Raw genomic sequence first — 56,938 nt, 5'->3', positions numbered from 1 at the left:
ATCAGCCATGATTGCCTGAGCCCCCGTCAGAGCGTCCAACAGCTCCTGCCAGTGAGTCTCCACATACTTATCGGCATTCTCAACCATCTGGGTGGCACGGTTGACGAGTTCTTCCAGGATGGACTTGTCTGCCTTGAAGCGCTGGGCCAGGATGGCGTCCAGCAGGGCCTGGGCCACAGGCTGGATGTCCTCTTCCATGGCGTCGCCGTCAGCGGCCACGTCCTTGGCAGCAGCCAGAGCGTCCACCAGGGTCTGCCAGTTGTCCTGGACGTACTTGTCCTGGTCGGGGATCATGCTCTCAGCCGTGGCAATCAGCTGCTCCAGCATGGTCTTGTCGCCCTGGGTCAGACCCAGACCCCAGATGCCCTCCAGCAGGGCGTCCCAAGCGGCGTTCACCTCAGCCTGGGTGGGGTTCTCCTTGGCCAGCACGGCCTGGGCGCTCTCCAGAGCGGCCTCAAAGGCGGCCACGGCGGAGTCGGTGACGCCCTCGGTGGACAGGGTCAGGGCGTAGGCCACCGTCTTCTCCAGCAGGGTGGTGTCCACGTCGGCAGCCTGGTTCTCGTCCACGTTGACCCACACGGGGTTGGCGTAGAAGGACAGGTGGGAGTAGTTGTAGTCGTTGATGTAGTCAAAGCGGGCGGGGCGGTCGTTGGTCACGTCCCGCTCGTGGGTGACGGGGTCGCCGTTTTCGTCCACCTCAGAGCTGGACAGACCACGGACACGGAAGTACAGATCGTCGTCGGCCTGGGTGGTGAAGGTGAGGGTGTAGGTGCCGTCCTCACCCAGAGCGGCCTGGAGCTCCTCCCGGGTGAAGGTCTTGACGATGGAGGCGTCGGTGTTGGCGGTGCTGTTGTAATCGGCCTCATCCACCTTGCCGGTGACGTGGCCCATAATCAGGTCCACGTGGTCCAGGTCGGGGGTGTTGTCCACGTCAATACCAGTGTCGGTGCCGTAGAGAGTGGCGTAGTTGTTGTGCTCGGGCACCTGGAAGCGGATGGTGACGGTGACGGTCTCGTCGGGAGCCACGGTGAGGTCCTGGCCCATGCCAGCGGTGTTGGCGTCGTCGGAGACGGTGAAGGTCAGGTCAGAGATCAGCTCGCCGTTGACGGAGTAGCTGTTGCCCGAGCGCATGCCCTCCACCACGTCGGCAAAGTCAAACAGGCCGTCCTCGCCGGGCTCCACATAGGTCCAGTTGCGGGAGAACTCTCCGGCCCAGTAGCCGCTGGAGTAATTGCCGTTGGAGCTGATTTTGAAGTGGAAGTCGGAGTTGGCGAAGGTGTAGAAGCGGCGGCCCTCGGAGAGCATGGCGTCCCACACGCCGCCGGTGACCGAGATCATCTCGTCAGCGCCGGACCGGATGTCGTCCATGGGCAGCTCGCAGGAGGGGTCCATCTGGTTGCCGGGCATGCCCTCGAAGCCAAAGACCACGTTGGGGGCCAGGTCGTTCATGATGCGCAGGTTCTCAAGGGCCACCTCGCCCTGGTCCACCTGGTCGTCCCCATCGTTGTGGCGGGAGGGGTGATTGGGCAGGATGAAGCTGTCGGGGTAGTTCTCTTCCACCCACTCCACGGCGGCGTAGGTGTCGTTGACATCGTTTTTGTCGTTCTGACGGGGGCCGTAGACCTCCTCCTCGTCGCCGTAGAAGCGGTCGGCGGAGGTGTCGTAGCTGAACAGCCACTCAAATTCGTGGATGCCCTCCACAGGCACCAGGTTGGAGCCGGAGTCAATGAGGGCCACGGTGGCGTGGTCCAGGGCCATCATGTCCCACTCAAAGCCGGAGTAGATGATCTTGCCGTCGTACTTGCCCTGGATTTGCAGCTTCTCAATCTCCCGCTGCTGGGCGGCAATGGCGCTCCACCGGGCGGTGTCGTTGCTGGTGCCGTCGGGGTTGCGGGGGGAGTTGCGCAGGTGGTCGGCCAGCATGATGTAGTCGAAGGCCTGGCCGTAGGTGATGTTCTCCACCCGGGCGCCGGGCTCGTCCAGCAGGGTGTCCATATCTTCCCGGAAGGGCACGTTGAGGGTGTTCTCCACGGTCATATAGCTCTCGGAGGCGTCGTTGGACTGGTTGGTGTGGGTGTGGTACTCGCCGGTCATCCACTGGCCCTCGGTCTGGACTTCAGCGGGCTCGTTGGACATACCGGCAAAGCGGGTGTCAAAGTCGATGTCCAGCTCTCCCTCGTGGCCGGGGCCGGTGAGGAAGTTCACATCGAAGAAGGTCTTCTCGCTCTCAGGCAGAGAGGCGGCGTAGGGGGAGTAGACGGAGTAGTAGATCTTGTCGGCGCTCTCGTCAAACTCCAGATAGCGGAACCAGCCGTTGCCGCCGTTGTAGGAGAACTGCAGGTCGGTGAGAATGGAGATCACGTCCTGGCCAGCGTCATTCTGGAGCACCTCCACGCCGGAGCCGTGGCTGTGGCCGCCCACCATCATGAACACCTGGGGATACTTCTTGACGATGTTCCACAGCTTGGTGCCCTCGCTACTGAGCTTGATGGAGCTGGGCTGGGTGTCCGAGCAGTTCTGAATGTCGTGGCGGGTGACGATGGTGGGACAGTTGGGGTACTTCTGGAGCATCTCCTCCAGCCATTCCACCTCTCCGGTGGTGGGGTTCCAGCTGGTCTTGCCGCCCTCACAGGCCAGGGAGATGATCATGTAGGTGTAGCTGCCCGCCTCCACGAACATGGCGCCGCTCCAGGCCTTGGGGGTGAGGTAGGAGCTGGTGAGGGACATGTACTCCTTGCTGTCGGCGCCGAAGTAGTGCCAGTAGCTGGAGCCGTTGCCTGCCCAGTTGTCGTGGTTGCCGGGCTGGACCAGGAACTTCACTCCGGCCTCGGGCAGCTGGTAGAAGATGTCCTTGGCGTTGTTGTACTGGGTGGCATCGCCGGAGTCGTCCACCACGTCGCCCAGGTGGATGACGCCCTTGATGTTCAGCTCGTCCACGCTGTCAATGAGCTCGTCCACGGCGGTGTCCATCACGTCGGGGCGGTACTCCACGGTGTTCTGGGTGTCGGGAATGAGCACGAAGTTGTAGTTGTCCTCGTCCCGCAGCGCATAGGTCTCGTTGCTGCCGAACTCGCCCACATAGTCCTCGGGGTTGGGCACCAGCCACTGGCTCTTGTCCAGGGCGTCCCCGGTGATGCGCACCTGCTGGAGGTTGCCCTGGAGGAACTTGTCCAGGCCGTTCCACCAGCTGGAGCCGATGCGGAAGCGGCCGTCGGCGGGGTCGGCGTACATGCCCACCATGTCGTCGGACACGTAGTCCCGGAAGGCCTCACAGCCGTTGACATAGGTGGCAATCTCGTGGCCGTCGGAGACGATGGCGATGTGGTACCACACGCCGCCCTGGTCCATGGACACGGACCAGGCCGCCGAGGACATGGAGTGGTCGCCGTCGGCGTTGCCGGTGACGAACTGAATTTCCTTACAGTTGGACACCGAGGCGTACATGGTGCCCTGCTCCCCCTCGGGGTTGCCGCCGCCGGAGCCCTGGCGGCCGATGAGGCTCATCCAGCTGTCTGCGGCGGTCCAGTCCTCGGGGAACTGATAGATAAATTCCAAGGTATAGCCGTCCTGGAACTCCTCGCGGTTGATGGCGGCCCCGGTCTGGGTGATGAAGTCGGCGCCGTTTTTGCCGGTGCTGTCGCCGTCAAAGACCAGGCTGCCCCCGGCTCCGGTCATGGAGTCGGCGGAGAAGGACAGATAGTCCTCCCAGTTGCCCTGCCCGTAGGTCTCCATCACCAGGTTGTTGCCGTTGCCGCTCTGGTCCTCAATGACCAGGTTGCCTGCGGCGATGGAACCCTGGGTGTACTGTTGCTGGAACTTCCAGTCGGCCACCACGGGGATGTCGGACTGGGTGGAAGTCTGGGCGTGGACGGTGGGCATCAGGCCCAGCATCATGGTCCCGGCCAGCGCCGCAGCACCCCAGCGGCGAGCCAGGGCCTTGGGTTTGTGGAACGTCATTTGGTTTCCTCCCTCTTTGTTGTGCGGGGCGATGCAAGCCCCATCTCTCAGATTTCTTCAGACGCTCCCACAGTATAACGACATGTACGGGTGCCTTTCCATCAAAGTCCCATCAAGGGAATGTAAAATTTTCATATGTTGGGGGCAACAGCCCCCAACTTCTCCCGTATGTGCGGCGCAGCCTTGCTCCCCTGGAGAGGGGAGACGCGCTCCGCTGGGGTCCATTTTGAGTGGCCAAAATGGACGAAAAGCCACTTAGGGCGTTCCCCCCTAAGGACCTCCCTGGGGTACGAAGCTGGACCTGCGTCAAGTCTAAATTCGGCCCGTCACCCTTGCTGTGGCGCCTAGTTCTGCCACCACACCAGGCCACTCTGGGCAGCTGGCCCTATCGCCAGGCGATTTCCACCTCCGGGCCTACCTTGGAGAAGCGGCGTTCCCGCCGCCGGGAGTTTTGCCGCACTTCCTGTGGTGCTGTGGTAGGGGCCGTGGCTTGCCCGGCCCGTGGCTACCCTGGAATTGCCCTGGGGAATTCGGGAGGGGCAAGCCCCTCCCCTACGCCCAGCAACGCAAGAAATGCGCAATTTTTATGGGTTTTTTGTGCCAAGCCCTCCAAGAACTGCGCTGCCAAGCTTCCGACCGCTGGGAACAGCGGCTCACCAAGGTGAGGCCCTGGGAATAGAAGTACCAACATACAGAGGAGCAGGTACCACCCTCAGAATGTCTACGCCATCTATGTGACAGGAACCAGTCCAGGGCCGAAACAAGGAGGACGCAGGGACTCCCAGTACCGCGGGGTGGATTCCACAAGGCGGGGGAAGGCCCCGCCTTTGGCGATTCTTTCCCCGATTTCTCATCGGAGAGAAATCGGGCCCAGCGGAGCGTCCCCACCAGGCCGGAGGGCTGGAACGGAAAAAGGAGGAGGGCAATCTATCATAATAGGACACAAAAAAGCCGCCGCAGCGTATCGCTGCGGCGGCAAATGAGTCTCTATTATTTGGCGTACTCGATGGCTTTGGTCTCCCGAATCAGGTTGACCTTGATCTGGCCGGGGTACTCCAGCTCGTCCTCGATCTTCTTGGCGATCTCCCGGGCGAGAATGACCATGCGGTCCTCGGAGACTTCCTCGGGCTTGATCATCACCCGCACCTCGCGTCCGGCCTGGATGGCGTAAGCCTTGTCCACTCCGGGGAAGGAGGAGGACAGCTCTTCCAGCTTCTCCAGACGCTTGATGTAGTACTCCACATTCTCTTTCCGGGCGCCGGGACGGGCGGCGGAAATGGCGTCGGCCGCCTGCACCAGGCAGGCCACGATGGTCTTGGCCTCCACATCGCCGTGGTGGGCCTCGATGGCGTGGATGACGGCCTCGCTCTCCCGGTACTTCCGGGCCAGCTCCACGCCAATCTGCACGTGGGAGCCCTCCACCTCGTGGTCAATGGACTTGCCCAGGTCGTGGAGCAGTCCGGCCCGCTTGGCCTGGTTGACGTCGGCGCCGATCTCGGCGGCCAGCAGACCAGCCAGCAGAGCCACCTCGATGGAGTGGTTGAGCACGTTCTGGCCGTAGCTGGTGCGGTAGCGCTGGCGGCCCAGCAGCTTCACCAGCTCGGGGGACAGACCGTGGACGTTGGTCTCGAACACGGCGCGCTCGCCCTCGGCCTTGATGGTGGCGTCCACCTCGCGCTTGGCCTTCTCCACCATCTCCTCGATGCGAGTGGGGTGGATGCGGCCGTCCAGAATCAGCTTTTCCAGGGCCAGACGGGCAATTTCCCGGCGCACCGGGTCGAAGCAGGACACGGTGATGGCCTCGGGGGTGTCGTCGATGATGAGATCCACCCCGGTCATGGTCTCCAGGGTACGGATGTTGCGGCCCTCACGGCCGATGATGCGGCCCTTCATCTCGTCGTTGGGCAGGGGCACCACGGACACGGTGGCCTCGGCCACGTGGTCGGCGGCACAGCGCTGGATGGCCAGGGCGATCTGCTCCCGGGCGTAGGTGTCGGCCTCCTCCTTGAAGCGGGCCTGAATCTCCTTGATCTTCAGGGCCTCCTCGTGGGTGACCTCCTCCTCCAGCTGTTCCATGAGGTAGCGCTTGGCCTCCTCGCACGTCAGGCCGGAGATCTGCTCCAGCAGCTGGGTCTGACGCTCCTTGATGGTGTCCAGTTCCGCACGGTCCTGGTCCAGCTCGGCGCTGCGAGCGGCCAGCACGTCCTCCTTGCGCTCCAGGTTCTCCATCTTGCGGTCCAGGTTCTCTTCCTTCTGGTTCAGGCGCTTCTCCTGGTGCTGGAGCTCACTGCGGCGGTCCTTGACTTCTTTCTCAAACTCGTTGCGGGCCTTGAGGATTTCCTCTTTGGCCTCCACGGTGGCCTCACGCTTCTTGCTCTCTGCGCTCTTGATGGCCTCGTTGATGACACGACGGGCCTCCTCCTCCGCAGAGCCGATCTCACGCTCGGCCACGGCCTTGCGCCGGTTATAGCCCACAGCGATGCCAACGCCTCCGCCAATGACCAGAGCCACCAGCACCGCAATCACAACAACAACAATGTTTACGTTCATGAATGTTCCCACACCTCCTTGTTTTTAGATTTTTTACAACAAAAAGCCAAAATAAGACGCGATGCACCCACAGGGCACACCGCGATAATCGAAAAACCGCCCACCCAATTTGGGCGCAGTATTTGAGTGTCATATAGCTTGCCAACGTACATATATGAAAGCACCCGAATCCAACAGGGTGCAGCAATTCCTCAAACAGGCGATGTCTCGCCCGGTTTTCCAAAATTATCTCCTGCTATTGTAAATGGAACTGTGCAATCTGTCAAGAGGAATTCTGCCCCTTTGTCTCCCGCAGAGAGACAAAGGGGCAATGAAAAATGATTAATGAAAAGTGAAGAATGCAGGCCCTCAAGCCTCTGCTTCGAATGATAATCTGTGCCGCTATGCGGCACACCATAATTATTCATGATTCGCTATTCATTCTTCATTTGCACAATGTGCGCAGTTTTTACTCCTCGTCCAACTTGAGTACCGCCACTGTAGCGTGAAGAATCTGTGCCAGTGGCACAGATTTAGCGGAAGCTCCGGCGGCTATGCCGCCGGAGGGGAACCATCGTGGACCCTTATTCCTCGTCCAACTTGAGTACTGCCATAAACGCCTCGGAGGGCATCTGCACCGTACCCAAACTCCGCATTTTCTTTTTGCCTTCCTTCTGCTTCTCCAGCAGCTTCTTCTTTCGGGTGATGTCGCCGCCGTAGCACTTGGCCAGCACGTCCTTACGCAGGGCCTTGATGGTCTCACGGGCGATGACCTTGCCGCCGATGGCGGCCTGGATGGGAATCTCGAACATCTGGCGGGGGATGTTCTCCTTGAGCTTCTCGCAGATCCGACGGGCCCGCTTATAGGCCTTGTCCCGGTGGGCAATGAAGGACAGGGCGTCCACCTGGTCGCCGTTGAGGAGCAGGTCCACCTTCACTAGGTCGGAGGGCCGGTAGTCGGCCAGCTCGTAGTCCAGGGAGGCGTAGCCCTTGGTGCGGGCCTTCAGGGTGTCGAAGAAGTCGTAGATGATCTCGTTGAGGGGCATCAGGTAGTGGATTTCCACCAGGTTGGTGTCCAAATACTGCATGTCCTTGTACTCGCCCCGGCGATCCTGGCACAGGGGCATGATGTTGCCCACATAGTCGGGGGGCGCAATGATGGACACGTTGACGTAGGGCTCCCGGGCCTCGGCGATGGTGCCGGGGTTGGGGTAGTTGTGGGGGTTGTCCACCCGCACCACGGTGCCGTCGGTCTTGGTGACCTCGTAGATGACGGAGGGCAGGGTGGTGATGAGGTCCAAATCAAACTCCCGCTCCAGACGCTCCTGGATGATCTCCATGTGGAGCATGCCCAAGAAGCCGCAGCGGAAGCCAAAGCCCAGAGCGATGGAGGACTCCGGCTCAAAGGACAGGGAGGCGTCGTTGAGCTGCAACTTGTCCAGGGCGTCCCGGAGGTCGGGGTACTTGGAGCCGTCCTCGGTGTACACACCGCAGTACACCATGGGCTGCACCGGGCGGTAGCCGGGCAGAGCCTCGGCGGTGGGGTTGGTGGCCTCAGTGATGGTGTCGCCCACCCGGGTGTCCTTCACGTTCTTGATGGAGGCGGTGAAGTAGCCGACCTCTCCGGCGGACAGCTCCTTGGCGGCCTCCATTCCCAGGGGGCGCAGGTAGCCGCACTCCAGCACGGTGTGCTCCACTCCGGAGGCCATCAGCCGCACCTTCATCCCCGGGCGGATGGTGCCCTCCATGACACGGAAGTACACGATGACGCCCAGATAGGGGTCATACTGGCTGTCGAAGATGAGGGCCTTCAGCGGGGCCTTGGGGTCGCCGGTGGGGGCGGGGACGTTGTGGACAATGTCCTCCAGCACGGAGCGGATGTTCAGGCCCATCTTGGCGGAGATTTCGGGGGCGTCCATGGCGGGCAGGCCGATGATGTCCTCGATCTCCTGCTTGACCCGGTGGGGGTCGGCGGCGGGCAGGTCGATTTTATTGAGCACCGGGCGAATCTCCAGGTCGTGGTCCAGGGCCAGATAGGTGTTGGCCAGGGTCTGGGCCTCCACGCCCTGGGCGGCGTCCACCACCAGCACCGCACCCTCACAGGCGGCCAGAGAGCGGGAGACCTCGTAGTTGAAGTCCACGTGGCCCGGGGTGTCAATGAGGTTGAGGCAGTAGGTCTCCCCGTTGTCGGCGGTGTAGTCCATGCGCACGGCACGGGCCTTGATGGTGATGCCGCGCTCCCGCTCCAGGTCCATGTTGTCCAGCAGCTGGGACTCCATCTGCCGCTGCTCCACCGCGCCGCAGATCTCAATCATGCGGTCCGACAGGGTGGATTTGCCGTGGTCAATGTGGGCGATGATGGAAAAATTGCGAATGTGATCTTGTTTGGTCATATTGGTATCGCTCCTCCCTGGGATGACAGGCCGCCCCCGTGGGCGGTGCTGACAAAACGAATTATTTTACCCGATCTCGGTGGCTCTTCATGTCGCCGTTGAGCCGTTCGCCACAGGCGTGGATGATTTGCAGCAGGGACTGATAGGTGCCCGGATAGTTGTCCATCATCTGGTCGTGGGACATGTCGGGGAATTTGTGCTTGCCCTTGCTCTGGGTCAGGGCCTCCAGGTAATCCGCCTCGTTGAGAATGAGGTCCACCCGGGGCAGACCGGCCATGAACTGCTCCTTGGGCACCGAGAACAGGCTGTCTCCGCTGTCTGAGCCGGTGCGGCGCAGGTGGCGGAAGAGGATATACACCGAGGTGGACAAAAAGTTGGTGGCCGCCCGAATGGCCTTTTTGTTGTCCAGCTTGCCCAGCAGGTCAAAGAGCACCCCCACCGAGTTTACCACCAGCTTTTTGGACAGGGTGGCCATCACCGAGCCCTTGAGCAGGTTGTCGGGTTGGGCGGAGGCGTCAAAGAGGGTATCCACGTCCAGAATGGTGGTGCCGTCCCGGCTCAAGGTACGGCCCAGTAAAAAGTCGGCGGACACATTGTAAAAATCGCAGGCCCGCACCACAAAGGCCAGTCCCGGCTCCCGTACCCCGTTTTCGTAGTGGGACAGCAGGGCCTGGGAGATGCCCAGCGCTCCGGCGGCCTGCCGCTGGGAGATTCCCTTTTCCTGCCGTAACAGGGACAAAGAACGTGCAAAATCAGCATGGATCATGTTATACCCTCTCTTTTCGTTCTCCAATCGCATTATTTATAGTATACCCAAGTGATTACAAGATGTAAATAAGGTGTTCCCACGGAAGGAGGAAAATTGCACAGAGTATTTTTGTACTTTTCCACCATATGGATGGTAGGGCGACAAATTTCATTGTTTGAGATTTTTTTAACAAAGATTGTCAGAATATCCGGGCAAAACTCTGCAAATGCTTTACATTTCTCTTTCCAGACCCTTGCAATCTGGCTGGGATGGTGCTACATTAATAGGCGATATGACTCGGAACACAATTTGTATTGTATGGAGGGAACCCAACTCATGTTTGGTCAATTGATTGAAAAACTGAAAGCCAGCCCCAAGACCATCGTCTTCACCGAGGGCACCGACGCCCGTATTCTGGAGGCCTCTGCCCGTCTGCTGTCCTCCACCTTCCTCAAGCCCATTCTGATTGGCAACGAGCAGGAGGTGCAGGTTGCCGCGGAAAAGACCGGCTTCAACATCAACGGCGCTATCATCATGGACCCCACCAAGTACGACAAGATGGAGGAAATGGTGGCTGCCATGGTGGAGCTGCGCAAGGGTAAGATGACCCCCGAGCAGTGCCGGGAGCTGCTGCTCCAGGGCAACTACTTCGGCACCATGCTGGTGAAGATGGGCGTGGCCGACTGCCTGCTGGGCGGCGCCACCTACTCCACCGCCGACACCGTGCGCCCCGCCCTTCAGCTGATTAAGACCAAGCCCGGCAACAAGATCGTGTCCTCCTGCTTTATCATGGTGCGGGCTGCCGCCATCGGCTCCAACGAGGTGCTGGCCATGGGCGACTGCGCCATCAACATCGACCCCAGCGAGGACGATCTGGTGGAGATTGCCCAGGAGTGCGCCCACTGCGCCCGGGTGTTTGGCATCGACCCCAAGGTGGCTCTGCTGAGCTACTCCACCAAGGGCTCCGGCAAGGGCCCCGACGTGGACAAGATGCGCAACGCCACCGAGAAGCTGCTGGCCACCAACCCCGACTTCGCCGTGGACGGCGAGCTGCAGTTTGACGCCGCCGTGTCCCCCGCCGTGGGCGGCCTGAAGTGCCCCGACTCCCCCGTGGCTGGCCACGCCAACACCTTCATCTTCCCCAACATCTCCGCCGGCAACATCGGCTACAAGATGGTGCAGCGCCTTGGGAAGTTTGACGCCTACGGCCCCATCCTGCTGGGCCTGAACGCCCCCATCAACGACCTGTCCCGTGGCTGCAACGCCATGGAGGTCTATTCCATGGCCATCATCACCGCCGCTCTGGCCTAACCCAGATACAAAAAATCCCCCTCGGTTTACACCGGGGGGATTTTTTGTATCTGGGTTAATGAAAAACGAATAATGAAGAATGAAAAATGCTGGCCCTCAAGTCTTCATTTCTCATGAAATCCGTGCCGCTGTAAGCGGCACACCATAACTATTCATTATTCACTTTTCACTGTTCATTTGAAGGCGGGGTTGTGGCTTTATGGATGCTGTGACAACCCTTTCAAATCCGCTGCCAGCTGCTCCGCCTGCTCCGGTGTGGTGCACCAGCTGGTGCAAAAGCGCACGGCGGTGTGGTCTGCGTCCACCTTCTCCCAGAAGGACCAGACGTGGCGGTCTGCCAGCTTGGCCAGATGGGCATCGGGCAGAACGGGGAAAAGCTGATTGGTGGGGGAGTCGTAGCGCATTGGGTAGCCCTTGGCCTGGAAGGCCTGGGACAGCTTGCGGGCCTGTTCCACGCCGTTTTCTCCCAGGCGGAAGTAGAGGCCGTCCTCCAGCAGGGTCTCAAACTGGACCCCCAGCAGGCGGCCCTTGGCCAGCATCCCGCCCCGCTGCTTGATGAGGTAGCGGAAGTCCCGGGCCAGGGCGGGGTTGGAGATCACCACCGCCTCCCCGAACAGGGCCCCCACCTTGGTGCCGCCCAGGTAGAACACGTCGCACAGCTCATAGAGCAGGGGGAGGGTGACGCTCTTCTCGGCGGCCAGGCCGTAGGCCAGCCGGGCCCCGTCCACAAAGAGGGGGAGGCCAAATTCCCGGCACACCTGGGAGATGGCGGTGAGCTCCTGGGCGGTGTACACGGTGCCCTGCTCGGTGGGGTGGGAGAGGTACACCATACCCGGCTGCACCACATGCTCGTGGGTGGCATCCTGCCAGTGGGCCTCCACCGCTGCCCGCACCTGCTGGGCGGTGATTTTCCCGTCCTCCGAGGGGAGCGGGAGCACCTTGTGGCCGGTGGACTCAATGGCTCCGGTCTCGTGGCAGTTGATGTGGCCGGTGTGGGCGCACAGCACCCCCTGGTGGGGCCGCAGAGCGGCGGCGATGACGGTGGTGTTGGTCTGGGTGCCCCCCACCAAAAACTCCACCGTAGCCTCCGGGGCCTGGCACAAGTCCCGGATGAGCCCCCGGGCCCGGTCACAGTGCGCGTCCACCCCGTAGCCGGGGGTCTGCTCCATGTTGGTGCGTGTTAAGGCATCCAGAAGGGCGGGGTGGCACCCCTCGGCGTAGTCACATTCCCATCGAATCACGGTTCATGTCCCCTTTCAGATAGAAGAAAAGCCGCCTGGTTTCCCAGACGGCTTTTTGTGCTTTGGTTTCAGCGATCAGACGCCACTTGCTCAGGCCAGCTTGTTGAGCTTCACAGTCATGGCGCTCTTTTTGTGAGCGGCATTGTTCTTGTGCAGCAGACCCTTGGCAGCAGCCTGATCCACGGCCTTAACGGCCACCTTATAAGCGGCATCGGCCTCGCTGCGGTTGCCTTCGGCCACCGCGGCCTCAAACTTCTTCAGGTCGGTCTTCAGCGCGGACTTCTGAGCCTTGTTCTGAGCCGCCTTGGTAGCATTCACCAGAACACGCTTTTTGGCAGACTTGATATTGGGCAAACCAAACACCTCCTCCGATGTGATTTTATGTTTTTGCGCAGTTTCCCGTCGCAGATATGTATTCTAGCATGAAACTCCGAAAAAAGCAACACTTAATTTACTATTTGTATAAAATTTTTTTCCAGGGCAAAAAATAGGGAGACATTTTCCCATTTTGCACAACATGTAGTGGAAGGAGAGAGGGTATGACAGGCATTCGCACGGATTTGGCCCAGGAGGCCCACCAGCTCCACCGGGATGTGGAGGGGGTGGAGTGCCGGGACGAGACCTGCCATGGGTACGAGGCCCACGTGGTGCAGGTGCGCACCCATGAGGCCGCCCAGGTGCTGGGCAAGCCGATAGGCACCTATGTGACGGTGGAGCTGGACGGGCTTTTGCGCCGGGAAGAGGCGGGGTTTTCCCGGGCGGTGGAGGCCGTGGCCGGGCTTTTGGCCCCCATGCTTCCAACGAAGGGGCTGGCCCTGGTGGTGGGGCTGGGCAATCGGGCCATGACCCCGGACCTGGTGGGGCCAAGGGCGGTGGATTTCACCCTGGTGACCCGGCACCTGGTGGAGGCCCTGCCCCAGTTTTCCCACCTGCGAGCGGTGGCGGCCCTGGCCGCCGGGGTGCTGGGCACCACGGGGGTGGAGAGCGGCGTGCTGGTCCAGGCGGTGGTGGACAAGCTCCACCCCAGCTGTGTCATCGCCGTGGACGCCCTGGCCTCCCGGTCGGTGGAGCGGCTGTGCCGCACGGTGCAGCTGTCCGATGTGGGCATCGTCCCCGGCTCCGGGGTGGGAAATCACCGCTACGCCCTCAGCCGGGACACCTTGGGGGTGCCGGTGCTGAGTCTGGGGGTGCCCACGGTGGTGGACGGGGCCACCCTCATCCAGGACCTGCTGGGAGAGCGTGCCCCAGAGGAGGCGCCGGGGCGAGAACTGTTTGTCACCCCTCGGGAGGCGGACAGCCGGGTGGCGGATTTGTCCCGGGTGCTGGGGTATGCGGTGAGTTTGGCTTTGAATCCGTCTCTGAGCGTGGAGGAATTGAATATGCTCATTGAGTAATGAAGCAGATCGGGAGGCGTTTGGTTTGGCAGAGATTGGGGGACAAAATTCCCGTTGTCCTGCCTTTTCATCTTGTGTTATACTGAGAAGTAGTTTTTTCGGTACAAAAGGAGGTGACTTGCCGTGAAACGCCTGTGGGAGAATGCTCGGCAGGTTCCGCCCGTGGGATTGGTAGCAGACGTGGTGGAGCTGTATTTTGTCCACCGGGTCAGCCGCTCCGCCGCCGAACTGGCCTATTTTCTGCTCCTGACCTTTTTCCCCATTCTCATCTGCGTCTCTGCCTTCGTCTCCAAGCTCAACCTGGAGATGTCCGCGCTGCTGGAGGAGGCCAGCTACGTGCTGCCCCAGGAGGTTTTGGCCATTTTCCAGGACTATTTGCACTATCTGGACACCCACCAGTCCGACGCCATGCTGGTGGCGGGCGTGTTTATGTCCGCCCTGTTTGCCTCCGCTGCCGTGCGGGGATTGATGAACATCATGCACGAAATTTACGGCAGAGCCACCTTCCAGGGTATTTTCCAGCTCATTGCCAGTCTCATCTTTTCCGTGCTGCTGCTCATTACCATCTACCTGTCCATCACCGTGGTGGTCACCGGAAACTGGTTTTTCCGCATGGTGGGACAGCTGCTGAAACTGGAGGACCTGGTGGCCAAGGTGGACACCTGGCAGTGGTCCAAGTATCTGATGCTCATTGCACTGGTGTTTTTGTTTATCCTGCTGCTGTACCGGTTTTCTGCCCCATTGGGCCACCCCCGGCCCCCGGTGATTCCCGGTGCGTTGGTGGCGGCGGTGGCGCTGACCGTGGCCTCCATGATTTTCTCCGCCTTTATGGAACACTCCACCCGGTACTCCCTGGTGTACGGGTCTTTGACTTCGGTGATCATCCTGTTGGTGTGGCTGTACCTGTGCGGCAACATCCTCATTGTGGGCAGCCTCATCAACTACGTCATTCACCAGAGAAAACACGGATAAGGGTATAATTTTCCCCCAAACAGCCATTCTAAGGGCAGATCATCCGGGAGGTGGCGGACATGTGGCAAGTGGGCGTGTGGGAGCCGGAGGAGCCGGTGAGCCCCCTGCTGGTGGAGCTGGCAGAGGGGGCGGGCTGCCTCATTCGGGCCTGCTGCGCCCCCCATCCCACCTGGAATACCCCCTTGGACCTGCTGGTGGTGGCCCCCCACGGGCCCCGGGCGGTGTGTCTGCCCCGATGCCGGGCCGCCCTGGTGCCCGGGGACGTGGCCCCGCCCCAGTGCTCCGCCCCGCCTCCCATCTGGGTCAGCTACGGCTGTGCCAGCCGCAACACCCTCACCCTGTCCAGCCTCACCGCCCACTCCGCCGCCGTGGCGGTGCAGCGGGAATTTCCACACCTGGGGGGCGGCATTGTGGAACGTCAGGAGCTGGTGCTCCCCTATTCCGGCCCCGCCCCGCTGCCCTTTTTGGCCCAGGTGGGGACGGCGCTGCTGCTGGGTCTGCTGCCCTGAGAGGGGGAGCATTTTTTCTTCCGGGCTTTACGTCTCCAAAATCATATGATATAATTTTCGGCATAAGATTGGAGCTGATACTGCCATGGAAGAACTGGTAGAATTAAAAGAAAATATCACATCCCAACGGCCGGACAGCTGGGACCGCCTGCCGGACATTCCCCTCTATATGGACCAGGTGGTGTCCTACCTCACCCGTCAGATGGTGTGTTTTGAGGAGGGGGACGGTCTGACCTCCGCCATGATCAACAACTACATCAAGGACGGTCTGCTGGCCCGGGCCAACGGCAAAAAGTACGGCAAGGAGCACCTGGCCTATCTCACCGCCATCAGCGACCTCAAGCAGGTGCTCAGCGTGCGGGAGATGCGCACCCTGGTGGCCATTGGAAAGAATGTGGGCACCAGCCAGGAGCAGTATGACTATTTTTGCCGGGTGCTGGACCAGGCTCTGGACCAGGCCGCCGGACAGCTCAACGAAGAGGCGGAGGAGGAGAAGCTGCCCGGTATGGTGCTCACCTACGCCTTGCAGAGTTACGCCCACGGGCTGGTGTGTCGGCGATTGCTGGAGATCATGGCCCAGAAGTCGGGGTGTTCCGACCTGTTGAAGGGCGGGAAAAAGAAGTAACACACCAGACGGTCAAGAAAACCTCATGTCAATGTAAGAGGGACAGACTATCTTGCATCGTCAAAAAGCCCTCGGCAGAGTTTTCCCATCCGCAGATGGGAAAATAAATGGAAATAACGTTTTTTTCGGGGACATGCGCATCGAAAAAAACACTTCTCAGTCCGCCAGTGTGGCCTTGGGTCGCCCTTTGGCCCAAGGCTGCATGCAGCGGGCTGCAACTCCTCGAAAAAATGCTGGCATTTTTGAGAAGCGTGTCGAACAGGTTCGACACGCACACATGAAGGAGGAATGATCCCATGTCAAACTACGTCATTGTCACCGATTCGTCCTGCGACCTGCCCGCCCACCTGGTGGAGGAGCTGGAATTACATACCGTGCCTCTGGCCTTCCTCTTTGGGGAGAAGACCTACTACAACTACCCCGACAACCGGGAGATGAGCCCCAAGGCCTTCTATGACCGCCTGCGTGCGGGGGAGATGGCCACCACCAACGCCATCAACGTGGGACAGGTGACGGATTTCCTCACCCCCTTCCTGGAGGAGGGCAAGGACATCCTGATTTTGAGCTTCTCCTCCGGCCTGTCTACCTCCTTTAACTCCTACACCATCTCCGCCCAGGACCTGGCCGAGCAGTACCCGGACCGCACCATCCGGGTCATCGATACCCTGTGCGCCTCCCTGGGCCAGGGTATGCTGGTGTACCAGGCGGCCCAGCTGCGCCAGGCAGGGAAGAGCCTGGACGAGGTGGCCCAGTGGGTGGAGGACAACAAGCTGCGCCAGTGCCACTGGTTTACCGTGGACGACCTGTTCTTCCTCAAGCGGGGCGGGCGGGTATCTGCCGCCACCGCCGTGGTGGGCACCATGCTGCAAATCAAGCCGGTGCTCCACGTGGACAACGAGGGCCACCTCATCAGCGTGGCCAAGGCCCGGGGGCGCAAGGCGTCCCTGCAGGCCCTGGTGGACAAGGTGGGCCAGCTGGGGGAGGACGTGGCCAATCAGACCATGTTCATCAGCCACAGCGACTGTGAGGCGGACGCCCAGTTTGTGGCCGACCAGATCAAGCAGAAGTATGGCACCAAGGAGATCATCCTCAACGATATCGGGCCCGTCATCGGCGCCCACACCGGCCCCGGCTGCGTGGCGCTGTTCTTCATGGGCAAGCACCGGTAAGGGCAATGAAGAATGAATAGTGAAAAATGAAGAATGAAGGAGTGCCGCTTGGGCGGCACGACTCAAAAGAAAAACCGGCGCATCTGCGCCGGTTTTTTGCTTTGAAATCGGTGCTGCTCAAAGCAGCACACCATACTTCTTCACTATTCACTATTACTTATTCACTAGCAGCTAAACGGCTGCTTTTTGGCAGCCGTTTAGCTGCTCTGCCGCTCCACTAGCTCCCAGGGCGCCACCATGGACTCCCCCTTCTTGCCGTGGAACAAATCCACCAGCAGCTGGGCGGCCATCTGGCCCACGTTGTAGGTGCCGTGGGACAGGGAGGTGATGGGCACGGGGGCCAGCTGGCTGTAGGCGCTGTTGTCGAAGCTCACCACAGCCACGTCCTGGGGCACCCGTTTGCCCCGCTGGACCAGGATGCTCACCAGGCGGGAGGCCACCTCGTCGTTGTAGCACACTGCCGCCGTGCACCCCTCCAGGGTCTTGAGCACCTGCTCCCAGGGCTCGTCCTCTTGCAGCAGGTCGGTCTTGGTCTCGGTGTTGTACCAGAACACGTGCTGCTGGTCCAGGGGCAGCCCCAGGTCCCGCAGCCCTTCCAGGTAGCCGGAATACCGCTGCAAGCCCTGGATGTCGTCGTTTTTGAACAGGCCCATAATGGCCCGGTGTCCCTTATTATAGAGGTACTCCACCAGCATGCGCCCGCCCCGGTAGTTGTCGTCCAGCACCGACAGGCAGTCGGGCATCTCCCGGTAGTAGCCGTGGAGGAACACCATGGGAATGCCCCGGGCCGTAATCTCCTGGTACAAATCCAGGTTGGGGTTGGGCAGACCCGTCTTGATGCCCTCCACCAGAATGCCGTCGGGCACGTGCTCGTCCAACAGGGAGGTGAGGATCTTCCGCTCGTTGGCCACCAGGTTCTGGGTGGCGTACAGGGTGAGGGCGCAGTTGTTGGCGGCCAGCACCGTCTCAATCTCCCGCAGAATGCTGGGGAAGATATAATTACTAATGTAAGTGGTGATAACGGCCACCGTGCGGCGGCCACCCTTGTCCCGCTTGGCCAGATGGGAGCCGCTGCCCTGACGGCGCTCAATGAGTCCCTCGGAGGCCAGCAGGCTCAGTGCCTGCCGCACGGTCTGGCGGCTGACCTGGAACTGGCCGCACAGAGCCTGCTCGGTGGGCAGAAGCATGGTTTCATCGTATTGTCCAGACTGGATTTCCCGGCGCAGGGTGTCTGCGACCGTTTGATATTTGGGGCGCACAATGTCCCCCCCCTCTCTCGTAGTTCTCTGGGATTGGTCCGTTGGATTTGTGATCGAAAGTATACCATATTTGTACGTACGGTGCAACACATGTTCGGGATATTTGTTTTAAATTTTGCGAAATGGTATGTACCTTTTCAAAACAAGTCTCGGCAATATTCCAATACCACCAGTCAAATTCAGAAAATAAAAGCCCAGAATCCGGCAAAAGAATTCGCGGCTCGATGGATTTTGAAAAAATCCACCGGGGTGTTTTGGTGGGATTTGTGCACAATGCCCGTTTTCTGGAAGAGCGCTTTTTGCGTATATTGATTAAATATTCCAGGCGTTTCGGAAAAACTGGAACCGATTGGGAGTCTTTCTCGTGGTTATCACCAATTTTTCAGAATGTTTTCACAAATTTGTATTGTTGTAAACCTAGAAATGAATAGTTGTTCGTACATTTACTTGACATTTGAAATTTTGTTGGTATACTGAAATCACAGAGCACCGAACGGCAGCGGAACAAAACATCTGCCCCGGTGGAACAAGCGAAATATTGGAACGGAGGTCACTACAATGAAGAAGAAATTACTTGCACTGTCCTTGTCCCTGGCCATGGCGTTCTCCCTGGCCGCTTGCGGCGGAAACGGCGGCAACACCGACACTCCCGCTGGCGACGGCCCTGACGATGGGCCGATTCAGGTGGGCTTCGCTCAGGTGGGACATGAGTCCGACTGGCGCACCGCTTCCACCAAGTCCGCTCAGGACGTGTTCTCCGAGGAGAACGGCTACGAGCTGTCCTTTGTGGACTGCGACAACGACTCCGCTGTTCAGCTGGATGCTGTGCGTAACTTTATCCAGCAGGGCATGGACTACATCATCATTGACCCCATCGTGGATACCGGCTGGGACGCAGTGCTCACCGAGTGTGAGGACGCTGGCATTCCCGTCATCATCATCGACCGTACCATCACCGACTCCGACAAGTACACCGCCTGGGTTGGCTCTGACTTCAAGGTTGAGGGCCTGGCCTGCGGCGAGTGGCTGAAGGCATTCGCTGCCGATAAGGGGATTGAGGAGATCAATGCCCTGGTGATCGAGGGCTCCACCGGTGCTTCCGCCACCATCGGCCGTACCGATGGCTTCAAGGAGATCGCCGACCGTGAGGGCTGGACCATTCTGGATTCTCAGAGCGGTGACTTCACCGAGGCTGGCGGCCAGGAGGTCATGGAGTCCTACTGCCAGAGCTACAAGGGCCAGTTCAACGTGGTTATCTGCCAGAACGATAACGAGGCTGCCGGTGCCATGACCGCCATGGATGCCGCTGGCGTCAGCTACGGCGTGGACGGCGATGTGATTCTGGTTTCCTTCGATGCCAACAAGCCCTATGTCCAGCTGGTTATGGAAGGCAAGATCAACGCCAACTTCGAGTGCAACCCCATGGCCGCACCCATGGTGGATGAGATCATCAAGCAGCTGGAGAACGACGAGACTCCTGAGAAGGAAGTGTACGTCACCGAGTCTTGGTTCGCCGCTGAGGACAACGTCAAGACCATCACCGTCAACGGTGAGGAGCAGGAGATGGTCCACGTGACCCAGGAAGTCTTGGACGCTCGTCCCTACTAAGGATTTTCCGGAAAAACTCCATAGAATATAAACATCCAGGGGGACCCCGGCACTTCCCGGGGTCCCCTTTTCAACCCAAAACTCTGTGAGGTGAACCACTTTGGAAGGTAATATCGTACTCACTGCCCGAGGCATCACCATGACCTTTCCCGGCGTTAAGGCGCTGGACGGGGTGGACTTGACCCTGCGTAAGGGTGAGATCCACGCCCTGATGGGAGAAAACGGTGCAGGAAAATCCACCCTCATCAAGTGCCTGACCGGCATCAACGATTTTGAGGCCGGAGAGATCCGCATTGACGGCATTGACGGGCCGGTGAAGAACCACTCTACTTTGGATGCCCAGAAGGTGGGCATCTCCACCGTGTATCAGGAGGTCAACCTGTGCCCCAACCTCAGCGTGGCCGAGAACCTGTACATTGGCCGTGAGCCCAAGACTTTCATCGGTACCATTGACCGCAAGAAGATGTACCGGAAGGCCGAGGAACTGGTCAAGCGTCTGGAAATTGACGTGGATGTGTACCAGAACCTGGAGAACTACTCCCTGGCCATCCAGCAGATGATCGCCATCGCCCGTGCGGTGGATATGGATTGTAAGGTTTTGATTTTGGACGAGCCCACCTCCTCTCTGGACGACGTGGAAGTGGACAAGCTCTTTGTTATGATGAACCAGCTCAAGCAAAATGGCGTGAGCATCGTCTTCGTCACTCACTTCCTGGAGCAGGTATACGCCGTGTGTGACCGGATTACCGTGCTGCGCAACGGTACCTTTGTGGGTGAGTACCCTGTGGACGAGCTGCCCCGGGTCAAGCTGGTGGCTGCCATGATGGGTAAAGATTTCGATGATTTGGCCAGCATTAAGCCGGAAGGATTTGATACCCTCAAGGACGCTCCCATGCAGATTGAGGCACAGGGGCTGAGTCACAAGGGTACCATCAAGCCCTTCGATTTGAACCTGCGCAAGGGAGAGGTGATTGGCCTGACCGGCCTGCTGGGTTCCGGCCGTTCCGAGCTGGCCCGTGTGATCTACGGCGCGGACAAGGCCCAGACCGGTACCTTGAAGGTGGCGGGCAAAGAGGCCAAGATCAACCAGCCCATTGATGCCATGCAGATGGGCATGGGCTTGCTGCCCGACGACCGCAAGGCTGAGGGTATCATCGGCGACCTGTCTGTGCGTGAGAACATCATCTTGGCCCTTCAGGCCAAGCGTGGTATGTTCCACCTGATTCCCCGGGCACAGCAGGACAAAATGGCCGACCACTACATCAAGATGCTCCAGATTAAGACCGCCTCTCGGGAGACTCCCATCAAGCAGCTGTCCGGCGGCAACCAGCAGAAGGTGATTTTGGGCCGCTGGCTGGCCACCGACCCGGATTTCCTCATTCTGGACGAGCCCACCCGTGGTATCGACGTGGGCACCAAGACCGAGATTCAAAAGCTCATCATCCACCTGGCCCAAGAGGGCAAGAGCATTATGTTTATCTCCTCTGAGATCGAAGAGATGCTGCGTACCTGTAACCGCATGGCGGTGCTCCGTGACGGTGCCAAGGTGGGCGAGCTGGAAGGCGAACTGACCCAGGAGCGGGTTATGAGTGCCATTGCAGGAGGTTTTGACGAATGACAACTCTCAAGAAATTTTCCCGCCAGCAGCTGTTCCTTCCAATCGTGTGCGTGCTGCTGGTGCTGGCCGTAAACATCGTGTACGATGTGGCAAACGGCGATGTATTTTATAACTTTTTCAAGATTTCCATGACCAACGGCATTTTCCAGGGCCGTCTGGTAAACATCCTCAACCGTGGCAGTGAGGTTGCCATTCTGGCCATCGGTATGACGTTGGTGGTCTCCGCCTCCGCCGGTACGGATATTTCCGTGGGCTCGGTGATGAGCCTGTGCGCCTCCTTCTGCTGTATGCTCATTGCCGGATTCGGCGTTTCCTCTGTGGATTCCGTCACCCCCGCCTCTCTGGCTCTGGGCTTTGCCGGTGCCATCCTGATGGGCTGCCTGTGCGGCGCCTTCAACGGCGCTCTGGTGTCCTACTTGGGCATTCAGCCCATGGTGGCCACGCTGATTCTCTGGTCGGCGGCCCGTGCCATCGGCCTGCTGCTGTGCAACAACCTGATTGTGTATGTGCGTGTGCCTGAGTACGGCGTGCTGGGTGGCTACCTGTTCGGCATTCCCACCCCCCTCATCGTGGTGATCGTATGCGTGCTCATTACCACCCTGCTGCTGAAGTACACGGCCCTGGGTCTGTACATCCAGTCGGTGGGTATCAACAAGCGGGCCAGCCGCATCGCCGGCCTGAACTCCAAGCGCATCATCTTCCTGTGCTACCTGGTGTGCGGCCTGTGCGCTGCCATCGCTGGCCTGGTGGCTTCCTCCCGAATCACCAGTGCAGACTCCAACAACATCGGCTTGAACATGGAGCTGGACGCCATCCTGGCCGTGGCTCTGGGCGGCAACGCCCTGAGCGGCGGTAAGTTTAACCTGGCTGGCTCCATCATCGGTGCCTATACCATTCAGGCCATTACCACCACGATGTACAACCTGGGCGTGTCCACCGAGGTCACCCCTGTGTTCAAAGCTGTTGTGGTAATTATTATCGTGGCCATCCAGGCACCCCCTGTGAAGGCCTGGTTCAACAAGCGCAGTGCCGCTAAGGCCGCTGCCAAGAAGGAGGTGGCCAAGGTATGAGCAAGAAACCTGCCAATGCCTTGAAAAGCGTCAAAGAGATGAACAGCAACACCATGTTGCTGATGATTACCATTGTTTTGTTCTTTGTGCTCTATGCTGGCGGCTGCGTGGCCTATGCCAGCAGAGGATTCCTCACCGTTCAGACCTTCCTCAACGTGCTGCGCAGCAGCGCCGGCCTGATCTGTGTGGCCAGCGGCATGACCTGCGTCATGCTCACCGGCGGCATTGACATCTCGGTGGGCTCTCTGGTGGCTCTGGACTGTATGATTCTGGCCTATGGCATGACCGAGATGAACATGAGCGCTCCTGTGGCTGTGATTCTGGTGCTGGTGCTGGGCCTGGTCTTTGGCCTGGTGCAGGGCTTCTTCATCGGATACCTGCAGATTCAGCCCTTCATCGTCACCATGGCTGGTATGTTCTTCGCCCGCGGCATGGTGGCTGTCATCTCCACCGCCCAGCTGTCCATCACCAGCGGTGCCTTCTATGATCTGGCTACCTTCCGCATCTACCTGCCCTTCGGCGGCACCATCAACCGGGCTGGAAAGATGATTATGCCCTACTTCGGCGTGGGTGTTATCATCGCTGTGGTGGTGCTGATCCTGGTGTTCCTGATGCTGCGTTACACCAAGTTTGGCCGCTCCCTGTACGCGGTAGGCGGCAATGAGCAGTCCGCTGCCATGATGGGTCTGAACGTGAAGCGGACCAAGATGATGGCCTATGTGCTCTGCTCTCTGCTGTGCTCCATCGGCGGCATTTGCTACTTCCTCAATACCACCAGCGCCAGCGTCAACCAGGCCACCGGCTTGGAGATGGACGCCATCGCCTCCGCGGTTATCGGTGGTACGCTGCTGACCGGTGGTGTTGGTAACGTCATCGGCACCCTGTTCGGCGTGCTCATCAACGGTACCATCGCCAGCATCGTGCAGTTCAACGGTAAGCTGGCCAGCTCCTGGCCCAACATTCTCACCGCTGCCTTGCTGTGCTTCTTCATCGTGCTGCAGAGTGTGTTTGCCCTGCTGAAAAACCGCAAGAAATAAGTTTGAAATTTCTCACAGGAGGGTTGCTCCATGGATATGAAAGAATTTCTCGCAAACGGTCAGGCCTGTCTGGGCATCGAGCTGGGCTCCACCCGCATCAAGGCGGTGCTCATCGGCCCTGACCACGCCCCCATCGCCTCCGGCGACCACAGCTGGGAGAACCGCTATGAGGGCGGCTACTGGACCTACTCCCTGGAGGACGTGTGGACCGGGCTGCAAGACGCCTACGCCCACCTGTCCGCCGATGTGGAAGCCCGCTACGGGGTGAAGCTGACCCGTGTGGCCTCCATGGGCTTCTCCGCCATGATGCACGGCTACCTCCCCTTCGGCCATGAGGGCCAGCTGCTGGCCCCCTTCCGCACCTGGCGCAACACCACCACCGGACAGGCCGCTGAGATTCTCAGCGAGCGGTTCAACTTCAACATTCCCCAGCGCTGGTCCATTGCCCACCTGTACCAGGCCATCCTCAACGGCGAGGACCACGTGCCCGACGTGGCCTTTATCACCACGCTGGCGGGCTACGTGCACTGGAAGCTCACCGGGGAGAATGTCCTGGGTGTGGGCGACGCCAGCGGCGTGTTCCCCATTGACTCCAACACCTGCGACTACGACCAGGCCATGGTGGACAGCTTTGACGCCCTGGTGGCCGACAAGGGCTTCCCCTGGAAGCTCCGGGATATCCTGCCCCGGGTGGCGGTGGCTGGCGACAACGCCGGCACCCTCACCGCCGAGGGGGCCAAGCTGCTGGACCCCACCGGGACCTTGCAGCCCGGCGCCATCCTCTGCCCCCCCGAGGGGGACGCTGGCACCGGCATGGCCGCCACCAACGCCGTGGCCAAGCGCACCGGCAACGTGTCGGCGGGCACCTCGGTGTTCTCCATGATCGTGCTGGAGAAGCCCCTGAGCCGCCGCTACGAGGAGATCGACATGGTCACCACCCCCGACGGGGCTCCCGTGGCCATGGTCCACTGCAACAACTGCACCAATGAGATCAACGCCTGGGCGGAGGTCTTCTCCGGCCTGCTCACCGCTCTGGGCCATGAGGTGGACAAAAACGCCCTGTACACCGCCATGTTTACCTCCGCTCTGGAGGGCAAGGCGGACGGGGACGGGCTCCTGCTCTATAACTACCTGTCCGGCGAGCCGGTCACCGGCCTCAGCGACGGCCGCCCCCTGCTGGTGCGTGGCCCCGAGGCACACCTGAACTTTGCAAACTTCATGCGCACCCAGCTCTATTCCGCCCTGGCCACCTTGAAGGTGGGCCTGGACATTCTGGGTGAGGAGCATGTGGCGGTGGACCGCCTCATGGGCCACGGCGGATTCTTCAAGACCCCCGTGGTGGGCCAGCGCATTCTGGCTGCCGCCGCCAACAGCCCCGTAGCCACCATGGAGACCGCCGGAGAGGGCGGACCCTGGGGCATGGCCCTGCTGGCCGCCTATGCGGTACATAAGACCGACGGCCAGTCCCTCCAGGACTACCTGAACACCCAGGTCTTTGGCGACCAGAAGGTGTCTGTGGTGGAGCCTCAGGCCGAGGACGTGGAGGGCTTCACCAACTTTATGGTGCACTATAAGGCGGGCCTGGCTGTGGAGCGGGCCGCCGTGGAACACGTATAAATAAAAACTTGACATAACGGAGGTTATGAACATGAGCAACAAAGAATTTTGGTTTGTCGTGGGCAGCCAGTTCCTGTATGGCCCCGAAGTGCTGGAGATCGTGGATCGCCGCGCCGCCGAGATGGTGGACACCCTCAACGCCACCGGAAACCTGCCCTGCAAGCTGGTATACAAGGTCACGGCCAAGACCAACAAGGAGATCGCCGACGTGGTGAAGGCCGCCAACTATGACGACAACTGCTGCGGTATCGTCACTTGGTGCCACACCTTCTCCCCCTCCAAGATGTGGATCAACGGCTTTGTCAACCTGCAAAAGCCCTACTGCCACCTGGCCACCCAGTACAACCTGGAGATCCCCAACGAGGAGATCGACATGGACTTCATGAACCTCAACCAGGCCGCCCACGGCGACCGGGAGCACGGCTTCATCGCCGCCCGTCTGCGCATGCCCCGCAAGGTCATCGCCGGCTACTGGAAGGACGAAGAGGTCCAGAAGCGTCTGGGCCGCTGGATGCGCACCTGCCTGGGTGTGGACTTCTCCCGCAACCTGAAGGTGATGCGCTTTGGCGACAACATGCGGGAAGTGGCCGTCACTGAGGGCGACAAGGTGGAAGTGCAGGCCAAGCTGGGCTGGCAGGTGAACACCTGGGCCGTGGGCGATCTGGTGGAAGTGATGAACCAGGTCACCGACGCCGAGATTGACGAGCTGATGGAGGTCTATAAGGCCAACTATGATATCGCCACCGACAACGTGGAGGCCATTCGCTACCAGGCTCGGGAAGAGATCGCCATGAAGAAGATGATGGACGCAGAAGGGTGCAAGGCCTTCTCCAACACCTTCCAGGATCTCTACGGCATGGAGCAGCTGCCCGGCCTGGCCAGCCAGCACCTGATGGCTCAGGGCTACGGCTACGGCGGCGAGGGCGACTGGAAGGTGTCCGCCATGACCGCCATCATGAAGGTCATGGGTGAGAACGGCAACGGCGCCTCCGGCTTCATGGAGGACTACACCTACCACCTGGTGCCCGGCCACCAGTACTCCCTGGGCGCCCACATGCTGGAGGTGTGCCCCTCTCTGGCCTCTGCCCGGCCCCGCATTGAGACCCACCACCTGGGCATCGGCATGAACCGCAAGGACCCCGCCCGCCTGGTGTTCGAGGGCAAGGAAGGGGACGGCATTGTGGTCTCCCTCATCGACATGGGCGGCCGCCTGCGCCTGATCTGCCAGGACATCCACTGCGTCAAGCCCATCATGGACATGCCCAACCTGCCCGTGGCCCGGGTCATGTGGACCGCTGAGCCCTCTCTCACCACCGGTGTGGAGTGCTGGATCACCGCTGGCGGCGCCCACCACACCGTCCTCAGCTACGACGTCACCGCCGAGCAGATGAAGGACTGGGCCAACATCATGGGCATCGAGTTTGTCCACATCAGCAAGGATACCACCGTGGAAGGCCTGGAAAAGGAACTGTTCTGGAACGACCTGGCCTGGAAGCTGAAGTAATCAGCCATACGCAATCATAAATATTGTTTATTATTCCTTCCTCCCTCAAACCTGTGCCCCAGGGGTGTGCGTGGCACGCCCCTGGGGCCAATCCGGCAAAGAAGTCCACGGACTTCTTTACCAAAAGGATTGCATGAATTTGTCTATGCCCCAAGGGTGTGTCTGGCATACCTCTGGGGTTTTCTGATATGAAAAGGAGTTTGAAACTATGACCGCAGCTGAAAAAAAGCAACTGGCGGTGACCGCCTGCAAGGTACGCATGGGTGTCATCGAGGGCACCCACGCCGCCAAGGCCGGACATCCCGGCGGCTCTCTGTCCGCCGCCGACCTGTTTACCTATCTCTATTTTAAAGAAATGCGCATCGACCCCGCCAATCCCCGCTGGGAGGATCGGGACCGCTTTGTCCTCTCCAAGGGCCACACCGCCCCCGGCCTCTACGCCGCTCTGGCCAACCGGGGCTACTTCCCCGTGGAGGACCTGCTCACCCTGCGCCAGATTGGCAGCCACCTCCAGGGCCACCCCAACATGAACCTGACCCCCGGTGTGGATATGTCCACCGGGTCCCTGGGCCAGGGCCTGTCCGCTGCCGCTGGCATGGCCAAGGGCGCCAAGTTCCTGGGCAAGGACATCAACGTCTACTCCCTGCTGGGCGACGGCGAGCTGGCCGAGGGCCAGATCTGGGAGGCCACCATGTTTGCCGCCCACTATAAGCTGGACAACCTGTGCATCATCGTGGACATCAACGGCTTGCAAATTGACGGTCGCACCTGCGACGTGATGAACACCGAGCCTGTGGATGCCAAGTTCGCCGCCTTCGGCTGCGACGTGGTGAAGGTGAACGGCCACGACTTCCAGGAGCTGGAGGACGCCTTCGCCAAGTTCCACGCCAACCACGGCACCGGAAAGCCCACCGCCATCCTCATGAAGACAACCAAGGGCAAGGGCGTGTCCTATATGGAAAATCAGGCCGGGTGGCACGGCAAGGCCCCCAACGACCAGGAGTATGAGCAGGCCATGGGCGAGTTGAAGGCCCAGCTGGCAGAAGTGGAGGGGATGTAACATGGCAGACGTGAAGAAAATCGCAACCCGTGAGAGCTACGGCAACGCCCTCAAGGAGCTGGGCGAGACCCACGCCGATCTGGTGGTGCTGGACGCCGACCTGGCCGGGGCCACCAAGACGGGCATCTTCAAAAAGGCCTTCCCGGACCGCCACTTCGACTGCGGCATTGCCGAGGCCAACATGGTCAACGTGGCTGCGGGTCTGTCCACCATGGGCCTGGTGCCTTTCGCCGCCACCTTCGCCATGTTCGCCGCCGGGCGGGCCTATGAGCAGGTGCGCAACACCATCGGCTACCCCCACCTGAACGTGAAGATCGGCGCCACCCACGGCGGTATCTCCGTGGGCGAGGACGGCGCTTCCCACCAGTGCTGTGAGGATTTCGCCCTCATGCGCACCATTCCCGGCATGACCGTCATGTCTCCCGCCGATGACGTGGAGGCCCGCAAGATGGTGAAGGCCGCCTACGAGATGGAAGGCCCCGTGTATATGCGCTTTGGCCGTGCTGCGGTTCCCGTCATTCACGACGAGGACTATGAGTTCCAGATTGGCAAGGGCGAGGTGCTCACCGATGGCACCGACGTGGCCATCATCGCCAACGGCCTGCTGGTGGCCGAGGCTTTGGAGGCCGCTGAGACCCTGGCCCAGGCCGGTATCTCCGCCCGGGTCATCAACATGGCCACCATCAAGCCTCTGGACGAGGAGCTGGTGCTGAAGGCCGCAAAGGAGTGCGGCAAAATCATCACCTGTGAGGAGCACAACGTGCTGGGCGGCCTGGGCGAGGCCGTGTGCGGCGTGCTGGCCGAGCAGTGCCCCACCCCCGTGCGCCGCATCGGCGTCAACGACGAGTTTGGCCACTCCGGCCCCGCCGGAGCCCTCCTCAAGCAGTTCGGCCTGTGCGCCGACCACATTGTGGAGGTGGCCCGGGACTTCGTGGGTAAGTAAAAAATTGCTGCTACCATTTTCTCCCCTGCCTGCGGGCAGGGGAGATTTTTTGTTTTTTCGGCCCGGCCCAAAATAGTTTTTAGTAAAAATATGCCTGACAAAAAACTGGAATTGGAAACATTTCCAATTGAATTTCAGCGATTTTTCAGAGTTTTAAAGAAAACATACCACTTTGTACAATTTCACATGGATGCGAAATGGAATCTCTTGTGTTTTCGCATAAAGCATGTTACACTTATCCTGCGTATTTGTGCAGAGGGGTGTTTTGCGCCCTTCGGCACGCCGGACCGGATTTTTACCGGGAATGAAAAGAAGGAGGAATATCATGTTCCAAAAGAAACGGCTGCTTGCAGGCGCTTTGGCCCTGGTGATGGGCGCAAACCTGGTAACGGTTGGCGCATTCGCCCGTGGCGAGAGTCGCTCGACCAGCACACAGACTTCCTCTCCTGAGGAGACGGTCTACGTCAACACCTACGGCGGGGACAGCCGCACCGTGGACTTCAATGACCACTGGCGGTTCAACCTGGGCAGCGGCGACGCAGACCCCAACTACAACGACTCCGCTTGGCGGGACGTGGATCTGCCCCACGACTACAGCATCGAGCAGGAGTACAGCAAGAGCGGCGAGGCCGAGAGCGGCTACTTGCTGGGCGGCACCGGCTGGTACCGCAAGACCTTCTCCATCACCCCTGAGTGGAAGAACAAGGTCGTATCTGTCAACTTCGGCGGCGTGTACATGAACGCCACCGTCTACCTCAACGGCCATGAGCTGGGCTTCCACCCCTATGGCTACACCTCTTTTGCCTTCGAGCTGCCCCAGGAGTACCTGAACTATGAGGGCGACAACGTGCTGGCCGTAAAGGTGGAGCACCAGACTCCCTCCAGCCGTTGGTATTCCGGCAGCGGTATCTACCGCTCCGTGCACCTGACCGTCACCGATCCCGTGCATGTGGACCGCAACGGTACTTACATCACCACCCCCAATCTGGCTGAGTCCAACGGCGCCGACGGCACCGTGAACGTGGTCACCACCGTGGCCAACCAGAGCGGTGAGGCCGCCAACGTGGTGGTGCGTCAGAGCATCTACGAGCTGGGCGGCGAGCAGTCCGTGGCTTCTGTCACCGGCGAGACCGTCACCGTGGACGCTGGCTCCACCCAGGACGTGACCCTCACTGCCAAGGTGGACAGCCCCAAGCTGTGGGACACTGACAACCCCAACCTGTACACCGCCGTCACTGAGGTGCTGGTGGACGAGCAGGTGGTGGACACCTATACCACCGAGTTCGGCTTCCGCTGGACGGAGTTCAACAACGACTCCACTGGTTTTGAGCTCAACGGTGTGCCCACCCGTCTCAAGGGCGTGTGTATGCACCACGACCAGGGCGCTCTGGGCTCCGAGGCCTGGTACCGGGCCATCGAGCGCCAGGTGGAGATCCTGAAGGAGATGGGCTGCAACGCCATCCGCGTTACCCATAACCCCGCCGCTCCTGAGCTGGTGGAGATCGCCAACCGCAAGGGCATCATGCTCATCGACGAGGCCTTCGACACCTGGACTCTGCCCAAGAACGGCAACACCCAGGACTACTCCAAGTGGTTCAACGTGACCATCGCCGAGGGCAACAACATCCTGGGCGGCGAGACTGGCATGACCTGGGCTGAGTTCGACGTGAAGGCCATGGCCAACCAGGACAAGAACGCCCCCTCCGTCATCATGTACTCCCTGGGCAATGAGATCTTCGAGGGCGTATCCTACGCTGGCTACAGCAACTATCCCACCATCGCCCAGAACCTCATTGACTGGATCAAAGAGGTGGACACCACCCGTCCTCCCACGTTTGGCGACAACAAGCTCAAGGAGAACTGGGACATCGCCAACAAGGTCGCCGCTGTGGTGGCCGAGAATGGCGGCATCATCGGCTACAACTACTCCACCGCTGCCCACCTGCAGACTGGTGTGAGCAAGGGCTGGCTGGTGTACCACTCTGAGACGGCCTCTGCCGTCACCAGCCGCGGCGTGTATGACCGCAAGGGCAACCGTGTGGATGTGGGCGGCGACCGCCTGCTGACCTCCTACGACAAGAGCACCGTGGGCTGGGGCGCCGTGGCGGCCGATGCCTGGTGGCGTGTGCTCCAGCTGGACGCCTCCATGGGCGAGTTTGTGTGGACTGGCTTTGACTACATCGGCGAGCCCACCCCCTGGAACGGCACCGGCACTGGCGCTGTGGGCGGCTGGCCCTCTCCCAAGTCCTCTTACTTCGGCATCATCGACACCAACGGCCTGCCCAAGGACAGCTACTATCTGTATCAGAGCCAGTGGAACGACGATGTGACCACCCTCCATGTGCTGCCCACCTGGGACGAGGACGATGTGTCCAAGGACAGCAACAACAAGGTGGAAGTGGTTGTGTACTCCGACGCCCCCGTGGTGAAGGTCTACCTCAACGGTGAGGAAGTGGGCACTGCCACCTCCACCGTGACCACCACCGATGCCGGTTACACCTACCGCACCTTTACCTCCGGCACCGGCACCTATACCCAGAAGTCCGGCTATGAGAGCCTGTATGCCACCTTCATGGTGCCCTATGCCGCTGGTACTCTGGAAGTCAAGGCCTTTGACGAAAATGGCGACCAGATCACCGAGACCGAGGGCCGCAGCGTGGTGAAGACCACCTCCGGCGCCTCTCAGCTCACCCTTTCCGCTGACCGTGATTCCATCGTGGCCGACGGCGACGACCTGAGCTACATCACCATCGACGTCAAGGACGCCAACGGCAACCTGGTCAACACCAACGACGTGAACGTCCAGCTCTCCATCGAGGGCGAGGGCACCATCGTGGGCGTGGACAACGGCCGTCAGATCGACCACACCTCTTATCAGAGCCTGTCCCGCAACGCTGCCGCTGGCCAGCTGGTGGCCATCGTGCAGTCCACCGACAAGGCCGGTGAGTTTACCGTCACCGCCAAGGCCAACGGCGTGAAGGCTGGCTCCGTCACCGTCACCACCACTCCTGTGAAGGACGAGGGCGGCAACAACCCCGTCATCAGCTATGACATCTCCCGCTATCACTATGTGAAGGTGGGCAACGCCCCTGTTCTGCCCGACACCGTGGAGGTTACCTACAAGGACGGCTCCACCAAGGAGCTGGGCGTGACCTGGAACGCCTACAACGAGGACCTCATCCAGGAGGTTGGCGCCTTCACCATCAGTGGCGTCATCGATGAGGTGAACGTCACCACCACCGTCAACATCAACATGCTGGACCAGGTGGCTGCTCTGCTCAACTACTCCACCGCCGTGCGCAAGGATGGCCAGGTGACTCTGCCTGCTTCCCGTCCCGCCGTGCTGGCCAATGGCGACATCCTCAACGCTGAGTTCCCCGTGGAGTGGAACATTCCCGATGACCTCACCGCCACCGTGGGCACCAAGACCGTGCAGGGCACCAGCCAGGTGTTCGGCGAGGAGATCTCTGTCACTGCCTCCATCCGTGTGGCTGAGGGCGACGTGACCATCGGCGGCAACGTGGCTTCCAACGCCGCTGAGCTGACCCAGAGCATCCCCAAGGAACTCCAGAGCGACACCCTGGAGGCCATCCGTGACGGCTCCACCGAGGTGGATCCCAACCTGGACGGCGGCCCCAACGAGAGCACCTGGAGCAACTTCGACTCCGCTCAGGCTGGCAACAAGTCCGCTTCCATCGCCTTCCGCTATGACACCGCCCAGTACCTGGGCCAGGTGGTGCTGTACTTTGCCACCGACAGCTACTCCGCCGCTCTGCCCTCCGATGTGAAGATGGAAGTCAGCGGCAACGGCATTGAGTGGACCCCCCTGGACATCACCAAGGGCGAGGAAACCAAGCCCCACACCAACGTCACCCGCATCGCCTACACCTTCGAGCCCCAGGATGCCGTGAACTTCCGCATCACCGTCACCAACAAGGAAGGCGATCCCGCTTCTGCTGCCACTTCTTACTGCGTCAGCCTCACCGAGGTGGAGCTGAATGTGGCTCAGACCAGCTTCCCCATCAACAGCTCTGACGCCCTCACCGGCATCACCGTCAACGGCAAGGCTTGGAACGACAGCCAGCTGGCTGCCCGCACCTATGACACCCAGGCTCTGCTGGTGGATACCCTGGAAGTGGACAACGGCAACAACGTTGCCTACACCGTCATCCCCGCCCACGACAACGTGGTGAAGATCCTCACCGAGTCTGAGGACCACGCCACCCGTGGCACCTACACCATCAACCTGGCCGTCAGCGGCTCCACCAACAACGATCCCACCGATGGCAGCCGCGACTATGACTACACCAAGACCACTGCCACCGCTGCCAGCCAGCAGCTGCCCCAGTCCGGCAGAGAGGGCCCTGTGGAGCTGGCTTTGGACAACAACTCCGAAACCTTCTGGCACACCAAGTGGAGCGAGTATCTGGAGAACAGCCCGGAGAAGCGCTGGATTCAGCTGGAGCTGGCTGAGGCCACCGTGCTGGACGCCCTGCGTTATCAGCCCCGTAACTCTGTGGCCAACGGTATCGTCACCGAGTACCGGGTGGAAGTGAGCATGACCGGCGAGGACGGCTCCTGGACCACCGTGGCCACCGGCACTTGGGGCCACAACACCGATTGGAAGATCGCCGTGTTCAATGAGCCCGTGGAGGCCAAGTTCGTGCGTCTGTACGGCGTGCAGACCCGCGGCGGCACTGGCGACGTGGCCAACCGCTTCATGTCCTGCGCCGAGCTGCGCGTGCGCATGGCCGAGGAGAAGCTCGACCTGTCCGACGCCACCGTCACTCTGGAGAAGGACGTGTTCGCCTACACTGGCTCCGCCATTGAGCCCATGCCCACCGTGGTTCTGGGCGACAAGACCCTGAAGTACGGCGTGGACTTCGCTGTGGACTACGCCAACAACGTGGAGCCCGGCACCGCCACCCTCACCGTGCGTGGTATCGTGGACTACTCCGGCACCGTGGAGAAGACCTTCACCATCTCCCAGGACGTGGAGCCCACTCCCGAGCCCACTGAGACTCCCGAGCCTACTCCCGAACCCACTGTGGAGCCCACTCCTGAACCCACTCCCGAGCCCACTCCCGAACCCACTCCTGAACCCACTCCCGAGCCCACTCCCGAGCCCAGCGATGTGAACAAGGAGCTGCTGGAGAAGACCATCGCCTATGCCGAGACCCTGTCCACCGAGGGCGTCACCGATACCGCCAAGGCTGCCTTCGAGAAGGCCCTCACCGAGGCCAAGGCTGTGATGGCCGACGCCGACGCCACCCAGGAGGAGGTCAATACCGCTTGGGACAACCTGCTGGAGGGCATCTGGGGTCTGGGCCTGACTCAGGGCGACAAGACCATGCTGAACCTGGTCATCGACCGTGCCGAGGCCATGATGGACGAGGCCGACAAGTATGTGGAGACCAACTGGCAGCAGCTGGTGGACGCTCTGAAGGCTGCCCAGGACGTGGCCGCTGACGGCGACGCCATGCAGGAGGACGTGGACAAGGCCGCTGGTGACCTGCTCAACGCCATTCTGGCCCAGCGGTACAAGGCGGACAAGTCCATCCTGGAAGGCCTCATCGGCAAGGCCGAGAGCATGGACCTGACCGGCTACACCGCTGAGTCTGTGGCTACCTTCCGCACCGCTCTGGCCAATGCCCAGGCTGTGATGGCTGACGCCACCCTGTCTGAGGACGACCAGAAGACTGTGGACGCCGCTGCCGAGCAGCTGGATGCCGCCATCCGTGGCCTGACCACCGAGAGCGGCGAGACTCCCAACGCCACTGACAAGCCCGAGACTTCCCAGAAGCCCGACGCCACTCAGAAGCCTGAGGGCGAGAAGCCCGCTCCGACCGGCGACACCAACAACGTGATGGTGCCCGTGATCGTGGTGGTTGTCTGCGTGGTGGCTCTGGTGGCTGTGGTTGTGGTTGCCCGTAAGCGCAAGCACTAATTCACACCCCACTGAGCACAAAACCTCATAGGGAACCGAACACCCCCGGACCGACTGGTCCGGGGGTGTTTTTGCGTCTGTGGGGGTTTATTGGCACCCTTGCACGTGCCTTGTCAGAGATTTGTTCTTCGTTTATTTCTCTTTTCCAGCCCTCCGGCCTGGTGGGGACGCTTCCCGCTGGGGGTTCCTTTTGGTCGGGCAAAAGGAACCAAAACCCGCTTAGGGCGTTCCCCCCTAAGGACCTCCCTGGGGTACAAGGCTGGGCCTGCGTCAATCCTAAATTCGGCCCGTTACCCTTGGTGTGGCTCCTGTTACTGTTACCACATCAGGCTATCCTGGCAGCTGGCCCTATGGCTGGACGGTTTCCATGTCCGGGCCTACCCTGGAGAAGCGGCGTTCCCGCCGCCGATAGCTGGGAACAGCGACTCACCAGAGTCAGGCCCTGGCGATAGAAGCACTGTCTACCAGAGAAGTAGGTACTTTCTGTAGAAGTTCCACACCATCTATGTGACCCTACTAGCCCAAGGGCCGAAGCAAGGAGAACGCAGGTGCATCCAGTACCGCGGGGTGGATTCCACAAGGCGGGGGAAGGCCCCGCCTTTGGCGATTCTTTCCCCGATTTCTCATCGGGGAGAAATCGGGCCCAGCGGAGCGTCCCCGGCGGGGGCGCTGGTTTGCGCCGGAGAAATCGGAGAAGGACAATCCTTCCGGGCGCCTTTTTCATGCACAAATAAAAAAAGGCTCCGGGGCACCGCTGCCCCGGAGCAAAAAGAAAGAAGAAAAAGGAGAAATGAAATGAAAAGAAGAAATCACTCTTGCTTGCAAGAATAAGGATACCCGCAATTCATTACAAATATTCATGTCCAATTGTTACAAAAGAATAAAATATTTTTCTATCTCCTCATCCGCCGAATGTCGTCCCCGTAGAAGGTCAGCTCCTGATAGGCCCCCGCCAGCCGGGACACCACCTGTGGAGTGTACCGGGCACCAATCTGCTCCATGGACAGATTGGTGGAGATGATGGTGTGTTTGCCCCCTTGCAGGCGGCTGTTCACCACCTCGTACAGGGTAGACTGGGCCAGGGGCGTGGTGAGCTCGCTGCCCAGGTCGTCCAGGATGAGCAGGTCACAGTTCAGATACCGCCGGGTGTCGTCCCGGGCCTGCCGCTCCTGGCCCAAATCCCGGGAAAACTTCTTGGCCTCAAAGGTGGAAAACAGGCTGATGGCGGTGTCGTACACCACCGAGTACCCACGCCCCGACACCTCCCGGGCGATGCACCCGGACAAAAAGGTCTTGCCCAGTCCGGTGCCGCCGGAGAGCAGCAGGTTGTGGAGGGGATAGTCGGGGAAGCGGCGGGCGAACCCCTCGCACACCGTCACCACCCGCTTCATGTTCTCCCGGGGGGAGCGCTTCCCCTCCCAGGGCTGGTCGGAGTACACGTCCAGGCGCAGGCGGTCGAAGTTCTGCTCGTCGGTGAGGTTCAGAAGGGCGGTGAGGGCCTTCATCTGCTCCTGGGCGCACAGCTCCTTGAGACAGGTGCACATCTCCGCCCCCGCCCATCCACTGTCTCCGCATTTGGTGCAGGCGGGGGTGGGGTCCAGGGCGTCGGGCTCATAGCCCAGGGTGTGCAGCAGCTCCGCCCGCTGGGCCTGGAGCTCCAAGTTGCGCCGCCGAATGTCGGCGATCTCCGGGCCGTCGGCCTGGATGGGCTTGCCGGAGATGGCCAGCCCCGCCAACTCCGCCATGGTGCCCCCAATGGCCCGGTCCAGCTCCCTCAGCCGGGGCTGGCGGCGGTAGAGCTCCTGTTCCAGGTCCCAGCGGCGGCGTTCCCGAATCTCTTTCCGCCGGGCCAGCCGGGCAGAGGCCCGCTGGACAATGGCTGCATCGTAGGACATTTAGTTCCCACCTTTCTCCTGTTCCTGCAAGAATTGGTCCAGCCAGTCCGCCTGCTGCTGGATGCGGCTGGCGCTGGGCTGGTAGTTCTCCTGGGGCCTGGCCCCCTGGGTCTGGGGCTGGGCCTTGCGGGTCTGTCCGCCCCGTTCCTGCTCCACCTGCTGGGGGGTGGTATAGCCGGACTTTTTCCAGGACTCCAGAATTTTATTCACATAGGGCCAATTCATCTGACCCTTGCGGAAAATGGTGCGCTCATAGGCCAGGTGAATCATCTCATCCGAGAAGCCCCACTGGACCCAGCGGTGGATGTACTCCCGCTCCTTGTCGATGGCGGGCCGCTTCTGGGTGACCCCCACGGCGGACAGTACCCCCCATTCCCGCTGGTCGATGCTCTCCTGGTCTCGCAGGTATTCCTCCGCCCGCTCCACCGTGGTGATGCCCAGCCGCTTCCACCGGAAGGCCTCCCGCTTCACCTCGGTCATCCGAGGCAGGGGAGAGGCGTCCCCCTTTTGGCGGCGGCTGGCGCGGACGACGTACCCGGCCAGCATGAAGATGACCTCCACAGGCAGGGCCAGATAGTCGTAGATGGTGTACAGGCTTTTCAGGTCGGTGTCCGAGAACACCCGGCCCAGCAGCCGCTCCATCTCCCGGGACAGCCCATAGAAGCTCTGTTCCCGCTCCAGGGCGTCGGCGATGTCCCCGCGGGTGTACTCCGGGGGGCGGTCGTCCTGCACCGGGGCGGCCTGAGGGGCAGGGGAGACGCCGGGGCAACTGCCCTGGGCCAGCCCCATGGCGGTGAGCCGGGCAAAGGCGGCGCTCATGCGGCCGGGGTCCCACCCCAGCTGGGTGGCGGCCTGGTCCGGGTTGCTCCCCGCCTGGAGCAGGGCCAGATATAGAAGGGCGCAGTCCCCGTCCCCCGCATCCACCAGACGGCGGGCGGCCTGGGCGGTCATGGACAGCACCTCATTGGGCAACAGCAGCACGGACATGGGACTCACCTCCTTGTTTTTTCTCGTGTACCGTCTATTTTACATGAAATCCCCGAACCTGACAACAGAAAAATCCCGGCAAGTCCGGAGACTGCCGGGATTTCATGGGATCAGTTACAGAAATTGTGCAAACACCGAGGCGGACACCACGGTGAGCACCCCCGCCACCGCAATGGCCAGGCTGCTCATGGCGCCCTCCACCTCGCCCAACTCCATGGCCTTGGCGGTGCCAATGGCGTGGGCGGAGTTGCCCAGGGCCAGGCCCTTGGCGATGGGGTGTTTGATGCGGAAGGTGGAGAAGATGAAATCGCCAATGACATTGCCCAAAATTCCCGTGACAATGATGACGGCGGTGGTGATGGCCACCACGCCCCCCAGCTCCCGGGACAGATCCATGCCGATGGCGGTGGTCACCGACTTGGGCAGCAGGGTCACATACAGCTGGTGGTCCAGCCCGAAGAGCACCGCCAGGGCCAGAATGCCCAGCCCTCCGGCGATGATGCCCGCCCCCAGGCCGCAGAGAATGGCCAGCCAGTGGGTTTTCAGCAGCGACAGCTGCCGATACAGGGGCACTGCCAGGGCCACCGTGGCGGGGGTGAGCAGGTAGGACAGGTACTGGGCCCCCTCATAGTAGTCGTCATAGGGGATGCCCAGGGCTTTGTTGAACAGGATGACACAGCAGATGGCAATGAGCAGGGGATTGAGGATGGCCAGGGCGAACTTCCGCCGCAGCAGCAGCCCCACCTCATAGGCGATGAGGCTCACACCCACCCCGAAAAACAGGGAATTACCCAGAAACTCAGTCATGCTTCTCCCTCCATTTCATGACAAACTGGGTCACGTGACCCGTGACCACCATCACCAGCACCGTGGTGAGCACCATGATGACCAGCACAGGCACCAGCACCGGGCGCAGCTGCTCCCAGCTCTCGGTGAGCCCCACGGCGGCGGGCACGAACATCACCGGCATGATCTCAATGAGAAAGTCCGAGGCCCGCTCCACCTGGTCCAGGCGGAGAGTCCCGGTGCACAGGCAGAGCAGCATCAGCACCAGGCCGTACACGCTGGCCGGCACCGGCAGAGGCAGCAGGGCGTGGAGCCCTTCCCCCACCAGGGATAGCAGCAGAATGATGAGAAATTGACGCAATAGTTTCAAGGAGACCCCTCCAAGCATGGAAATATACGTTCCAAATAGTAGCCTTCCCGGCCCAAGTTGTCAAGCTTCAAAGTGTATAAAACCCCAAGGCTTCGGCTTCATCTTTCTTGCCAGATTCCTCCGGTTTCACCTTGACAGGGGAGGTGGAGATGTGTATACTTGTATTAAGCCAATAATACAAGGAGGTGGACGGATGGGTTGGAATGTAGAGGGCAGCGGCCCCATCTGGATGCAGCTGCACCGGCAATTGATGCAGCGGATTTCCTCGGGGGTGTATCCCCGGGGGAGCAAAATTCCCACCGTTCGGGAGCTGGCCGCCGAGGCTGGGGTGAATCCCAACACCATGCAGCGGGCGCTTTCTCAGCTGGAGGCGGACGGACTGGTGGTGACCAACCGGACGGCGGGGCGCACCGTCACCGAGGACGGGGAAGTGCTGGCCAAAATGTGCCGCCAGCTGGCCCGAGAGCAGATTCAGACCTATTTTGACGGCATGAAGCGGCTGGGATTTACCACTCAGCAGGCCAAAGAGTTTGTGCAAACCTGGAAGGAGGAAGAGAGATGAACCAAGATCTGATTGTATGTCAAGGGCTGGGCAAGACCTTTTCCCACACCAAGGCCCTCACCGATGTGAATCTGAACATCGGGCGGGGGAAGCTGGTGGGGTTGCTGGGGCCCAACGGCTCGGGCAAGACCACCCTCATTAAGCTCCTGTGCGGGCTGTTGCAGCCCAGCTTTGGGGAGCTGACCATCAACGGCTACACCCCCGGGGTGGAGACCAAGGCCCATGTGAGCTATCTGCCTGACCGGATGTACTTTGCCGACTGGATGAAAACCCGGGATTTGCTCAGCTTTTTCCAGGATTTCTACCCGGATTTTGACCGCAAAAAGGCGGAGGACATGTGCGCCAGCCTGAAGATTCAGCCCGGCGACCGCATCAAGTCCATGTCCAAGGGCACCAAGGAGAAGCTGCAGCTGTGTCTGGCCATGAGCCGCCAGTCCTACCTGTATCTGTTGGATGAGCCCATCGCCGGGGTGGACCCGGCAGCCCGGGACTTTATTTTGAACACGATTCTGACCAATTATAACCCCGAGGCCACCGTGCTCATCTCCACCCACCTCATTGGAGACGTGGAGCGGGTGCTGGACGAGGTGGTGTTCCTCCAGCAGGGCCGGGTGTTGGGGCACGAGGCCGTAGACGACATCCGGGCCCGGGAGGGCAAGAGCGTGGACGATGTGTTCCGGGACATGTTCCGGGCCAATCCTCAGGGAGGTGACTACTATGCTGGCTAAACTGCTGAAATATGACTTCAAAGCCATGTTCAAGATTTTCCTGCCCCTGTGGGGTGTGCTGCTGGTGGTGTCCGGGATCAACCGCCTGTTTACGGGTGCTGGCCTGGATGCCGAGCAGGGCCTGGGTCTGGTCAACTCCCTGATGGTGCTGCTGTATGTGCTGCTGATTATGGCGGTGATGGTGGTGACCACGGTGATCATCATTGCCCGGTTTTATCAGGGGCTCTTGAAGGATGAGGGCTACCTCATGTTCACCATTCCCGTCAAGCCCTGGCAGCTGGTGGCCTCCAAGCTCATCAGCGCTGTGGTGATCTCCATGCTCAGCGTCCTGGTGGCGATTGTCAGTGTACTGATCATTGCCAGTTATCAGGGCTTCTTCTACGACTTGACCCAGGTGTGGGAAGTCCTGGGCGCCATGACCCCCAACGCCAACGGACTGGCGATTCTGTCGGTGGTGTCTGTGTTTGTGGGGCTGATCTGTGCGGTGTCCCAGGTGTACGCTTCCATGGCCCTGGGCCATCTGGCAGGCAGCCATCGGGTGGGCTTTGCCGTGCTGGCCTTCATTGTGCTCAGCGTCATCTGGTCCACCGTGGGCTCGGTCATCGGCATGTTTGGCTACCCGGATGTGACCACCTCTCTGACCACGGTGACCACCCAGTCCGATGCGGTCCAGGTCATGACTGTGTTCTCGGATGTGATGGGTGCCGCCCTGGTCTGGGGCCTGGTGCTGGACGTGGTGCGCTGCGTGGTTCACCTGGGCATCACCAACTACATCCTCAGCCGTCGGCTGAACCTGGAGTAATCCGTTCATTTTGGCCTGGATTCTTCGGTAAGGAGGCCAGCCCAAGCAGAAGAGAGATGGGTGCGCTGGGCGCACCAGAGGAGGAATTTTCCCCATGCAGTTGATTCTTGACCAAATTTGCAAGTCCTTTGGCACCAAAGAGGTGCTGAAAAACGCCAGCTTTACCTTTGAACAGGGAAAGATTTACGGCCTGTTGGGCCGCAACGGTTCGGGCAAAACCACCCTGTTCAACTGCCTGTCCGCCGAGTTCCCCGCCGACGGGGGCACGGTGTCCCTGGTGGACGAATACGGCCAGACCCGCACCCCCAAGCAGGGGGACATCGGCTATGTGCTGTCCACCCCGGTGGTGCCGGAATTTCTCACCGGCACCGAGTTTGTGAAGTTCTTTCAGGAGATTTCTCAGGACAAGAGCGGCCGAACCCCGGACCAGTGGCTGGAGCTGGTGGGGCTGGAACCCGACGACCGAAACCGGCTCATGCGGGGCTACTCCCACGGCATGAAGCACAAAATCCAGATGCTGTGCTTCCTCATCGGCCGTCCTCCGGTGATTTTGCTGGATGAGCCCCTCACCAGCTTTGACGTGGTGGCGGCCCTGGAGATGAAAAACCTGCTGCGGGAGATGAAAGGGGACCATATCATCCTCTTTTCCACCCACATTCTCCAGCTGGCCCAGGATTTGTGCGATGAAATTGTCCTGCTCCACCAGGGAGAGCTGGAGGGGGTGGACAACGCCAAAATCCATACCCCGGAGTTTGAGTCCTACATCGTGGACCTGCTCACCCAGGAGGAGGACGGGGAGGAGGTGGCACCGTGAACCTCACCTGTGCCTCCCAGATCTACCGCATCCGCTCGGCCATAGCGGGCAATCGACTGGTGTACTGGCTGGGCCGGGTGCCCCTCTTGAAGCGGATTTTCACCGACAAGCTGTACGCCGCCACCGAGGGCAAGCTGGTATTGTCCATCCTGGTGTCCCTCTATCGGGGAGTCACCGCCCTGCTGGGCAAGGCCATCTACCTGGCCCTCATTTGGCTGGTGCCCCTGGCGCTGGCGGATATCAAGCCCCTGTCTCCCGACGGGTTTGCCATGTCGGTGTGGATTTTCTTCTGGCTCAGCTTTGTGGCGGGAACCATGATACAGCCCATATCCGTGGAGCCCTCCCAGCTGAAGTACACCTGCGTGCGCCAGATGGGCATGGACGCCACTCTGTACCAGACCACCGAGATGGTCACCCACCACCTGGCCATGTTTGCGGGCTTCACCCCCTTCCTCCTGCTGTGGGGCGGCCTTACCGGGGCGGGGGTGCTCCGGGGGCTGCTGCTCTCCCTGGCCCTGGCCGGGGTGCGTATGATGGCCGAGTGGTTCCACCTCATGCTGTACGCCAAATTCCACGCTCTGCCCAGCGGCAAGGTGGGGTACATCCTGGTCTTGACGGTGGTCTGCCTGGCCCTGGCCTACTTGCCCATGCCCTTTGGGGTCATTCCGGCCCTGGACCAGGTGCTGCTCTATCCCGCCACGGTGACCCTGCTGTTTGCCCTGGGCAGCCTGTGCGCCCGGGCCATCTCCCGCTATCCCTGCCACTATGAGCTGATTTTGGAGACCTGCCGGGCGGACAAGATCCCCGGTCAGGCCACCGTGAAAAACGCCAACCAGGCCCAGTTTGAGCAGGTGAAGCTGCGGGACAGCGATTTGGACACCCGTGTGGACTTCTCCCATCTCCACGGCTGGCGGTATCTTCAGGCGGTGTTCTTCCGCCGCCACCGCCGGATGCTCCTCAAGCCCTTCTTTGTGGTGCTGGCCATTTTAGGGGGCCTCACCGTGGTGGGATGTGTTGGAATCGTGTGGTTTCGGCTCCAGGGGCAAGAGCGGGAGATGGGGGAGGTGCTCTCCTATGTGACCAAGTCTTTGCCCATCTGTGTGTTCCTGTTGTACCTCATGGACAACACGGTGGGGGAGCGCATCTGCAAGGCCATGTTCTATAACTGCGACCTGGCGCTGCTGCGCTACGGCTGGTACCGGGAGCGGGACGCCATTTTGAGGAACTTTTTCCTGCGTTGGCGGATGCTGTGCGGGGTGAATCTCATGCTCAGCGGGGCCGTGTGTGGGATGTTTGTCCTCCTCACCTTCCTGGGCGGGGGACGGCCTCCGGTGGGAGAGTTCATCCTGTTTTTGCTGGCCATTTTGTCCCTGGGTGTGTTTTTTGCCACCCACTCCCTGGGCTTGTACTACCTCTTCCAGCCCTACACCTCGGATTTGGACACGAAAAACCCCATATTCAAATTGTTGAACATCGCCATGTATGCGGTGTGCTGGGCGCCCTCACAGATCAAGAGCACGCCTACCTGGTTTGCCCTGCTGGTGTTCGGGGTGACCGCCGTGTACTCGGTGGGGATGCTGGCGCTGGTGCTGCGCCGGGCGCCCAAGACCTTTAGAGTGAAATAACAGCCTGCCGGAGAGATGCTGCGTGCGTCTCTCCGGCGGTTTTTATATCCCTTGGGCAAAGGAAGGGGGGGTCCGTCTAACCACCCAAGGTTCCGGCTTGCCAGCCTGGCGGGGACGCTTCCCGCTGGGGGTTTCTTTTGAGCGGGCAAAAGAAACCAAAACCCGCTTAGGGCGTTCCCCCCTAAGGACCTCCCTGGGGTACGAGGCTGTCCATGCGTCAAGACTAGGTTCGGCCCGTCACCCTTGCTGTGGCTCCTGTTCCTGCCACCATACCAGGCTACCCTGGGCAGCTGGCCCTATAGCTGGGTGGTTTCCATATCCGGGCCTACCCTGGAGAAGCGGCGTTCCCGCCGCCAGGAGCCAAGCCTCCGTTAGCTGGAAACAGCGGCACACCAGGGAAAGGCCCTGGCGGTAGAAGGACGCATGAACAGAGAAGTGAATCCAAACCATAGAACGGCAAACCATCTATGTGACCCCACCAGGCTAAGGGCCGAAACAAGGAGGACGCAGGGGCATCCAGTACCGCGGGGTGGATTCCACAAGGCGGGGGAAGGCCCCGCCTTTGGTGGGTCTTTGGTGACTTTCTGCCCAGTCAGAAAGTTACCCCAGCGGAGCGTCCCCGGCTGGGGCGCTGGTTTGCGCCTGAGAAATGGTCGAAGAGCAAAGCCTTTCTTTTTACCTGCAAAAAAGCCCGGAGCACATGCTCCGGTCCTTGTGTGCTTATTCAGGAAAAAAGCCTCCCTTGTGTAAAGGGAGGTGGCCCGGCGTCAGCCGGGTCGGAGGGATTGATCGTCTAACCGCCCAGGTTCCGGCTTGCCAGCCTGGCGGGGACGCTTCCCGCTGGGGGTTTCTTTTGAGCGGGCAAAAGAAACCAAAACCCGCTTAGGGCGTTCCCCCCTAAGGACCTCCCTGGGGTACGATGCTGGGCCTGCGTCAAGTCTAAATTTGGCCCGTTACCCTTGCTGTGGCTCCTGTCACTGCCACCACACCAGGCCACCCTGGGCAGCTGGCCCTATGGCTGGACGGTTTCCATGTCCGGGCCTACCCTGGAGAAGCGGCGTTCCCGCCGCCAGGAGCCAAGCCTCCGTTAGCTGGAAACAGCGGCACACCAGGGAAAGGCCCTGGCGGTAGAAGGACGCATGAACAGAGAAGTGAATCCAAACCATAGAACGGCGAGCTATCTATGTGACCCCACCAGGCTAAGGGCCGCAAAGAGGAGGACGCAGGGGCATCCAGTACCGCGGGGTGGATTCCACAAGGCGGGGGAAGGCCCCGCCTTTGGTGGGTCTTTGGTGACTTTCTGCCCAGTCAGAAAGTTACCCCAGCGGAGCGTCCCCGGCTGGGGCGCTGGTTTCTGCCTGAGAAATCGGAGGAGAGCAAGCCTTCTCCGTCCGCCCTACAGGCCTTGCCTTTTGGTGCAGTTTTGGATAAGATAGAGAAAACAAACCACCAAAAGGAAGATCGCCATGAGCCTGTTTCGCTGTCCCATCTGTGGGGCCCCCCTCACCCGGGAGGGCCGCACCTATACCTGCCCCAACCGCCACTGTTACGACGTGGCCCGGGAGGGGTATGTCCACCTGCTCCCCGCCAACCAGAAGCACTCCGCCAACCCCGGGGACGACAAAGCCATGATCGCCGCCCGCACCGCCTTCCTGGACGGGGACTACTATGCCCCTCTGCGGGAGACTCTTTGCCGAGTTGTGTCCGCCCACGGGGGACAGAGTCCCAAAATCCTGGACGTGGGGTGCGGCGAGGGGTACTACACCCAAGGCCTAGCCCAGCTGCCGGGGGTAGAGATCGCCGGGGTGGACCTGTCCAAGGCGGGGCTGAAAAAGGCGGCCCGGCGGGTGAACGAGGGGGAGTTTGCCGTGGCCTCGGTGTACCACCTCCCCGTGGCGGACGAGGCGGTGGACGTGGTGGTGGACTGCTTCGCCCCTCTGGCCCTGGAGGAATACCGCCGGGTGCTGCGAAAAGGCGGGCTGTTTGTCTACGTGGTGCCTGCCCCCCAGCACCTCATGGAGATGAAGGCGGTGCTCTACGACACCCCCTACCCCAACCCCGAGGAGCGGGTGGAGTATGAAGGGTTCTCCTATGTGGACATCCTACCTGTGACCACCACCTTCACTCTGCCGGACCAGGCGTCCATTCAGGCCCTGTTTGGCATGACCCCCTATGCCTGGAAGACCCCCCGGGCGGGGGTGGAGCGGCTGGAGCAGCTGGAGCAGCTCACCGTGACGGCGGACTTCCGGGTGCATGTGTTTCGCCGGGAGGGTTGCAAGAAACCCAGTTCTGTGCTATGATTTCTTTATCATACTGAAATCCCAAGGAGGAATTTCCCATGTCTCAGATGAATGCCATTCCCGAGCGCGACCAGGTTTCCGTGGAGGAGACCTGGAACCTCACCGACCTGTACGCCGACGACGCCGCCTGGCAGGCCGAGTTTGAGGTGGCTCAGACCTATGTGGACAAGCTGTCCGCCTATGCCGGACGGCTGGGCGAGAGCGGCGCCACCCTGTTGGAGTACCTGGAGCTGTGCCAGGAGGCCGACACCCTGCTCAACAACCTGGCCAACTATGCCTACCGCAAGGGGGACCAGGACACCCGCGTGGCCCAGTACCAGGCCATGGAGGGCAAGATCAGCTCTCTGGCCGTGGAGATCAACGGCGCCATCGCCTTTGAGACCCCCGAGCTGCTGGCCATTGACCCGGCCAAGCTGGAGGGATTTTTCCAGGAGGAGCCCGGCCTGGAGCTGTACCGCCGCTACCTGACCATCATCCAGGAGAAGCGGGCCCATGTGCTCTCCGACGCTGAGGAGAAGCTGCTGGCCGCCGCTGCCGATCTGGCCCAGGCCCCCAATGACGTGTACGCCAAGCTCACCTACGCTGACCTCACCTTCCCCTCCACCACCGACGGGGAGGGCAACGAGGTGCCCCTGTCCAACGGTGCCTTTGTGCCCACCCAGATGAGCGAGGACCGGGTGCTGCGGAAAAACGCCTTTGAGGCCTTCTACGGGGTGTATGGCAGCGTGCGCAACACCGCCGCCGCCACCCTCAACGCCGAGGCCAAGCAGCGCCAGTTCTACGCCAACGCCCGCAAGTACCCCTCCGCTCTGGCCGCCGCTGTGGACTCCACCCGGGTGCCCGAGAGTGTGTACCACAACCTCATCCAGACGGTGAACGCCAACCTGGACAAGATGCACCGCTATATCCGCCTGCGCAAGAAGCTGCTGGGCGTGGACGAGCTGCACATGTACGACATCTACGCCCCCATGGTGTCCGGCGGGGAGAAGGTCATCCCCTATGCTGAGGCCAAGGACACCGTGTTTGACGCTCTGGCCCCCATGGGGGAGAAGTACCGGGCCATCATCCGGGAGGGCTTTGACAACCGCTGGATTGACGTGCGGGAGAACGTGGGCAAGCGCTCCGGGGCCTACTCCGCCGGGGCTCTGTGCCACCCCTACGTGCTGCTCAACCACAAGGACAACCTGGAGAGCATGTTCACCCTGGCCCACGAGATGGGCCACGCCGCCCACTCCTACCTGTCCAACCGCACCCAGGCTCCCGTGTACCGGGACTATGTGATCTTCGTGGCTGAGGTGGCCTCCACCTGCAACGAGGCCCTGCTCATGGAGTACCTGCTGCAGCGCACCACCGACAAGCGCGAGCGGGCCGCCCTCATCAACCACTTCCTGGAGCAGTTCAAGGGTACCCTGTACCGCCAGACCATGTTTGCCGAGTTCGAGCTGCGTATGGGCGAGCTGTGCGCCAAGGGCGAGCCCCTCACCGCTGACCTGCTCTCTGCCGAGTACAAGGCCCTCAACGAGAAGTACTACGGCCCCGACATGGTGTCCGACGACGAGATCGCCCTGGAGTGGGCCCGCATCCCCCACTTCTACTACAACTACTACGTCTATCAGTATGCCACCGGCTACTCCGCCGCCATCGCCCTGTCCCGCCGCATCCTTAAGGGCGGGGAGAGCGCCGTGGAGGACTACCTGGGCTTCCTGTCCGGCGGCTGCTCCAAGGACCCCATCGACCTGCTGAAGGGCGCTGGCGTGGACATGTCCTCTCCCGCCCCCATCCAGGACGCTCTGGATTTGTTCGGCACCCTGCTGGACGAGATGGAGAAGCTCATGGAGGAGTAATTTCTCCGAATTTCTACACAAATACAAAGATGGAAGCAGCCTTTTGGGTTGCTTCCATCTTTTTTTGCCTCGTTTCGAGCCGCACGGTCTGGCCACATCGTTGTAGGGGCCGTGGCTTGCCCGGCCCGTGGCTGCCTTGGCGTTGCCCTAGGGAATTCGGGAGGGGCAAGCCCCTCCCCTACGCCCAGCAGGCCAAGAAATGCGGCAAGGTTCAGGGCCTGCATTTTTCATTATTCATTCATCATTATTCATTAATGATCACCGCCCGGCGGCCCATGGCGTCAAAGATATCCCAGAAGGTGGACTCCTCCACCCACTGCCACCCCTCCAGGGGGTCGGCGGTGAGGTAGCCCTCCTCCCCATAGTCCACCACCACCACACAGTGGAGGTTGGCGTAGGGCTGGTAAAAGGTGTTGTCGTTGAGGTACCAGTAGCGGAGGCTGGCCACCGGGGCGGTGTAGTCCAGAGTTACCCATGCCACCAGGGGTACGTCGTTCTTTAGGTATTTATTGAGCTGCCGCTGGGACAGGCCCGACACCGCTTCCGCCGTCCAATCGCTGCCCTGGTCCTGGAGGTAGGCGTTGGCCGCCTGGACAATGGGCCCTTCAAAGCAGTACCAGCCGCCCAGCTCCGAGGTGGCGTCCCCCACGTACACCTCTTCCGGGTTTCCGCCGATCTTCCACCCCTCCGGGGTCTCGGTGAAGTCCTGGCGGGGGAGATACCCTTCATACAGCTCCAGCTTATCCACCGGGTATCCGGCCCAGCCCAGCACCATGGCCAGACTGGTGACCTCGCAGCCGTTGGGCAGCTGGGGATTTTGCCGTTGCAGCGTTACCCCCCTCTGGGGCTTTGCCGGGGTGGTGGGAGCGGGCTGTGCTGTGGGAGCGGGCTGTGCTGTGGGAGCAGGCCGTGCTGTGGGAACGGGCTGTGCTGTGGGTGTGGGCTGTGCTGTGGGAGCAGGCCGTGCTGTGGGAGCGGGCTGTGCTGTGGGTGTGGGCCGTGCTGTGGGAACAGGCGGCGTTGTGGGTATGGGCGAGGGTATGGAGGCAGACGGAGTGCAAAGGGGCGTAGCAGCTGCGGGCGAGAAGGCGTGGGGGGTGATGGCCACCAGGAGCACACCGCCAGCCAGACAAAGTCCGATGGCCCATATGGTATACCAATGAAACTTGTAATGTGCTGTTCGGAACATGGGAAAGCCCCCTTTCACCAATTTCTATCTCTACAGACAGTATGAGGCAAAAGGGGGCAAGAAATCTCCCATGAAGTTGTATCGAAGTTGTATCAATATCCATACCCGGACCTGCCATTGATGGCGATTCCGCTATATTCCTCCAGTACCACATCATAATATAGCCCCACGGAGTACCAGCTGCTCACATCGGAGTCGGAAGTGGTGAGCACCACCACCACCTGTCGCTGAGTGGTTACCAGCTGAATGCGGTAGCCCATATTCTGAGCCGCTTGGGACAAGGCATTGAGTTGCTGCTGGGTGCTCTGGGCCGCCTGGGAGGGGAGTGAGGCTGCAATGTCGGGAATGGAGACATACACAAAGGATACCGCCTCAGAGGCATACCAATCTTGTTCGGCGCTGTCTGGTTCCCCCAATTGGTATAGCATGGCACTCTGCTCCAGAACATTGTAGAGGGAATCCAGTGCCATGCTGAGGTCCCCTGTTTGCCCCTGGGGGTCAAACAGGGCGCACACGTCCTGTTGTACTTTGGCCACGGCGGCCTCCTTCTGGGCCCGGGTGGGGGGCTCTCCGGTGGACCGAGCCACCCAGGTCCAGCCTCGGTTCCAGGTATCCGCCCCATAGGCCACATCCAACAAAACGGGCTGTCCGTCCTGGGTGTGTGCGGAACAGTCTTTCCAGAAACACAGGTCATAGTCGATGAGCCCCCGGTTGATTCCGTCGTTGTCCAGGGTCAGCCCCAGAAGGGTGGCTCCATCGGACAGGTGGCGGGTGCACCAGGGCCAGAACTCATCCGCAGTCCCCTCTGGTAGATGACCGGAAAAGCTGTCCGGGTCATAGAGGGTCCAGGGATAGAACATCACCTCATCCATACTCTGGCTGATAAAGGAGGGGGGGTCAGGGGTGTCCACCTCCACCGTTTTGCCTGCCTGGGGGACCACCACCAGCCGGGCGGCCATCCCCACGGCCATGCCTCCGGCCAGCAAAATGAGGACGGTCAAAAGGACAAATAGCCAGGGGCGGCGATTAGGCGTCTTCATGGCCGTCCACCTCCTGACACAGCGGGAAGGTGAGGGTCACCTGGGTGCCCTCTCCCTCCTGGCTCCAGAATTCCATGGTGCCCTGGTGGGCCACCACAATGGCCTGACACAGGGCCAGACCCAGGCCAGCGCCGCCTGCCTTGCGGCTGCGGCTCTTGTCCACCATGTAGAAGGGCTGGCAGATCTTCTCCAGCTCTTCGGGGGGGATGCCCTGGCCCCAGTCCCGAATCTTCAAAACGGCCTTCTCCCCCTCCGCCTGGGCGGTGAAGGACAGCCGGCCCCCGGTGGGGCTGGCCTTTCGGGCGTTGTCCAGCAGGTTATACAGCAGAGATTTGAACAGCTCCCGGTCCATGGCGATGGACAGGGGAGGGCAGGAACAGGAGAGGGTCAGCTGGGTCTGGGCCAGCAGGGGCTCCAGACTCACCGCCACCTCGCCCACCACCTGGTCCAGGGGGGTGGGCTCGAAGGTGAGGTTGACGCTGCCCACGGTGAGAAGCTCCAGCAGCTTGGCGGACAGGGAGCGCAGCCGCTTGGCCTCCTCCAGAATGATGCCGGAATACTCCACCCGCTGGGGGTCGGACACCGTCTTGGGCAGGTACAGCAGGTCGGCATAGCCCATGATGGAGGTCAGGGGGGTCTTCATCTCGTGGGCCAGATTGCCCACGAACACCCGCCGCTCCTCGGCCACCTGCTCCAGCTGTTCCACTCGCTCCTGTACCGCCTGGGCCAGGGCGTTCATGTCCTGGGCCAGGTCGGCCAGCTCGTCCTGGCTGCGGATGTCCAGACGCTGGTCGTAGTTGCCCCCGGCGATGGAGCGGGCGTTTTCCCGCAGGGCGCCCAGGGGACGGAGCAGCCGCCGCACCAACAGCAGCAGCAGCACGGCGGCCAACAGGCTGATGCCCAGGCTTAAACCTACCGACCGCAGGGCCTGGAGGTTCAGGTCCCGCTGGAGGTCGCCCACCGAGTAGGCGGCCACCAGGCGGTACTCCCCCGACTCCAGGGTCAGGGGCATGGAGCACACCAGATACCACTCCCCGGCGGTGTCGCCCGCCTGGAGCTGGCACTGGGTGAGGCTGTCATCTTCGGCGGTGGGGGGGACCACCCCGGAAGGGAGCTGGTTCCACACCGCCTTTTCCTCCTGGTCCAGCAGCATCAGACCCGCCAGATAGTCGTCGGTGGCCTGTTGCTCCAGGGTCTGGATGGCGGTCTCCCGGGTCTGATCCTCCTGGAGCAGCACCACACCCAGCCGCAGCCGCTGGTTGAGGATACCCGCTTTCAGAATGCCCGCCATGTACTGCTGTTGGGTGATGGCCCGCTGCTGTTCCCGCTGCCACAGGGCGTCCCGGGTGGAGCGCAGCAGCAGCACCGAGGACAGGGCAGTGATGGACACCATCAGGGCCAGGGTGGAGAGAAAGATCTTCTGCCACAGCTTCATGGCAGCTTCTCCAGGCGGTACCCGATGCGGGGCAGGGTCACCAGGCGCTGGGACAGGTCCAGCTTCTGGCGCAGCCGCTGGACGTGGATGTCCACGGTGCGGCTCTCTCCCTGGTACTCATAGCCCCACACCATGGAGAGGAGCCGCTCCCGGCTCAGGGCCAGGTCCTGGTGCTGGAGGAATACCCGCAGCAGCTCAAACTCCTTGGGGGCCAGAGGCACCAGCTCCCCGTCCAAAGTGACGGTGTGGCTGTCCAGGTTCTGGACAATGGGGCCGTAGGTGAGCACCCGGACGCCACCGCCCCGGCGGCGCAGCACCACCTCCACCCGGGCCAGCAGCTCCAGGGTCTCAAAGGGCTTGGTGATATAGTCCTCGGCACCCAGCCGCAGGCCCCGCACCTTGTCTCCCACCTGCTGCACGGCGGTGAGGAAGATCACCGGGACCCCCACACCCCGCAGGTGCTCCATGACCTGGAAGCCGTCCATACCGGGGAGCATCACGTCCAGCAGCACCAGGTCGAACACCCCCGGCTGCACCAGCTCCACCGCCTTGGACCCGTCCATGCAGCTCTGACAGGTGTAGCCCGCCATCTCCAGGGTGGCGGCAATCATGCGGGCAATATTTTCTTCGTCCTCCACAATGAGTATGTGTGCCATGGTGTTTCTCCTCTCCCCATCATGCTTATGGTACCTTCATCTTATCACAGGGCTTTGGACAAGTCAGCAAGAAGTTGTTTCCGAGTTGTAAAGGCGGAACGTTTCACCTGGGCAATTCCCCTGGCGAGGGGAGACGCGCTGAAGCTGGGGTGACTTTCTGGGTGGGCAGAAAGTCACCAAAGACCCACCAAAGGCGGGGCCTTCCCCCGCCCCGGAGACCTCCACCAATCCCGAGGCCACCCAGAAGCCTGAGACTGACGTGCCCCAGACCGGGGACGCCGCCCAGCTGAGCCTGGTGCTGGGTGTTCTGGTTCTGTCCGCCGCCGGGCTGGCGGCTGTGGTGAACCTGCGTAAGCGGCGCAGCTAAGCCCCTGATAAAACAAGAAAGTACGGTCAGAGAAATCTGGCCGTACTTTCTTCTTTATAGGGAGCTTTCTCCAATTTCTCAGGCTTCACCTCGTTCCCCTGGCGAGGGGAGACGCGCTCCGCTGGGGTCCATTTTGACTGGCCAAAATGGACGAAAAGCCCCACTTAGGGCGTTCCCCCCTAAGGACCTCCCTGGTGTACGAGGCTGGAACTGCGTCAAGTCTATGGTCGGCCCGTCACCCTTGCTGTGGCTCCTGCCACTGCCAGCACACCAGGCTAACCTGGCAGCTGGCCCTACAACCAGGCGGTTTCCACCTCCGGGCCTCCCCCGGAGAAGCGGCGTTCCCGCCGCCGAAAGCCAGGCCCCCGGCAACTGGGAACAGTTGCACACCTGGGTAAGGCCCTGGCGGTAGAAGTACAACTACACAGAGGAACAGGTACTTTCTGTAGCATGTCCACGCCATCTATGTGACATGAACCACTCCAAGGGCCGAACACAGAACACTGCACCTTCCACTCAGTACCGCGGGGTGGATTCCACAAGGCGGGGGAAGGCCCCGCCTTTGGCGATTCTTTCCCCCATTTCTCATCGGGGAGAAATGGGGCATAAGCGGAGCGTCCCTGGAAGGACGCTGGTTTCCGCCGGGAAAATCGGAGAAGGGAACACGTTCTGTCTAAGTTCGAAAACAGCAAAAAAGTACGGCCAGCATTTGCTGACCGTACTTTTTTATGATTTGGAGTTTAGCGACGGGTCTGCTTGCGCACCACCACGGCAGTGCTCAGCAGCAGCACCGCAGAGGCCAGGGCGGCCACGCACACCAGCAGCTGAGACGAATCGCCGGTCTGAGGCACGCTCTCAGGCTTCTGGGTGGCCTGGGGCTTGGCGGTGGTCTGAGGCTGGTTGGTGGCCTCAGGACTCTGAGAAGCTTCGGGCTTGTCGGTAGCCTCGGGAGCCTGGGTGGTCTCAGGCTTGTCAGTAGCCTCAGGAGTCTGGGAGGCCTCGGGTTGGTCCGTGGTCTCGGGAGCGCCATCGGCGGTGAGGCCGTCCATGGCGTCGTTGAGGGCAGCCACAGCGGCGTCCACCGTTGCCTGATCTTCCTCAGAGAGGGTCTCGTCGGCCATGACAGCCTGGGCGCTCTGGAGAGCGGAGCGGAACACGGCCACGGACTCGGCGGTGTAGCCGGTGAGGTCCATGCCCTCGGCCTGGTTCAGGAGGTTCTCCAGGACGGACTTGTCTGCCTTATAGCGCTGGGCCAGAATGGCGTTCAGCAGCTGGTCCACCACGGGCTCAATGTCCACATCCATGGCGTTCTCGTCGGCGAACACCTCCTTGGCCTTGGCCAGGGCGTCCACCAGCTGCTGCCAGTTGTCCGATACGTACTTGTCCACGTTCTCCACCATGCCCTCGGCACGGGCGATGAGCACTTCCAGCATGGCCTTGTCACCCTTGACCCAGTCCAGCTTGAGCACGGCGCGCATCAGCTTACCGCAGGCGGCGTCCACTTCCAGCTGGGTGGCGGTGGCGTCGTCCAGCACGGCCTTAGCCTCGGTCATGGCCTCCTGATAGAAGACGGCCACAGAGGGGATGAGGTTGCTGGTGTCCTGCTGGCCGGCATAGGTGTAGAGCTCGGACAGGGCCTCCTTGTCCACGGTCTGCTGGTTCAGGTTGGCCAGGGCATCATTCAGAGCGGTGACCGCGGCCTCCACGGCAGCCTGATTGCTCTCCTGCACCAGCACGGCCTTGGCCTGGTCCAGAGCGGTGCGGAACGCGGCCACAGACTCGGCGGTGTAGCCGGTCAGGTCCATGCCCTCTGCCTTGGCCACCAGGTCCTCCAAAATGGCCCGGCTGGCTTTGTAGCGCTGGGCCAGGATGGCGGCCAGCAGCTGGTCCACCACGGGCTGGATGTCGCTGTCCATGGCGTTCTCGTCATTATAGACCTTCTTGGCCTGGTCCAGGGCGTCCAGCAGCTGCTGCCAGTTGTCTGTCACGTACAGGTCGGCGTGCGCCACCATCTGGTCGGCCCGGATGATGAGCAGCTCCAGCATGGCCTTGTCGCCGCGGACCCAGTTGAGCATGTGCACTGCCCGCATCAGCTTGCCGCAGGCGGCATCCACCTCCAGCTGGGTGGCGTCGGGGTCGTCCAGCACCGCCTGGGCCTCGGTCAGGGCCTCCTGATAGAAGGCGGCCACCGAGGGAATCAGGTTGCTGGTGTCCTGCTGGACGGCATAGTCGTACACGTATTGCAGGGCGTAGGTCTCCACAGGCCCCTGGGGCTGCGGAGCCATGGCCTCGTTGAGGGCGGCGGCAGCGGCGTCCACCTGGGCCTGGGTGGCGGTGGCGTCCACATACACCCGGCGTCCGGCCAGGGCTGCGGCCTCCACGGCCTGCCAGGCTTCGGGAGTGTAGTCGGCGCTGTTGAGGCCGTCGGCCTTGGTGAGGGCAGCGGCCAGGGCGGTGAGGTCGGCCAGCTGGGCCTGGTCACAGCCGAAGGTGAGGAAGTCGATGATGACGTTGTAGCTGTTGTTGGCGTTCTCGTTGTCGGTTCCGGTGTTGGTGATGGTCAGGCGGTACTGGTCGTTGGCCTCACCGGTCCAGGCAAACAGCTCCTGCTGGTCCAGCTTCTCAGCGTTGTAGCCGTCCACGGTCTGGGTGTGCACCACTTCGTTGTCGCTCAGGCGGGTGACGGTGAAGGTCATGATGGCCACGCCCACCGCCTTGCGGCCGTAGACCTGAACCTGGTTGCCGAAGAAGTCCACGGTCATGGACTCATTGGCGTTGGAGCACTTGAGCGCTTTGCCGCCGTCCAGGGTGGCGTCGGACAGGTTCACCCAGTTGCCGTTTTTCACCACCACGCTGTCCTCGGCGTTGACACGGGTGAGGGACAGGCCGTTCTTGGCGGTGGTGAGCAGGGCCACCATCTCGTCCACCTGGGCCTGGGTGTAGCCCTCGCCCTCCAGCAGGGCCTTGGCCTGGGCCAGGGTCTGCTGGAACACGTCCTGACGGGCCTCGCCATACTGGGTCAGGTCCAGACCCTCGCAGGCGGCAATGAGCCCGGTGAGGGCGCGGGTGTCCACGGCGGGAACGTTCACCTGGGGCTCTTGGCCCTGGGTGACGGAGACGGTGATGGTGTCGGTGACGGTCACCTCGTTATAGGTGGCCTGGGCGGTGACGGTGTAGTCACCGGGGGCGGGGAAGGTGACGGTGTTGCCCTCCACGGTGGCCCCGTTGTTGGCGGTGTAGGTCACAGTGGCCTGGGGCTGCTGGGCCTGGCAGGTGCGGAAATACACGTGGGAGGCCAGGTCCACGGACACGGAGGTCTTGCCGTAGGGGATGACCTGGGCCATGGGCTGTTCCAACACCACACCGGCGATGGCGTCGTTGTCGCAGCCGGGCTGGGTGGTCTCGGAGACGTTGGTGGTGAAGGAGACGAAGTTGGCGGCCTTGCCGTTCTCGGCGTTGTAGACGCGGATGGTGTAGGCCTCGTTGGTCCCAGACAGCTGGGTGAAGTCGTCCACGGTGATGGTGTCGGCGGTGGCGTTGTAGGTGTTCACGGTGACGGACTTCACTTCCTGGCCGCCCTGGTACGCCACCAGCTTCACGTTGCCGGCGCCGCCGCCCCGCTTGAGGGTGAAGGTGCCGCCAGTGCCCACCATGTCAAACTCCAGGTAGTTGCCCTCTTTCTTGGTGTAGATGACGCTCTTGGAGTTGAAGGTGGTGTTGACCCACTTGGTGTTGGACTCAGACACGGTCTCGTGGATGACCTGGGTCTGCTGGGTGCCGTCGGAGAGGTACTTGGTGACCTCGTTGGGGGTGTAGGTCTGGGACACGGCCGCGGCCTGGTGGCCGGCTCCGGCGATGGCGCCCAGGTTCAGGGTGTCCAGGCTGCCGCCCAGAATGTCCTGGCCGCCGTTATTCTCCACCGCCACGCCAGCGCCCACATAGGGGGAGTTGGCGGTGAGGGAGGCATTCACCAGGGCCTGGTCCCGGGTCAGGCCAAAGAGGTTGGACCCGCCCACAAACTGGGGATCGTCGGTGTGCTGGTTGGCATCCGTGGGGGCCACACAGCCGATGTACACGTTGTTGTCAAAGGAGGAGTTGGCGCCGGGGTAGAAGCAGTCCTTGCGATTGGCCACGGCGGAGTTGGTGAAGTACCAGATGTTGTTGGTGTAGTCCACCTCGTCCCCCTGGTACACGGCGTGGCAGTCCTTGTTGGACAGGAAGGTGTTGTTGTACACCTTGGCGCTCTCCAGCTTGGTGGTAGAGGTCTCGCCCACCGCCACGATCTGGGCGTTGTGGGCGGTAAACACCCCGCTGTCGTTCACCGACAGGTTGAAGCGGATGGTGTTGTTGCGGTTGTAGGAGTTCTGGCGGACGTGGAGCATGTAGCCGCCGCCGTAGTTGTCGTGGGTGTAGTTGTACTGGATGACGCCGTCCCGGGTCATGTCGTCCAGGTTGAAGGCCATGCCGTCGTTGCCGTTGACGCCATTGCACACCTCGTTGTACTGGAACACCATGCCGTTGGCCCGGTCACACCAGATGCCGCAGCCATAGCCCTCGTAGGTGCTCTGGAAGGTGTCCACCTTGTTGTACTCCACCAGCACCCCGTTGGTGTAGATGGGGATGATGCCGGAGCGGGTGACATTGTGGATGTCGTTGCCCCGGATGACCACGTTGGTGTGGCGGAAGGCCACGTCGTCCAGGGTGCCCTTGACGTTGGTGGTGGTGATGCCGTTGGCCTGGCAGTTCTCCACGGTGTTGTTCTCAATGAGAATGTCGTTGAAGGTGGTGATCTGCTTGGTCTCGTCCAGCTCCTGCACGGGGACGTTGAACTCGTTTTTGCTCTCCGGCAGTCGGGCGGTGTAGGTGACAAAGTTGATGCCGCCGGTGCGGTGGGTGGTACGAGCGCCCCAGAAGGTGTTGGTGGTGTTGGGGTTGGTCTGGTCCTCGTCGGTAAAGCCGTCGGTGGGGCTTCCGTCGGGGTTGGTGGGCACTACGGGGTAGATGTCGTCCTGACCGTTGTAGCCCCG

41 protein-coding genes (1 of these 41 running past the window's edge) are annotated in these 56,938 nt (G+C 61.2%); 25 read left to right on the top strand and 16 right to left on the bottom strand.

The genetic code is table 11. The features are described 5' to 3' along the window. The 4 genes from B5F98_RS05565 to B5F98_RS05550 form a co-directional block, all read right to left on the bottom strand. On the bottom strand, positions 1-3,957 hold a 3,957-nt coding region (locus tag B5F98_RS05565; RefSeq protein WP_087370219.1), incomplete at its 3' end, for a LamG-like jellyroll fold domain-containing protein. Between the two features lie 990 nt (positions 3,958-4,947). Beyond that, positions 4,948-6,507 carry a ribonuclease Y gene (gene rny, locus B5F98_RS05560; RefSeq protein ID WP_087370217.1) on the bottom strand — a complete coding sequence of 520 codons (1,560 nt, stop codon included), beginning with the start codon at positions 6,505-6,507 and terminating at the stop codon, positions 4,948-4,950. Between the two features lie 563 nt (positions 6,508-7,070). Continuing rightward, the gene (gene lepA, locus B5F98_RS05555; RefSeq protein WP_087232910.1) at positions 7,071-8,879 is read right to left on the bottom strand and encodes a translation elongation factor 4; all 1,809 of its coding nucleotides are present in this window, start codon (positions 8,877-8,879) and stop codon (positions 7,071-7,073) included. Between the two features lie 61 nt (positions 8,880-8,940). Further along, on the bottom strand, positions 8,941-9,645 hold the full coding sequence (locus tag B5F98_RS05550; RefSeq protein WP_206020599.1) for a helix-turn-helix transcriptional regulator: 705 nt from the start codon (positions 9,643-9,645) through the stop codon (positions 8,941-8,943). A 318-nt stretch (positions 9,646-9,963) separates the two neighbouring features. On the opposite strand from B5F98_RS05550, the gene pta reads away from it, so the two are divergent. After that, positions 9,964-10,938 carry a phosphate acetyltransferase gene (gene pta, locus B5F98_RS05545; RefSeq protein ID WP_087370215.1) on the top strand — a complete coding sequence of 325 codons (975 nt, stop codon included), beginning with the start codon at positions 9,964-9,966 and terminating at the stop codon, positions 10,936-10,938. 197 nt (positions 10,939-11,135) lie between these two features. Here the strand turns inward: pta and B5F98_RS05540 are convergent, their stop codons facing one another. Both B5F98_RS05540 and rpsT read right to left on the bottom strand, forming a co-directional pair. Further along, a complete protein-coding gene (locus B5F98_RS05540; RefSeq protein ID WP_087370213.1) occupies positions 11,136-12,179 on the bottom strand; it encodes an aminotransferase class I/II-fold pyridoxal phosphate-dependent enzyme in 1,044 nt (347 codons plus the stop codon). 90 nt (positions 12,180-12,269) lie between these two features. After that, positions 12,270-12,533, bottom strand: a complete 264-nt coding sequence (gene rpsT / locus B5F98_RS05535) for a 30S ribosomal protein S20 (protein ID WP_087232901.1) — start codon at positions 12,531-12,533, stop codon at positions 12,270-12,272. Positions 12,534-12,718: 185 nt separating this feature from the next. Here rpsT and gpr point away from each other — a divergent pair, with 185 nt between their 5' ends. The 6 genes from gpr (at position 12,719) to B5F98_RS12705 (ending at position 17,069) form a co-directional block, all read left to right on the top strand. Beyond that, positions 12,719-13,573: a GPR endopeptidase gene (gene gpr, locus B5F98_RS05530; RefSeq protein WP_087370211.1), complete on the top strand. Its 855-nt coding sequence runs from the start codon at positions 12,719-12,721 to the stop codon at positions 13,571-13,573. A gap of 123 nt (positions 13,574-13,696) precedes the next feature. Continuing rightward, a complete protein-coding gene (locus B5F98_RS05525; RefSeq protein ID WP_204871091.1) occupies positions 13,697-14,545 on the top strand; it encodes a YihY/virulence factor BrkB family protein in 849 nt (282 codons plus the stop codon). A 59-nt stretch (positions 14,546-14,604) separates the two neighbouring features. Next, positions 14,605-15,054 carry a hypothetical protein gene (locus tag B5F98_RS05520; protein WP_087370209.1) on the top strand — a complete coding sequence of 150 codons (450 nt, stop codon included), beginning with the start codon at positions 14,605-14,607 and terminating at the stop codon, positions 15,052-15,054. Positions 15,055-15,139: 85 nt separating this feature from the next. Beyond that, entirely contained in the window at positions 15,140-15,679 is a 540-nt protein-coding gene (locus B5F98_RS05515) for a DUF1836 domain-containing protein (protein WP_087370207.1), read from the top strand. Between the two features lie 296 nt (positions 15,680-15,975). Further along, a complete protein-coding gene (locus tag B5F98_RS05510; RefSeq protein ID WP_087370205.1) occupies positions 15,976-16,848 on the top strand; it encodes a DegV family protein in 873 nt (290 codons plus the stop codon). Positions 16,849-16,874: 26 nt separating this feature from the next. Beyond that, entirely contained in the window at positions 16,875-17,069 is a 195-nt protein-coding gene (locus tag B5F98_RS12705) for a hypothetical protein (RefSeq protein ID WP_143482741.1), read from the top strand. On the opposite strand, the gene B5F98_RS05505 is transcribed toward B5F98_RS12705, so the two are convergent. Beyond that, positions 17,046-18,107 carry a GntR family transcriptional regulator gene (locus tag B5F98_RS05505; protein ID WP_242954923.1) on the bottom strand — a complete coding sequence of 354 codons (1,062 nt, stop codon included), beginning with the start codon at positions 18,105-18,107 and terminating at the stop codon, positions 17,046-17,048. The two genes, B5F98_RS12705 and B5F98_RS05505, sit on opposite strands and share 24 nt — an antisense overlap. Positions 18,108-18,665: 558 nt before the next feature. Between B5F98_RS05505 and B5F98_RS05500 the strand changes: the two genes are divergently transcribed. From B5F98_RS05500 to B5F98_RS05460, 9 genes are all read left to right on the top strand, one after another. Continuing rightward, positions 18,666-19,715, top strand: coding sequence for an ABC transporter substrate-binding protein (locus B5F98_RS05500; RefSeq protein WP_087370203.1), 1,050 nt, complete (start codon positions 18,666-18,668; stop codon positions 19,713-19,715). A 139-nt stretch (positions 19,716-19,854) separates the two neighbouring features. Then, complete coding sequence (locus B5F98_RS05495) at positions 19,855-21,333, top strand: sugar ABC transporter ATP-binding protein (protein WP_343219395.1); 1,479 nt, start codon at positions 19,855-19,857, stop codon at positions 21,331-21,333. Beyond that, entirely contained in the window at positions 21,330-22,403 is a 1,074-nt protein-coding gene (locus B5F98_RS05490; protein ID WP_087232880.1) for an ABC transporter permease, read from the top strand. Before B5F98_RS05495 ends, B5F98_RS05490 begins: the two co-directional genes overlap by 4 nt. Then, positions 22,400-23,440, top strand: a complete 1,041-nt coding sequence (locus B5F98_RS05485; RefSeq protein ID WP_087370201.1) for a sugar ABC transporter permease YjfF — start codon at positions 22,400-22,402, stop codon at positions 23,438-23,440. Before B5F98_RS05490 ends, B5F98_RS05485 begins: the two co-directional genes overlap by 4 nt. Before the next feature lie 30 nt (positions 23,441-23,470). After that, positions 23,471-25,057: an FGGY-family carbohydrate kinase gene (locus B5F98_RS05480; protein ID WP_087370199.1), complete on the top strand. Its 1,587-nt coding sequence runs from the start codon at positions 23,471-23,473 to the stop codon at positions 25,055-25,057. Between the two features lie 25 nt (positions 25,058-25,082). Further along, the gene (araA, locus tag B5F98_RS05475) at positions 25,083-26,561 is read left to right on the top strand and encodes an L-arabinose isomerase (RefSeq protein ID WP_206418094.1); all 1,479 of its coding nucleotides are present in this window, start codon (positions 25,083-25,085) and stop codon (positions 26,559-26,561) included. A gap of 208 nt (positions 26,562-26,769) precedes the next feature. Continuing rightward, positions 26,770-27,621 carry a transketolase gene (locus B5F98_RS05470; protein WP_087370195.1) on the top strand — a complete coding sequence of 284 codons (852 nt, stop codon included), beginning with the start codon at positions 26,770-26,772 and terminating at the stop codon, positions 27,619-27,621. 1 nt (position 27,622) lies between these two features. Next, positions 27,623-28,564, top strand: a complete 942-nt coding sequence (locus tag B5F98_RS05465) for a transketolase family protein (protein WP_087370193.1) — start codon at positions 27,623-27,625, stop codon at positions 28,562-28,564. A gap of 325 nt (positions 28,565-28,889) precedes the next feature. Then, positions 28,890-34,511 (top strand): discoidin domain-containing protein, encoded by a 5,622-nt coding sequence (locus tag B5F98_RS05460; RefSeq protein ID WP_158099793.1) that lies wholly within the window; start codon positions 28,890-28,892, stop codon positions 34,509-34,511. 893 nt (positions 34,512-35,404) lie between these two features. Here B5F98_RS05460 and B5F98_RS05455 read toward each other — a convergent pair. The 4 genes from B5F98_RS05455 to B5F98_RS05440 form a co-directional block, all read right to left on the bottom strand. Further along, positions 35,405-36,406 carry an ATP-binding protein gene (locus B5F98_RS05455; RefSeq protein WP_087370189.1) on the bottom strand — a complete coding sequence of 334 codons (1,002 nt, stop codon included), beginning with the start codon at positions 36,404-36,406 and terminating at the stop codon, positions 35,405-35,407. Next, positions 36,407-37,393, bottom strand: coding sequence for a DnaD domain protein (locus B5F98_RS05450; protein ID WP_087370187.1), 987 nt, complete (start codon positions 37,391-37,393; stop codon positions 36,407-36,409). 114 nt (positions 37,394-37,507) lie between these two features. After that, positions 37,508-38,200, bottom strand: a complete 693-nt coding sequence (locus B5F98_RS05445; protein WP_087370185.1) for an LrgB family protein — start codon at positions 38,198-38,200, stop codon at positions 37,508-37,510. Beyond that, positions 38,193-38,549: a CidA/LrgA family protein gene (locus B5F98_RS05440; protein WP_087370183.1), complete on the bottom strand. Its 357-nt coding sequence runs from the start codon at positions 38,547-38,549 to the stop codon at positions 38,193-38,195. The genes B5F98_RS05445 and B5F98_RS05440 overlap by 8 nt, the downstream gene beginning before the upstream one ends. A 193-nt stretch (positions 38,550-38,742) precedes the next feature. Here B5F98_RS05440 and B5F98_RS05435 point away from each other — a divergent pair, with 193 nt between their 5' ends. The 7 genes from B5F98_RS05435 to pepF all read left to right on the top strand — a co-directional run bounded on the left by B5F98_RS05435 (position 38,743) and on the right by pepF (position 47,224). Then, positions 38,743-39,111, top strand: coding sequence for a GntR family transcriptional regulator (locus B5F98_RS05435; RefSeq protein WP_087370181.1), 369 nt, complete (start codon positions 38,743-38,745; stop codon positions 39,109-39,111). After that, positions 39,108-39,839: an ABC transporter ATP-binding protein gene (locus tag B5F98_RS05430; protein WP_087370179.1), complete on the top strand. Its 732-nt coding sequence runs from the start codon at positions 39,108-39,110 to the stop codon at positions 39,837-39,839. Before B5F98_RS05435 ends, B5F98_RS05430 begins: the two co-directional genes overlap by 4 nt. Then, positions 39,829-40,641: a hypothetical protein gene (locus B5F98_RS05425; protein WP_087370177.1), complete on the top strand. Its 813-nt coding sequence runs from the start codon at positions 39,829-39,831 to the stop codon at positions 40,639-40,641. The genes B5F98_RS05430 and B5F98_RS05425 overlap by 11 nt, the downstream gene beginning before the upstream one ends. Before the next feature lie 94 nt (positions 40,642-40,735). Next, positions 40,736-41,455 (top strand): ABC transporter ATP-binding protein, encoded by a 720-nt coding sequence (locus B5F98_RS05420; RefSeq protein WP_087232836.1) that lies wholly within the window; start codon positions 40,736-40,738, stop codon positions 41,453-41,455. Beyond that, positions 41,452-43,080 (top strand): hypothetical protein, encoded by a 1,629-nt coding sequence (locus B5F98_RS05415; protein WP_087370175.1) that lies wholly within the window; start codon positions 41,452-41,454, stop codon positions 43,078-43,080. The genes B5F98_RS05420 and B5F98_RS05415 overlap by 4 nt, the downstream gene beginning before the upstream one ends. 1,466 nt (positions 43,081-44,546) lie before the next feature. Continuing rightward, positions 44,547-45,380 (top strand): putative RNA methyltransferase, encoded by an 834-nt coding sequence (locus B5F98_RS05410; RefSeq protein WP_087370173.1) that lies wholly within the window; start codon positions 44,547-44,549, stop codon positions 45,378-45,380. 38 nt (positions 45,381-45,418) lie between these two features. Next, positions 45,419-47,224, top strand: coding sequence for an oligoendopeptidase F (pepF, locus tag B5F98_RS05405; RefSeq protein ID WP_087370171.1), 1,806 nt, complete (start codon positions 45,419-45,421; stop codon positions 47,222-47,224). A gap of 244 nt (positions 47,225-47,468) precedes the next feature. Here the strand turns inward: pepF and B5F98_RS13255 are convergent, their stop codons facing one another. Further along, complete coding sequence (locus B5F98_RS13255) at positions 47,469-48,053, bottom strand: C39 family peptidase (RefSeq protein WP_275532885.1); 585 nt, start codon at positions 48,051-48,053, stop codon at positions 47,469-47,471. Between the two features lie 20 nt (positions 48,054-48,073). Between B5F98_RS13255 and B5F98_RS13250 the strand changes: the two genes are divergently transcribed. Continuing rightward, complete coding sequence (locus B5F98_RS13250; RefSeq protein ID WP_242961608.1) at positions 48,074-48,295, top strand: hypothetical protein; 222 nt, start codon at positions 48,074-48,076, stop codon at positions 48,293-48,295. Positions 48,296-48,505: 210 nt separating this feature from the next. On the opposite strand, the gene B5F98_RS05395 is transcribed toward B5F98_RS13250, so the two are convergent. From B5F98_RS05395 to B5F98_RS05385, 3 genes are read right to left on the bottom strand one after another with little or no spacing between them, the layout of a single operon-like run. After that, entirely contained in the window at positions 48,506-49,453 is a 948-nt protein-coding gene (locus B5F98_RS05395) for a hypothetical protein (protein ID WP_087370167.1), read from the bottom strand. Then, positions 49,440-50,888 carry a HAMP domain-containing sensor histidine kinase gene (locus B5F98_RS13445; protein ID WP_087370165.1) on the bottom strand — a complete coding sequence of 483 codons (1,449 nt, stop codon included), beginning with the start codon at positions 50,886-50,888 and terminating at the stop codon, positions 49,440-49,442. Before B5F98_RS13445 ends, B5F98_RS05395 begins: the two co-directional genes overlap by 14 nt. After that, on the bottom strand, positions 50,885-51,544 hold the full coding sequence (locus B5F98_RS05385; RefSeq protein WP_087234467.1) for a response regulator transcription factor: 660 nt from the start codon (positions 51,542-51,544) through the stop codon (positions 50,885-50,887). The genes B5F98_RS13445 and B5F98_RS05385 overlap by 4 nt, the downstream gene beginning before the upstream one ends. Positions 51,545-51,803: 259 nt before the next feature. Here B5F98_RS05385 and B5F98_RS12945 point away from each other — a divergent pair, with 259 nt between their 5' ends. Next, a complete protein-coding gene (locus tag B5F98_RS12945) occupies positions 51,804-51,911 on the top strand; it encodes an LPXTG cell wall anchor domain-containing protein (RefSeq protein ID WP_158099791.1) in 108 nt (35 codons plus the stop codon). A gap of 740 nt (positions 51,912-52,651) precedes the next feature. Here B5F98_RS12945 and B5F98_RS12940 read toward each other — a convergent pair. Continuing rightward, positions 52,652-56,938, bottom strand: the 3' portion of a protein-coding gene (locus B5F98_RS12940) for a right-handed parallel beta-helix repeat-containing protein (RefSeq protein ID WP_087370161.1). It continues 591 nt past the right edge of the window; the window shows 4,287 of its 4,878 coding nt (coding positions 592-4,878); its start codon lies off the right edge, out of view; it ends in the stop codon at positions 52,652-52,654.

The organism is Pseudoflavonifractor sp. An44 (assembly GCF_002161675.1).
Taxonomy (GTDB): domain Bacteria; phylum Bacillota; class Clostridia; order Oscillospirales; family Oscillospiraceae; genus Enterenecus; species Enterenecus faecium.
This window is presented reverse-complemented; position numbering and strand designations above follow the sequence as displayed.

What these genes read in the sequence shown, in the direction of transcription:
- B5F98_RS05515 (WP_087370207.1), top strand. Translation starts at nt 15,140, where the DNA reads ATGGAAGAACTGGTAGAATTAAAAGAAAATATCACATCCCAACGGCCG.
- B5F98_RS05495 (WP_343219395.1), top strand. Translation starts at nt 19,855, where the DNA reads ATGACCTTTCCCGGCGTTAAGGCGCTGGACGGGGTGGACTTGACCCTG.
- pepF (WP_087370171.1), top strand. Translation starts at nt 45,419, where the DNA reads ATGTCTCAGATGAATGCCATTCCCGAGCGCGACCAGGTTTCCGTGGAG.
- B5F98_RS05435 (WP_087370181.1), top strand. Translation starts at nt 38,743, where the DNA reads ATGGGTTGGAATGTAGAGGGCAGCGGCCCCATCTGGATGCAGCTGCAC.
- B5F98_RS05455 (WP_087370189.1), bottom strand. Translation starts at nt 36,406, where the DNA reads ATGTCCTACGATGCAGCCATTGTCCAGCGGGCCTCTGCCCGGCTGGCC.
- B5F98_RS05445 (WP_087370185.1), bottom strand. Translation starts at nt 38,200, where the DNA reads ATGACTGAGTTTCTGGGTAATTCCCTGTTTTTCGGGGTGGGTGTGAGC.
- B5F98_RS05410 (WP_087370173.1), top strand. Translation starts at nt 44,547, where the DNA reads ATGAGCCTGTTTCGCTGTCCCATCTGTGGGGCCCCCCTCACCCGGGAG.
- B5F98_RS13445 (WP_087370165.1), bottom strand. Translation starts at nt 50,888, where the DNA reads ATGAAGCTGTGGCAGAAGATCTTTCTCTCCACCCTGGCCCTGATGGTG.
- B5F98_RS05385 (WP_087234467.1), bottom strand. Translation starts at nt 51,544, where the DNA reads ATGGCACACATACTCATTGTGGAGGACGAAGAAAATATTGCCCGCATG.
- B5F98_RS05430 (WP_087370179.1), top strand. Translation starts at nt 39,108, where the DNA reads ATGAACCAAGATCTGATTGTATGTCAAGGGCTGGGCAAGACCTTTTCC.
- B5F98_RS05500 (WP_087370203.1), top strand. Translation starts at nt 18,666, where the DNA reads ATGAAGAAGAAATTACTTGCACTGTCCTTGTCCCTGGCCATGGCGTTC.
- B5F98_RS05465 (WP_087370193.1), top strand. Translation starts at nt 27,623, where the DNA reads ATGGCAGACGTGAAGAAAATCGCAACCCGTGAGAGCTACGGCAACGCC.
- lepA (WP_087232910.1), bottom strand. Translation starts at nt 8,879, where the DNA reads ATGACCAAACAAGATCACATTCGCAATTTTTCCATCATCGCCCACATT.
- B5F98_RS05510 (WP_087370205.1), top strand. Translation starts at nt 15,976, where the DNA reads ATGTCAAACTACGTCATTGTCACCGATTCGTCCTGCGACCTGCCCGCC.
- B5F98_RS05520 (WP_087370209.1), top strand. Translation starts at nt 14,605, where the DNA reads ATGTGGCAAGTGGGCGTGTGGGAGCCGGAGGAGCCGGTGAGCCCCCTG.
- B5F98_RS05395 (WP_087370167.1), bottom strand. Translation starts at nt 49,453, where the DNA reads ATGAAGACGCCTAATCGCCGCCCCTGGCTATTTGTCCTTTTGACCGTC.
- B5F98_RS05490 (WP_087232880.1), top strand. Translation starts at nt 21,330, where the DNA reads ATGACAACTCTCAAGAAATTTTCCCGCCAGCAGCTGTTCCTTCCAATC.
- B5F98_RS05425 (WP_087370177.1), top strand. Translation starts at nt 39,829, where the DNA reads ATGCTGGCTAAACTGCTGAAATATGACTTCAAAGCCATGTTCAAGATT.
- B5F98_RS05460 (WP_158099793.1), top strand. Translation starts at nt 28,890, where the DNA reads ATGTTCCAAAAGAAACGGCTGCTTGCAGGCGCTTTGGCCCTGGTGATG.
- B5F98_RS05450 (WP_087370187.1), bottom strand. Translation starts at nt 37,393, where the DNA reads ATGTCCGTGCTGCTGTTGCCCAATGAGGTGCTGTCCATGACCGCCCAG.
- pta (WP_087370215.1), top strand. Translation starts at nt 9,964, where the DNA reads ATGTTTGGTCAATTGATTGAAAAACTGAAAGCCAGCCCCAAGACCATC.
- gpr (WP_087370211.1), top strand. Translation starts at nt 12,719, where the DNA reads ATGACAGGCATTCGCACGGATTTGGCCCAGGAGGCCCACCAGCTCCAC.
- B5F98_RS12705 (WP_143482741.1), top strand. Translation starts at nt 16,875, where the DNA reads ATGAAGAATGAAGGAGTGCCGCTTGGGCGGCACGACTCAAAAGAAAAA.
- B5F98_RS05480 (WP_087370199.1), top strand. Translation starts at nt 23,471, where the DNA reads ATGGATATGAAAGAATTTCTCGCAAACGGTCAGGCCTGTCTGGGCATC.
- B5F98_RS05470 (WP_087370195.1), top strand. Translation starts at nt 26,770, where the DNA reads ATGACCGCAGCTGAAAAAAAGCAACTGGCGGTGACCGCCTGCAAGGTA.
- araA (WP_206418094.1), top strand. Translation starts at nt 25,083, where the DNA reads ATGAACATGAGCAACAAAGAATTTTGGTTTGTCGTGGGCAGCCAGTTC.
- B5F98_RS05420 (WP_087232836.1), top strand. Translation starts at nt 40,736, where the DNA reads ATGCAGTTGATTCTTGACCAAATTTGCAAGTCCTTTGGCACCAAAGAG.
- B5F98_RS05550 (WP_206020599.1), bottom strand. Translation starts at nt 9,645, where the DNA reads ATGATCCATGCTGATTTTGCACGTTCTTTGTCCCTGTTACGGCAGGAA.
- B5F98_RS05485 (WP_087370201.1), top strand. Translation starts at nt 22,400, where the DNA reads ATGAGCAAGAAACCTGCCAATGCCTTGAAAAGCGTCAAAGAGATGAAC.
- rny (WP_087370217.1), bottom strand. Translation starts at nt 6,507, where the DNA reads ATGAACGTAAACATTGTTGTTGTTGTGATTGCGGTGCTGGTGGCTCTG.